Origin of the sequence: Haematomicrobium sanguinis DSM 21259, assembly GCF_000688395.1 — a bacterium.
GTDB classification, from domain to species: Bacteria; Actinomycetota; Actinomycetes; order Actinomycetales; family Micrococcaceae; genus Haematomicrobium; species Haematomicrobium sanguinis.
Map to the genome: position 1 here is coordinate 56,511 of NZ_JIAG01000003.1, position 57,671 is coordinate 114,181.

At 62.9% G+C, this 57,671-nt stretch carries 47 protein-coding genes (2 of these 47 cut by a window edge); 20 read left to right on the forward strand and 27 right to left on the reverse strand.

The window, feature by feature from the left end; all coding sequences use genetic code 11:
- Positions 1–559 carry the 3' end of a PhoH family protein gene (locus O148_RS14535; RefSeq protein WP_035744798.1) on the forward strand. It extends 812 nt beyond the left edge of the window, so only the last 559 of its 1,371 coding nucleotides appear in the window; its start codon lies beyond the left edge, outside the window; it ends in the stop codon at positions 557–559.
- Between the two features lie 156 nt (positions 560–715).
- Here O148_RS14535 and O148_RS0103265 read toward each other — a convergent pair whose 3' ends face one another.
- The 7 genes from O148_RS0103265 to O148_RS0103295 form a co-directional block, all read right to left on the reverse strand.
- Complete coding sequence (locus tag O148_RS0103265) at positions 716–1,993, reverse strand: Gfo/Idh/MocA family protein (protein ID WP_026529771.1); 1,278 nt, start codon at positions 1,991–1,993, stop codon at positions 716–718.
- A gap of 65 nt (positions 1,994–2,058) precedes the next feature.
- Complete coding sequence (locus O148_RS0103270) at positions 2,059–4,446, reverse strand: discoidin domain-containing protein (RefSeq protein ID WP_157374471.1); 2,388 nt, start codon at positions 4,444–4,446, stop codon at positions 2,059–2,061.
- An 11-nt stretch (positions 4,447–4,457) separates the two neighbouring features.
- Positions 4,458–5,417 (reverse strand): carbohydrate ABC transporter permease, encoded by a 960-nt coding sequence (locus tag O148_RS0103275; RefSeq protein WP_157374472.1) that lies wholly within the window; start codon positions 5,415–5,417, stop codon positions 4,458–4,460.
- A complete protein-coding gene (locus tag O148_RS14540) occupies positions 5,414–6,298 on the reverse strand; it encodes a carbohydrate ABC transporter permease (RefSeq protein WP_051619772.1) in 885 nt (294 codons plus the stop codon). The genes O148_RS0103275 and O148_RS14540 overlap by 4 nt, the downstream gene beginning before the upstream one ends.
- Entirely contained in the window at positions 6,295–7,611 is a 1,317-nt protein-coding gene (locus O148_RS0103285; RefSeq protein ID WP_157374473.1) for an ABC transporter substrate-binding protein, read from the reverse strand. Before O148_RS0103285 ends, O148_RS14540 begins: the two co-directional genes overlap by 4 nt.
- 120 nt (positions 7,612–7,731) lie before the next feature.
- Complete coding sequence (locus O148_RS16920; protein WP_051619773.1) at positions 7,732–8,877, reverse strand: ROK family transcriptional regulator; 1,146 nt, start codon at positions 8,875–8,877, stop codon at positions 7,732–7,734.
- A 219-nt stretch (positions 8,878–9,096) separates the two neighbouring features.
- Complete coding sequence (locus O148_RS0103295; RefSeq protein ID WP_026529775.1) at positions 9,097–9,840, reverse strand: hypothetical protein; 744 nt, start codon at positions 9,838–9,840, stop codon at positions 9,097–9,099.
- 59 nt (positions 9,841–9,899) lie between these two features.
- Between O148_RS0103295 and O148_RS0103300 the strand changes: the two genes are divergently transcribed.
- The 3 genes from O148_RS0103300 (at position 9,900) to O148_RS16925 (ending at position 12,786) form a co-directional block, all read left to right on the forward strand.
- Positions 9,900–10,403: a prepilin peptidase gene (locus tag O148_RS0103300; RefSeq protein ID WP_026529776.1), complete on the forward strand. Its 504-nt coding sequence runs from the start codon at positions 9,900–9,902 to the stop codon at positions 10,401–10,403.
- 12 nt (positions 10,404–10,415) lie between these two features.
- A complete protein-coding gene (locus O148_RS0103305) occupies positions 10,416–10,886 on the forward strand; it encodes an NUDIX hydrolase (RefSeq protein ID WP_026529777.1) in 471 nt (156 codons plus the stop codon).
- A 151-nt stretch (positions 10,887–11,037) separates the two neighbouring features.
- A complete protein-coding gene (locus tag O148_RS16925) occupies positions 11,038–12,786 on the forward strand; it encodes an LPXTG cell wall anchor domain-containing protein (RefSeq protein WP_026529778.1) in 1,749 nt (582 codons plus the stop codon).
- Between the two features lie 78 nt (positions 12,787–12,864).
- Here the strand turns inward: O148_RS16925 and O148_RS14555 are convergent, their stop codons facing one another.
- The 4 genes from O148_RS14555 to O148_RS0103330 form a co-directional block, all read right to left on the reverse strand.
- On the reverse strand, positions 12,865–14,577 hold the full coding sequence (locus O148_RS14555; RefSeq protein WP_051619775.1) for an MDR family MFS transporter: 1,713 nt from the start codon (positions 14,575–14,577) through the stop codon (positions 12,865–12,867).
- A gap of 24 nt (positions 14,578–14,601) precedes the next feature.
- On the reverse strand, positions 14,602–15,276 hold the full coding sequence (locus tag O148_RS16930; protein WP_051619776.1) for a TetR/AcrR family transcriptional regulator: 675 nt from the start codon (positions 15,274–15,276) through the stop codon (positions 14,602–14,604).
- Between the two features lie 62 nt (positions 15,277–15,338).
- The gene (locus O148_RS0103325) at positions 15,339–17,090 is read right to left on the reverse strand and encodes a pyruvate dehydrogenase (protein WP_026529779.1); all 1,752 of its coding nucleotides are present in this window, start codon (positions 17,088–17,090) and stop codon (positions 15,339–15,341) included.
- Positions 17,091–17,273: 183 nt separating this feature from the next.
- On the reverse strand, positions 17,274–17,969 hold the full coding sequence (locus O148_RS0103330; protein ID WP_026529780.1) for an alpha/beta hydrolase: 696 nt from the start codon (positions 17,967–17,969) through the stop codon (positions 17,274–17,276).
- 83 nt (positions 17,970–18,052) lie between these two features.
- Here O148_RS0103330 and O148_RS16935 point away from each other — a divergent pair, with 83 nt between their 5' ends.
- Positions 18,053–18,904 (forward strand): helix-turn-helix domain-containing protein, encoded by an 852-nt coding sequence (locus O148_RS16935; RefSeq protein ID WP_051619777.1) that lies wholly within the window; start codon positions 18,053–18,055, stop codon positions 18,902–18,904.
- Positions 18,905–19,029: 125 nt separating this feature from the next.
- On the opposite strand, the gene O148_RS0103340 is transcribed toward O148_RS16935, so the two are convergent.
- From O148_RS0103340 to O148_RS0103355, 3 genes are all read right to left on the reverse strand, one after another.
- The gene (locus O148_RS0103340; protein ID WP_026529781.1) at positions 19,030–20,463 is read right to left on the reverse strand and encodes a class II fumarate hydratase; all 1,434 of its coding nucleotides are present in this window, start codon (positions 20,461–20,463) and stop codon (positions 19,030–19,032) included.
- A gap of 189 nt (positions 20,464–20,652) precedes the next feature.
- Positions 20,653–21,267 (reverse strand): carbonic anhydrase, encoded by a 615-nt coding sequence (locus O148_RS0103350; RefSeq protein WP_026529783.1) that lies wholly within the window; start codon positions 21,265–21,267, stop codon positions 20,653–20,655.
- Positions 21,268–21,277: 10 nt separating this feature from the next.
- On the reverse strand, positions 21,278–21,877 hold the full coding sequence (locus O148_RS0103355) for a DUF4245 domain-containing protein (RefSeq protein WP_026529784.1): 600 nt from the start codon (positions 21,875–21,877) through the stop codon (positions 21,278–21,280).
- Between the two features lie 70 nt (positions 21,878–21,947).
- Between O148_RS0103355 and glpX the strand changes: the two genes are divergently transcribed.
- The gene (gene glpX, locus O148_RS0103360) at positions 21,948–22,976 is read left to right on the forward strand and encodes a class II fructose-bisphosphatase (RefSeq protein WP_026529785.1); all 1,029 of its coding nucleotides are present in this window, start codon (positions 21,948–21,950) and stop codon (positions 22,974–22,976) included.
- A 61-nt stretch (positions 22,977–23,037) separates the two neighbouring features.
- Here the strand turns inward: glpX and manA are convergent, their stop codons facing one another.
- The 4 genes from manA to O148_RS0103380 are packed head-to-tail and all read right to left on the reverse strand — an operon-like array spanning position 23,038 to position 27,770.
- Positions 23,038–24,408 carry a mannose-6-phosphate isomerase, class I gene (gene manA / locus O148_RS14570; RefSeq protein WP_075204266.1) on the reverse strand — a complete coding sequence of 457 codons (1,371 nt, stop codon included), beginning with the start codon at positions 24,406–24,408 and terminating at the stop codon, positions 23,038–23,040.
- A 31-nt stretch (positions 24,409–24,439) separates the two neighbouring features.
- On the reverse strand, positions 24,440–26,092 hold the full coding sequence (locus O148_RS0103370; protein ID WP_026529786.1) for an LCP family protein: 1,653 nt from the start codon (positions 26,090–26,092) through the stop codon (positions 24,440–24,442).
- Entirely contained in the window at positions 26,089–26,580 is a 492-nt protein-coding gene (purE, locus tag O148_RS0103375) for a 5-(carboxyamino)imidazole ribonucleotide mutase (RefSeq protein WP_051619818.1), read from the reverse strand. The genes O148_RS0103370 and purE overlap by 4 nt, the downstream gene beginning before the upstream one ends.
- Before the next feature lie 41 nt (positions 26,581–26,621).
- Positions 26,622–27,770 carry a 5-(carboxyamino)imidazole ribonucleotide synthase gene (locus O148_RS0103380; RefSeq protein ID WP_035744816.1) on the reverse strand — a complete coding sequence of 383 codons (1,149 nt, stop codon included), beginning with the start codon at positions 27,768–27,770 and terminating at the stop codon, positions 26,622–26,624.
- 148 nt (positions 27,771–27,918) lie between these two features.
- On the opposite strand from O148_RS0103380, the gene O148_RS14575 reads away from it, so the two are divergent.
- Positions 27,919–28,503: a GtrA family protein gene (locus O148_RS14575; protein ID WP_051619778.1), complete on the forward strand. Its 585-nt coding sequence runs from the start codon at positions 27,919–27,921 to the stop codon at positions 28,501–28,503.
- Here the strand turns inward: O148_RS14575 and O148_RS16940 are convergent.
- On the reverse strand, positions 28,500–29,291 hold the full coding sequence (locus O148_RS16940) for a TIGR03089 family protein (protein ID WP_026529789.1): 792 nt from the start codon (positions 29,289–29,291) through the stop codon (positions 28,500–28,502). The genes O148_RS14575 and O148_RS16940 overlap by 4 nt on opposite strands.
- A 286-nt stretch (positions 29,292–29,577) precedes the next feature.
- Between O148_RS16940 and O148_RS18070 the strand changes: the two genes are divergently transcribed.
- Genes O148_RS18070 through O148_RS14590 form a run of 3 tightly spaced genes read left to right on the forward strand, consistent with a single transcriptional unit; the run spans position 29,578 to position 35,395 of the window.
- Positions 29,578–30,156: a WhiB family transcriptional regulator gene (locus O148_RS18070; protein WP_075204267.1), complete on the forward strand. Its 579-nt coding sequence runs from the start codon at positions 29,578–29,580 to the stop codon at positions 30,154–30,156.
- Positions 30,102–33,614 (forward strand): glycosyltransferase family 2 protein, encoded by a 3,513-nt coding sequence (locus tag O148_RS14585; protein WP_075204268.1) that lies wholly within the window; start codon positions 30,102–30,104, stop codon positions 33,612–33,614. The genes O148_RS18070 and O148_RS14585 overlap by 55 nt, the downstream gene beginning before the upstream one ends.
- Complete coding sequence (locus O148_RS14590) at positions 33,611–35,395, forward strand: DUF5719 family protein (RefSeq protein WP_051619780.1); 1,785 nt, start codon at positions 33,611–33,613, stop codon at positions 35,393–35,395. Before O148_RS14585 ends, O148_RS14590 begins: the two co-directional genes overlap by 4 nt.
- Here the strand turns inward: O148_RS14590 and O148_RS0103415 are convergent.
- Positions 35,392–35,979, reverse strand: coding sequence for a metallopeptidase family protein (locus O148_RS0103415; protein ID WP_051619781.1), 588 nt, complete (start codon positions 35,977–35,979; stop codon positions 35,392–35,394). The two genes, O148_RS14590 and O148_RS0103415, sit on opposite strands and share 4 nt — an antisense overlap.
- A gap of 88 nt (positions 35,980–36,067) precedes the next feature.
- Here O148_RS0103415 and O148_RS0103420 point away from each other — a divergent pair, with 88 nt between their 5' ends.
- From O148_RS0103420 to O148_RS0103435, 4 genes are all read left to right on the forward strand, one after another.
- Positions 36,068–36,487: a DUF3499 domain-containing protein gene (locus tag O148_RS0103420; protein WP_026529792.1), complete on the forward strand. Its 420-nt coding sequence runs from the start codon at positions 36,068–36,070 to the stop codon at positions 36,485–36,487.
- 41 nt (positions 36,488–36,528) lie between these two features.
- A complete protein-coding gene (locus O148_RS17705) occupies positions 36,529–36,681 on the forward strand; it encodes a Trm112 family protein (RefSeq protein ID WP_157374474.1) in 153 nt (50 codons plus the stop codon).
- 35 nt (positions 36,682–36,716) lie between these two features.
- Positions 36,717–38,189, forward strand: a complete 1,473-nt coding sequence (gene ahcY / locus O148_RS0103430; RefSeq protein WP_026529793.1) for an adenosylhomocysteinase — start codon at positions 36,717–36,719, stop codon at positions 38,187–38,189.
- Between the two features lie 199 nt (positions 38,190–38,388).
- On the forward strand, positions 38,389–39,651 hold the full coding sequence (locus tag O148_RS0103435; RefSeq protein ID WP_026529794.1) for a L,D-transpeptidase: 1,263 nt from the start codon (positions 38,389–38,391) through the stop codon (positions 39,649–39,651).
- A 63-nt stretch (positions 39,652–39,714) separates the two neighbouring features.
- On the opposite strand, the gene O148_RS0103440 is transcribed toward O148_RS0103435, so the two are convergent.
- Complete coding sequence (locus O148_RS0103440; RefSeq protein WP_035744716.1) at positions 39,715–40,521, reverse strand: RDD family protein; 807 nt, start codon at positions 40,519–40,521, stop codon at positions 39,715–39,717.
- A 35-nt stretch (positions 40,522–40,556) separates the two neighbouring features.
- Here O148_RS0103440 and O148_RS0103445 point away from each other — a divergent pair, with 35 nt between their 5' ends.
- Positions 40,557–41,549 carry a stage II sporulation protein M gene (locus O148_RS0103445; RefSeq protein ID WP_026529796.1) on the forward strand — a complete coding sequence of 331 codons (993 nt, stop codon included), beginning with the start codon at positions 40,557–40,559 and terminating at the stop codon, positions 41,547–41,549.
- Between the two features lie 170 nt (positions 41,550–41,719).
- On the forward strand, positions 41,720–42,781 hold the full coding sequence (locus O148_RS14595; protein ID WP_051619782.1) for a TIGR01906 family membrane protein: 1,062 nt from the start codon (positions 41,720–41,722) through the stop codon (positions 42,779–42,781).
- Here the strand turns inward: O148_RS14595 and O148_RS0103455 are convergent.
- Together O148_RS0103455 and O148_RS0103460 are read right to left on the reverse strand one after the other, a co-directional pair.
- A complete protein-coding gene (locus O148_RS0103455) occupies positions 42,778–44,664 on the reverse strand; it encodes an AMP-dependent synthetase/ligase (RefSeq protein ID WP_338035370.1) in 1,887 nt (628 codons plus the stop codon). The two genes, O148_RS14595 and O148_RS0103455, sit on opposite strands and share 4 nt — an antisense overlap.
- Positions 44,628–46,394 carry a dolichyl-phosphate-mannose--protein mannosyltransferase gene (locus tag O148_RS0103460; protein WP_026529798.1) on the reverse strand — a complete coding sequence of 589 codons (1,767 nt, stop codon included), beginning with the start codon at positions 46,392–46,394 and terminating at the stop codon, positions 44,628–44,630. The genes O148_RS0103455 and O148_RS0103460 overlap by 37 nt, the downstream gene beginning before the upstream one ends.
- 69 nt (positions 46,395–46,463) lie before the next feature.
- Here O148_RS0103460 and rsmI point away from each other — a divergent pair, with 69 nt between their 5' ends.
- Entirely contained in the window at positions 46,464–47,483 is a 1,020-nt protein-coding gene (gene rsmI, locus O148_RS14600; protein WP_075204269.1) for a 16S rRNA (cytidine(1402)-2'-O)-methyltransferase, read from the forward strand.
- A gap of 141 nt (positions 47,484–47,624) precedes the next feature.
- Entirely contained in the window at positions 47,625–49,103 is a 1,479-nt protein-coding gene (locus O148_RS0103470) for an NAD-dependent succinate-semialdehyde dehydrogenase (protein WP_026529799.1), read from the forward strand.
- Here the strand turns inward: O148_RS0103470 and O148_RS14605 are convergent.
- From O148_RS14605 to O148_RS14615, 3 genes are read right to left on the reverse strand one after another with little or no spacing between them, the layout of a single operon-like run.
- Positions 49,100–51,577 (reverse strand): transglutaminase TgpA family protein, encoded by a 2,478-nt coding sequence (locus O148_RS14605; protein WP_169737495.1) that lies wholly within the window; start codon positions 51,575–51,577, stop codon positions 49,100–49,102. The two genes, O148_RS0103470 and O148_RS14605, sit on opposite strands and share 4 nt — an antisense overlap.
- A complete protein-coding gene (locus O148_RS14610) occupies positions 51,499–52,926 on the reverse strand; it encodes a DUF58 domain-containing protein (RefSeq protein ID WP_051619784.1) in 1,428 nt (475 codons plus the stop codon). Before O148_RS14610 ends, O148_RS14605 begins: the two co-directional genes overlap by 79 nt.
- A gap of 39 nt (positions 52,927–52,965) precedes the next feature.
- Positions 52,966–53,922 (reverse strand): AAA family ATPase, encoded by a 957-nt coding sequence (locus tag O148_RS14615; RefSeq protein WP_084157050.1) that lies wholly within the window; start codon positions 53,920–53,922, stop codon positions 52,966–52,968.
- 221 nt (positions 53,923–54,143) lie between these two features.
- Here O148_RS14615 and O148_RS0103490 point away from each other — a divergent pair, with 221 nt between their 5' ends.
- Positions 54,144–55,076, forward strand: coding sequence for a TatD family hydrolase (locus O148_RS0103490; protein WP_026529800.1), 933 nt, complete (start codon positions 54,144–54,146; stop codon positions 55,074–55,076).
- Positions 55,077–55,332: 256 nt separating this feature from the next.
- Positions 55,333–56,472 (forward strand): resuscitation-promoting factor, encoded by a 1,140-nt coding sequence (locus O148_RS18170; protein ID WP_026529801.1) that lies wholly within the window; start codon positions 55,333–55,335, stop codon positions 56,470–56,472.
- 75 nt (positions 56,473–56,547) lie between these two features.
- Here the strand turns inward: O148_RS18170 and O148_RS0103500 are convergent, their stop codons facing one another.
- Positions 56,548–57,671, reverse strand: the 3' portion of a protein-coding gene (locus O148_RS0103500; protein WP_026529802.1) for a DUF222 domain-containing protein. It continues 517 nt past the right edge of the window; only the last 1,124 of its 1,641 coding nucleotides appear in the window; its start codon lies off the right edge, out of view — the gene reads right to left on this strand; the stop codon is at positions 56,548–56,550.

The window sequence follows — 57,671 nt, forward strand, 5'->3', positions numbered from 1 at the left end:
CGGGCGGGCCGGTACCGGCAAGTCCGCGCTTGCACTGTGCGCCGGACTCGAAGCGGTGATGGAGCGGCGCGAGCATCGCAAGGTTGTGGTGTTTCGACCGCTCTTTGCCGTGGGTGGCCAGGAACTCGGATATCTGCCCGGGGACCAGGGCGAAAAAATGAACCCTTGGGCGCAAGCGGTCTTCGACACTCTCGGCGCCCTCGTCTCCCAAGAAGTGGTGGAAGAAGTCATGGACCGCGGCATGTTGGAGGTGCTCCCGCTCACGCATATTCGCGGACGCTCCCTGCATGACTCGTTCGTCATCGTTGACGAGGCCCAGTCGCTGGAAAAGAACGTGCTGTTGACTGTGATGAGCCGGATCGGGCAGAACTCCAAGATCGTGCTGACTCACGATGTCGCCCAGCGCGACAACCTGCGCGTCGGCCGGCATGATGGGGTCGCGGCCGTGGTGGAAACGCTCAAGGGCAACGGTCTCTTCGGGCATGTGACTCTCACCCGTTCCGAGCGCTCGCCGATCGCGGCCCTCGTGACCGACCTATTGGAGCGCGCCGAAATCTAACCCCCAGCCCGTCTATGTAGCGCGACACGCCGAGGGAAACACCATTTCCTCGGCGTGTCGCGCTACATAGACGGGGGGAGAGGGAGGGTGCGGGGCGACGGCGGCGACGCGCGTGATGAAGGCGAGCAACGCCGTCGTACCTGATGTTGCGCTACGTCACCGGTGTGCCGCGGCCGCCAACTCAGCCATGCTGACGGTCTGCCCGGTGTGTCTGGATTCTTCCGCCGCCCACACGAGTGCGTGCGAGCGGAAGCTCGTGCTGGCGTTTGCGGCGTCCGCCTCAGTTGGGTTTTGCAGCGCATTCAGGAAGGCGAGGATCAGCTCATCGTCGGCGCCGCCATGGCCGTCGGCGGCACTCGCTCCGCCCCGAGTGGCAAGGTCGATGGTTCGTTCGGTGTTGGTTGCGAAATCTAGGATTTTCAGCCGGGTGCCGTCGCCCTCGATACGGCCCGCGGTGCCGAAAATGCGAGTTTTGCGGAAGTCCAGTTCGCTGAAGGCAACGGCGGTGAAGGAAGCGGTGGAACCGTCGTCGAACTCGATATTGGTGATTTGGTGGTCGGCGACATCATTCTGCCCGTTAAACACGCATTCGCCGTAGGGGCCGTTCGCGAGGGCGTCCATAACCGAAGCCTCGGAGACATGCGGGGTGAGGACGCCGAGCGGCCACACTTCGCCAACCGGATCGCCCAGGAATCGGCGGTAGATGGTGGGCGCCGAGTACGCGCAGGTGTTGACGAGCACGCAGTCCAGACACCGATTGGCGGCACCGGCTGGCTTATTCTCGGGGCGGAAGTAGAACAGGCTCCCAAAGGAAGACACCTTGCGGGCTTCGCGTCCGCTGATGAAGGTAATCCAGTCCAGATCGTGACTCGATTTGGCCAAGAGCATGGGGCTGGATGTCGCTTCTCGGGCCCAATTTCCGCGAACGTACGAGTGCGCAAAGTGCCACCAGCCGATCGGTTCCACGTGCTCAATTGACACCAGGGTTCCGATGGTTCCCGCATCCAAAAGGTCTTTGAGCGTGCGGGTGTAGAGGCTGTACCGCAACACATGCGCCACCATAAAAATGCTCCTATTGCGCTCCACCGCCTCCACAATTCGTCTCGCGTCCGCTTCGCGCGGGGCCATCGGTTTCTCCAGCAAGATGTTGTAGCCGGCATCGGCAAGCGCGACGGCGGGTTCGGTGTGCAAGGCATCCGGGGTGGCAATGATCACGGCATCCGCGGCGGGTTGCGCGGTGGCGAACTCGCGCCACGTTGCGAAGGTGTGCTCATCTGCAATGCCGTAGGTCTGCTGGAACCGGGTGCGAACCTCTTCGCGCGGGTCGGCGATGCTGACGATCGCGGAGCGCCCGGTGGCGGCGGCAATTTTCGCGTATTGAGTGCCGCGTGCGCCGCCGCCAATGACGGCGAGGCGGAGGGGAGTGGCGGGCATGGTGGCCTCCATTGTTGGCTGGGGTGCTCGGACGCGCGGCTGGCCCGTCCGAGCACCGGTTGGGGTTAGCGCAGTTGCACTTCGTTCAAGGCGATGGTGCCCCAGGTGGTGTTCGCCCGGGTGATCTGGATTTCAAATCGCGTGGCGGTGACTGGCGCGGGGAAGGTGAGAGTCTTTTCTTCCACCGTCGAAGAGTTTGAATTCCAGGTGATGGTGGCGTTGGACAGAACCGGAATCCATGCGCCGTTGTCGCCATTACGCGCCCGGATGCTCACCTGTGTTGGGCCTTGCCCACCTCCAAAGTGCGCGAAAAGGCTAATTTGGTTGGTAGTGATCCGGCGAGTATCGATTTGCACGTAGCCCTGCCCGGTGGAGGTCGATGCCCAGGACGTCGCCGGGTTAGTGTCCGTGAGGTATGCGCTCGAGTTTTGGTCCCGTTCGCCGAGATTGCCAGTGGCGGCCATGCGGTAGCTCGCGCCAATGTCGCTCACGGTTGCGGGCACTCCTGCCGGCGTCTTCGCGACGACCCGCAGGCCGTCGGTGCTGGGCGTATTGGGCAGCGCCACCTTCTTTATCTGTGTGCCGCCATTTTGCGACCAGGTCAGTGGGACGTCGGTGAGTTGGCTGACCCATGCCGAACCGTCCCAGGTTTGAACATCTATGGCGGATGGTGCTCCGTTGGTTGGATCGGCGGCGATGGTGAGTGCGTCAATGGTGCGTTTCTCGCCGTAACGCACCTCGAATTGGTTCGGTGCCGGACTCGCTAGCGTTTTGCTCACCGCGTGTTGGAACGCGCCGAGGTCGGTCGCACCGTCGGGGACCGGCGTCCCGGAAATGTCGGCGCTCTGCCCATCGGTGGTGATGCCCTTGTTCAGCACGTCCGGGTTTGTCGCGACGTAGCCTGCGAGGTAGGCGCGGACTTGCTCCTTGCCGATCTTGCCGTCAGCGGGCAGTTGCACGCCGGGGTTGGCGAATTGGGGATCGAGGGTCATCGCGGTGGGATCGTTGGCCGGGGTGCTCGCCGTGGTGCCGTTTTCCCAGTACACATTATTGGAGTACGACGACGTGCGGTCGCCTTGGTAGCGATAGGTCGCCTTGGCGGGGTTCACAAAGATGTTATTAAACAAGAGTTGGCTTTGTCCGGTCTGATTGCGCACCCAAGCCTCTTGTTTCTCAGGGGTTGTCTCCCCGTTGATGGTCGTGCGGGTTGCGGTCGGCTCGCTGGTTCCGACAATGGTGTTGTTGTAGGCGCGGGTATTGCCGCATCCAGACCACAGGCTGAAGGTTCGGCGTTTGTCATTTACGCTCACGTTGTAGCGCACCTGGTTGTTCCAGGAACTGATCAGGCACATGAAGAAGCCGCCCTCATTATCTTCGGTGACGTTGAATTGCACCGTCGAATTTGTGGTACCCATATCCGCGTCAAAAGCCTGGGCGTCGACAGCTCCGAGAGATGTGTACAGGCCGGTGTACCCGGTGCGGCGGACCACGTTGTACTGCACCAGTATGTTGTTGGTGCCTTGCCACCAGATAGCGACGTTGCCGCCGCCAGCGACAAGTTGCCGGGAAGCCGCGCGGTCTACGGTGTTGTATTCCACCACGGCGTTGTCCGCGTACTGCGGGGTGATGCCGCCGCCGGTGGTGTCATGCACGTAATTGTCGCTGATGACCGGTGCGTCAAATGCCCGGCGTTGGGCGCTGAGCTCGGAGGTGGGGATTCCGGTTTCATTCGGATATATCTGGCAGTTGGCGCACCAGGTGGTGAAGGTGGATATACCGTAGGCGTTGATGTCGCCGACCTCGTTGCCGGTGATTTTGAGCTTGGAGTACCAGGTGGGCACCGAATTGCCGCGCACGCCGACCGCGATGCCCCCATTGCCGATGCCACCGGACTTTCCTTGACCATCGACGGAGTGGACATAATTGTTTTGGATGACGATGCCGTTAATTTGACCGATGTCTTTGGCCTCGACGTAGATGCCACGGTAAATGGAGTTTGTGGACGTGGTAAATGCGGCAGAATTGGTCACTTCCAGGTCTTGGACGCGCAGGTATTGAGAGTTTTTCACGTAGACCGCGTTGGTGACCGTGGCATTACCGTTAATGCGTGCACGGCCTTGCCCGTACGAGCCCACGATGATGGGGGCGGTTTCGGTGCCGACTCCGGTCACGTTGAGACTGCCGGTCCAGGTCGAGCCGCCTTTGAGCAGCAGCCGATCCCCGGCGTTCAGCGTGAGCGAGCTGGCCTTTTTTAGGCTCTTGAATGGCGCGCTTTCCGACGTGCCGGCGTTGGCGTCGTCGCCTGCGAGCGAATCGACATAATACGTTGTCGCTGACGCCTGAGCGGAGCTGGCAGTAAGTGTGGCCTGAACCGGGACGGTTGCGCTTGACAGCAGGCTGGCCGTAGCGACGAGCGCCAATCCTTTCCTCAGGCCAGATGGTGGGAATTTCATGAGGGATCTCCTTACTTGACGGCGCCCATGGTGGCACCTTCGACAATTCGTCTGCCTGCCCAGGCGTACAGCAGAACGATGGGCCCAATCACGAGGACGACCCCGGCAAAAAGGGCGCCCCAATTGGAGGTGTATTGGAGGGAGTAATACATGTTGAGCAATGCCGCAGGAAGAGTGCGTAGCGCTCCGTCTGGGACCAACACCAAAACAAGGAGCGTTTCATTCCAGGCGCCGATGGCGGTAATCATGGCGACGGTTGTCAGGGGTCCTTTAGCGAGTGGAAGCATGATGCGGCGGAAGGTCGTCCACGGCCCCGCGCCGTCCAGTGCGGCCGCCTCTTCGAGCGAGGCCGGCAATGACTTGAAGAAGGCCGTCAAAATGAACACCGTCCATGGGATGGCTGTCGCCGAGTACAAAATGATGAGCCCGATCCTGGGGTCCCAGACCCCGGTGACCCAATCCACCATGAACATTCCGAATGAGGTGTTCATGAGGAAAAAAGGAATGAGCACGCTTTGCATGGGAAGAGCGATTCCTAAGGCAAAGTAGTAGGTCAACCGATCTGCGCCGCGTCCGGTCATGCGTGCAAGTGCGTAAGCGGCCGGAGTGGATACGGCGAGCACAATGATCAGCGTTGCACCGACAAAGACGAGGGTCGCCAAGGTGGCCTGGCCGAAGCCCGCTACCGTCCATGCCGTGACGTAGTTGTCCCACTCGATCTTGGAGGGAAGAGCAAATGGGCCTAAAAGTATTTCTGACGTCGATTTGAAGGACGTCATGATCACCCAGACGAGCAGACCGATATTGAAGATTCCCCAGGCCCACAACATGAACTTGCACAGCCAGGGGACCAGCGAGTCGCCGCAGAAACGGGTAAACCTGCGCCATGCGCTAGGAGTGGGCTGCGAAGCTACGGCGTTTCGGTGAGTCGGGGTGACGGTTTTATCCGGGGCGGTCATAGTGGTGCTCAAAATTCGACTCTTTCTCTGCGGGTCAGCAGGCGAACCAGGACCAGCAAGATCGCCGATAGGATCACCATGAGGACGCCGATGGCGGCGGCAATGCCAAGTTGGGGAAGCCCAGAATTTCCGTTAAAGAGCAGGAACTGTTGAACGGCTACAGTGCGCGCTCCGGGTGGGACCGTCGAGTTAGCGCTTCCGGTAAACGCCAGCACAATCTCAAAAATCTTGAGCGAGCCGATGACCCACAATGTTGCAGCAGTGGCAAAGACATCCCAGGTGAGGGGAAGCGTGATGGTGCGAAACGCCTGAACCTTCGTCACGCCTTCTAGCTTGGCCGCCTCATAGAGTTCCTTGGGGATGGTATCGACAGCTGCCAGCAAGATGAGCGCATAAAATCCCGCGGCGGACCAGGCGAGGCCCACAATGATGCACATAAAGACGAGATCGGGTCCCAGCCAATTTTGCGGGGGAATCCCAAAGAACCCGAGAACCCCGTTGAGAGCGCCCCGCGAGTCAAGCGCGAAGCTAAGTGCGGCGCCGATGGCTATCGGGGAGATGATGTTCGGCAGGTAAATGATGGACCTCAGGAATTTGCGGCCGCGCATTTGCTGCATCACGACCATCGATCCGAAAGCAACCGCGAACACGAGTATCCCGCCGGCGACGGCAAGCACCACAGTGTTGCCGAAAGACTGCAAAAAGGTAGGGTTCGTGAGCACCTCAATGTAGTTGCTCAGGCCAATGAACTTCGGCTCTACACCCAGTCCAGACCATTCGGTCAGACTGAAATAAAACCCTACAATGGACGGGAGGACAAACAGTAGCGTGTAGATCAGGACCGCGGGCATCAGGAACGCCCGCAGTCCCTTCTTATGTGCGAGTGTTTTCACTTGTTGGACTTAAGGAATTCTTCGGTCTTGGATTTTCCTTGGCCGACAAACTGTTCCGGCGTGACTTGGCCGAAGATGAGTTGGTCGCTGAGCGGAAGCATCGTGTCCTTGAACCACGCGGGGATCTTCGCCGGGGCGTTGTCCATGTAGCCCGTGGTTTGGGTCGCTTCCAAGACGTTCTTCTGCATTGCCTGCAAGGACTCCGGGGCCACGGCGTCTTTGCGGGCCGGAATATTCAGTGCATCTGTACCGATCTTGTCCGCCCATTTCTTGTTGACAAGGAAGATGATGAACTGCTGGGCGCCGGCCGCGTTCTTGGCTTTGCTGGACACACACCATCCCAAGGTGTTGAGCTCGGCAACGGGCTGGGACGAGTCTCCGAATTCGGGAAACGCGAACGTTGAGAGCTTCGCGGAACTGGGCGCCACGGCCTTGACTTCACCGGCTAGCCACGAGCCGTTGTTGTCCAGCACATAGTCTCCTTGCGCCCAGGCGTTTTGTGCGTTGGGGTAACGCGAACCCTCGTAGCCTTTTTGGAAGAAGTTCTTTTCCCGGAGCATGGCAACCTGCTTGGCCGCTTCAAGAACCCGCGGATCGTCCCAGGCAGATGCGTCTTGGCCGAGGTTGAGGATGCTTCCGGCACCGGCACTGCGAAGCATCAACCAGTAGAACCAGAGAATGTTGTAGGAGGAGTTGCCACCCTCTTGGGCGATGGGGATCTGCCCTTGAGCTTTCGCTTCGGTCATGAACTTGACGAGGTCATCCCAGGTTTGCGGGGCGTTGGAAGCCAATTCTGGTTGCTTGGCTGCATCGAACCAGATACCGCCGGACAAGATGGTGTGCGGGATAAACCCTTGACCCTGATTATCCGAAGAACTCTTGAGAACTGGTTCCACAAATACCGAACGGACGGTGGCATCTTCGCCGTAGATTTGTGCGTCGAGAATGGGATTTAAGTCCGCGATGAGATCGCGTTCGCGGAATACCGGGACGTGGTCCGGGGCGCTATCAAACATGTCCGGGCCGGAACCGGTGGCCGCCGCGTTAATGATGTCCTGCCGCCCGGTTTGTCCCAGTGTGCGAATCTTGATGGTGACGCCGCTTTCCGCCTGGAACTCCTTGGCGGCTTCGGCGAAAATTTTGGCTTGCGGAGTGTCAGCGGGCCAAGACGTCCAGTAGTCGACGGTGCTACCCGACGCGGCCTCGGTGGCTTGCGTTGCGCCCGAAACTTTCTGACCACATGCGGCGAGGGTCAGCCCCATCGCTCCGGTAGTGAACGCAGCGAGTACAGTTCTGCGAGACGGCAGTGTCATGGTGAAACCCTTCACGAGTGAAACGAGCCGAGCTCTGAGCTCGATGTGATCTAGATAATATGCAAGGTCATTGCATAAATCAAGAGTTGGAGGGTTCACGGTCGGTAATACTGCTCTTGGCTATGCGGTAAAGACGGTGGCGTCGGCAAGTTCCAGCGCATTGCGAACAGCGCCATCCAGTACCGAATCCGGTCCAGAGAGCCCCGGCAGCACAGCGGTCGGTGTCAGCACGCGGGGGGCAATCTCGGTTTCCAGGTTCTCACTGAGCGCGATTCCGATCTCCTCCGGTATCCCGGTGACGACGACTGCATCGGGGTCGAAGGACAACACGAGAGCGGCCAGCCCGGAGTTAAATTCGCGTGCGACCTCCTGGATCCGCAAGCGACGTTCCTTGTCCGGTAGCGCGGCGATCCCCGCAAGCGGAGTGTCAATCTTGGACCATCCCACTTCCTCCAGCGCGCCGATTTCGCCCGCAGCACCATTGCTGCCCCGGTGCAGGCGGCCGTTCAATATGATCCCGGCGGAGGCGCGGCGTCGAACCAACACGACGATCACATTCTTGAGATCGGGGCGGTGCAATCCCTCGCTTAGGGCCGCGAGATTGGCATCGTTTTCCACGGCCACCCTTGCCGCAAGCAACCGCGCGAGGTCGGCGCCGATGGAAGACTCCTGCCACGAGGGCAAGACCACCGAACGCGAGATGCCGCCGTCAGGGCCCACCACACCGGGCACCGATAGGGTCACGGCCAAGAGCGCCGAAAGGTCGATGCCTGCCTTAGCCGTGGCGGCACCGAGAATTCGATGCAGCCAGTGTGCATCTAACGAGTCCACGCTTTCTGGCTCAAAGGTTACTTCCGCGAGCGTGTTGAGGCCCAGGTTCGCAATACGCACCGTGACCGAATGCAGATCGACGTCCACACCGGCGACCGCTCCGAAATCTTCGTTGAAGGCAAACAGCCGTGCGGGTCGACCGCGCGCACCGTTGCTTGCCGGTGCCGGTGTTTCGCTGACCCAACCCAGACTTACTAGGGAATCCAGAACGGTGGATAGCGTCGGTCGGGAGAGGCCGGTGACCTCGTGCAGATCGGTGAGCCGCAAGGGCTCTTCGGCCAAACGCAGCGCGCGCAAAGTCGCTTGGGAATTGACCTGGCGCAGGAACGAGGTGGCCGAGACCACCTCGGGAGTCACCGGCGTGGGCATATCGTGAAGGATGCGCGGGCGCTCCCGGGACGGCCCTTCGCCCGCACGCCTTGCTCCGCTTTCCATGCCTTCCCCCTCTTGCAAGTGAAATGCTCCTATCCAGTGTGCACGTCCGGCCAGAAGTCTACGCTGAGTTGGCGATGAGCGAGAGCACCCCGAGCCCCGCCTGCGGGTGACCGAAATTCCATGGCGCGTCCCGCCGAGAAAGGCGAGCATCGCCGTCGTCCTTCCTCATCTATGTAGCGCGACACGCCGAGGAAAACCGCATTTCCTCGGCGTGTCGCGCTACATAGACGGGGAGCGGAGGGACCAGGAGATGTGCTCGCGCACGTCGGTGAGCGGGGCGTCGTCCGGGATGAAGAGTTCGTCCAGCATGTATTCGTCGACTCCCAGGATTTTCAGGTCGTGTCCCGCGCCCGCGTGCGGCCCATCCAGCGCGCGGCTGCGCACGCACACCGCAGTGTCCAGGTCCAAAGCGATCTCGGTCGGGGCCTCAGCCACGAGCTCGAAACCGGGGTATGCGGGCCGGTAATACGGCGTGCGGGTGAGGGTAGCGACCCACGCCCGGCGCCCGTCAATATCCTCCTCCCGCAGGTCATCGAGGCGGGTCGGATTCAAGTAGGGTGTTTCAAATGCCACCGGCGCACTGCCGGCGATCTCCGCGGGGTCCAGCAACGCCGCGAAGTGCGCGTCTTGGTAGATCGGCTCGCCGTAGGCGGCCTGGGGGCGGCGGGTCACCAGGCCCTGATCGTCATAGACCGGGGTGACCAATTGCGGGGGCAAAAGCCAGGACGCGCGGGTGTCGGCAACGTAAAAATCCGCACGCGAATCGTTGATGCTCGTGGTGCTGTAGAGCAACTGGCCGTCCGCATTCTCCACCCGGAGGGCGCCGGGGCGGCGCACCCAAAAGCGCGTGGCAGCTGCGTTGTCGCCGGGCGCGGACACCGTGAATCGCAACGAATCCCACCGCCACGGCGAGGAGCGGGCAAGATTGCGGAAGGAGTCCGGGGTGAGCGTCATGGCAGACATATCCACAAGTCTAGGGCGCGCGCCAGCGCCGCGCACCGGATGTGGGATACCGTGTGCTCATGGTGGAACTTGTGGGGGACATATGGGGGAGCAGCGCACTCGCCGGTGTGTTTCTTGTTCTCGCGCTGGCGGTGTATGTCGCTGCGACGGCGACCCTCACGGTGATCGACTTTCGCGAGCACCGGCTCCCGAACAGGATCATTTTTCCCGGGCTCGCCGTTGCCCTTCCGCTCTTGTGCGTGACCGGGCTGCTTGCGGGAGAGCCCATGCGGGCCCTCGGTGCGGTGGGCGGGGCGGCCGGGGCGTTTGCGGTCTTCTTCCTGATCAGATTTATCCATCCGCCGGCCATCGGATACGGCGACGTCAAGCTGGTAGCACTCTTGGGCGCCTATCTTGGTTTTGTGTCCGTGGAGGCGATTCTTTGGGCGCTCCTGCTCGCGTTCCTGGCCGCCGGACTGGTGAGCCTCGCCCTGGTTGCGGCCCGGCGCGCCACCAGAAAAACCGCCATCGCCTTTGGCCCGTATCTCATCCTCGGCAGCACGCTCGCCCTAATTTTCGCGTGATAGATTCGCCTCATGCCCACCCCAGACTTTGTCCTTGAGCTCCGGAAAAAGATCGGCCATGACCTGATGTGGAGCCCCGGGGTCGCCGGCGTGGTGATCAACAAGGCGGGCGAAGTGCTGCTGGGACGCCGCGCCGATAACGGCGAGTGGACCACCATCACCGGCATGCTGGATCCGGGCGAGCATCCCGTTGACGGGCTGCTTCGCGAAATCGAAGAGGAAACCGCCGTCCAGGCTCGCGTGGAGCGGTTGATCGAGGTCAGCACCACCGATGTGGTCACCTTCGCGAATGGGGATCGGTCCCAGTTCCTCACCTTGGCGTTCCGGTGCGCCTATGTGGGTGGTCAGGCAATGGTGAACGACGACGAATCCGCCGACGTAGCGTGGTTTGCTCCAGAGGACTTACCGCCGATGCGTCCGGCTCACACCCGACGGGTAGCGGTTGCGCTCGGCAAGGAACCGCTACCCGATTATTTGCGCTGATTCCCGCTTCCGTGGCCGCGATCGGCGGCCCTATGTAACATTTAGGTTTCGAGAGTAACCGGTGGCGTTCTCGCGGCAATTCCTGTGACATCACCCACTTTTCCGGTGGGTACCGAAACGGCACTATTGCCGCCTACACACAGGAGTCATCATGAACACGCACCGTTTGAGGGGACCGGTCGCACTCATTGCGGCGCTGGCTCTCGCTGCGCTTCCCGTCACCGGGGCCATGGCGCAAACGACAAGCGAGCCAACGGATCCGTCCACCGCCGCGGAGACCCCGAGCGCCGCCGCGACCCCGACCGACGCAACCGAGGAACCGACGGCGGATCCCACGCCTGAGCCCTCAGTTACCGATTCAGGGGCACCCACCGAGGACCCGGCCGTCACCGAATCCCCCACTGCCACTAGCGAACCGAGCGAAACGGCGATCGCGTCTCCGAGCGCAACCCCAACCAGCACCGCGGCCCCCTCGGAAACGGCAAGCCCAACTCCGACCCCGGATGGACCGGACGTGCACCCCGAAATTGACCTCGGCGGTGTCACCGAGACGGGACCCGGAAATCTGCCCATCACGATCGGGGGCATTGTGTACGGGGGCGAATTCGCGGTAGAACTACTGCCGCAGGCAGGACAATCCATGACCGAACCACCGCCTATCGTGGTCGGTACCGCGGACGCCCAAGGCAACGCGACGATGGATTTTGTGATCGGCGATTTTAGGCAGGATGGACCATACCGATTGCAAGTTACGGACCTCACCACCGGGATCACCGGGGTCAGCAACGTCTTTGAGCTTAAGCACGAGGGGAACATCTCCTTGAACATGAATAAGTTCAATTGGGGCGACACGATGATTGCTCAGATCACGGGGCTGGTTCCCGGATCCACCTTCGACTTCGAGGTCCGCCATCCGATCACCGGCAAAGGCACATCCATGACCGGCCTTGTTGCCGGAAACGATGGCACCTCGGCGGTCACGATCGGGATTAGCCGCGAGGATTTCGCGGCCGATCCAACCCGGGACGCCGCGGTAGCGTACGGTGACTTCGATATCTTTGTCACGAATGCCGAGGGCACAATCGTTGCCGTGAGTTCGGCCACGATTCAATCCGAAGGCGGCGCGACTCCCGCCCCCTCGCCAACCTTGACCACGCCGGAAATGGCAGTGCCCGGTGAGAGCGTGAACGTCGGCCTGAACGGTTTTGACGCCGACCAAACCTACGAATTGCAACTGGTACATCCCGACGGATCGGCCATCGATGGGAACATTTATAACGGGATCACCGCGACCGTCGATGCGAGCGGTGCCGGGTCCGGAGAGCTCCCCGTCCCGTGGGTCATCCAGCCGGGCAAGTACAAGGTTATTGCCCTGGATGCCAACAAGAAGATTGTGGCTGAAAGCAACACCATTCAGGTGCGCTACCCGGTTGAATTGAGTACCGACAAGTCGACCTACAACTATGGGGATCCCTTCACCCTGACCGCAACCGGATTTGCCCCGGGCGAAACCGTCCGAGCACTGCTGGGCCTGCCCTACAGCGACGGGGTTATCTGGATCCAGGAAGGGCTCAAGGCCGACGCGAACGGCACCATCGTGTACTCCTCGACGATCCAGTTCAACCAGGGTTTCCAGTACCGGGTTCAGGACAAGAAGGAATTCCAGGATTTCGTCTTCGTGGTGGAGAACCCGGATAAGTCGGCATTCGGCGTGGCTCCGGTATCGGTACAGGTTGCCGGACCGGCGCTGCCCGGAAGCGACACCAACGTGCAGGGCGGGGGTACGCTCCCTGAGACCGGCGCCTCGCTGAACGGCCCGATGCTGGGCGTCGGGACGGCACTGCTGCTGGCGGGTGTCGCGGTGTTCTTGATCAGCCGCCGCACCCCGCGCCACGGCTAAGAAAAGTTGACGCAGATTACCGAAGTTGTGCGGAATTCCGCACAACTTCGGTAATCTGCGTCAACTGGGTGGGGGAGGTTAGGCGGACGGCGGGGTCTCGCGCCCGGGTGAGGCATCGCCGTCGTGCGTCGGGGCGGTACCAGCTTCGGGGGCCGCGACAGAAGTCTTGGCCCCGCCCTTTGCCGCGCGTGCGGCAGCTTCCATATCTTTCGCTTCCTGCCCGGAGACCGCCTCGCCGCGCGCCACCATACCGGCGACGTCCGAGAGCGGGATTTGCTTCAGGGTCAGCGCGAGAATGAGCGCGACCACCAGGAACGGGATCAGGTACCAGAACACCGGGGCCAGCGAATCCGCATAGGCGTTGACGATCGCGTCGCGAACCGGGGCGGGCAGTTCGGCGAGCTTTTGCGGATCGATGGTGGAGGTGGCTTGGCTCGCCTGATCGCCGGTGGCACCGGCGGCAGTGAACGCCTCGGTCAACTTCTCGGACAGTCGAGATGTGAAGATCGCGCCGAAGACCGCGACGCCGAGGGAGGCGCCAACCTCGCGGAAGTAGTTGTTCGTACTGGTGGCGGTGCCGATCATCGTCGGGGAGACCGCGTTCTGCACTACCAGGACGATGACTTGCATGATGAAACCGAGTCCGGCGCCGAAGAAAAACAGCTGCACGCAGATGATCCAGATCGGGGTGGCGGCGGTGAGGGTCGTCATCCAGAGCATCGCCCCAATGGTCAGCAGTGTGCCAATGATCGGGTACATCTTGTAGTGGCCGGTTTTGGTGATGGCGATGCCGGAGAAGATGGATGTCGCGAAGAGGCCCACCATCATCGGGAGCATCAGCAATCCCGAGACCGCGGCTGAGGTGCCGGAGGACATTTGCAGGAATGTCGGAACGAACGCGAGGGCGGCGAACATGCCCAGACCAAGCGTGAAGCCGATCGCCGTGGCGTTAATGAAAATGCGGTTCTTGAACAGGCCAAGCGGGATGATCGGGTCCTGGGCGCGGCGCTCCACGGCAATGAACGCGATGACGGCCACCAACAAACCGGCACCGATGAACCAGGTCTCGGGTGCGTCCCAACCGTAGTCCTTATTGCCGCCGAACTCGGTGAAGAAAATGAGCGCCGTGGTGGCGGCGGACAGGGTGATGACGCCGAGGATGTCGATCCGTTTCTCCGGCTTCTTGTTCGGCAGGGTCAAGGTGAACCAGGCGACGATGAAGGCCGCAATGCCGATCGGGATGTTGATATAGAACGCCCACTGCCAGGTCAGATGGTCCACAAAGTATCCGCCAAGAAGCGGGCCGGCCACGGCAGACAGGCCGAAAATGCCGCCTAGGGGCCCCATGTACTTGCCGCGCTCATTCGCCGGAACAATGTCCGCGATGATCGCCTGGGAGAGGATCATCAGGCCGCCGCCGCCCAGACCCTGCATGGCCCGGAAGGCGACAAAGACCCAAAAATCGGAGGCGAAAGCGGCTCCTACCGAGGCCAGCGTGAAGAGCGCGATCGCGATCAGGAACAAATTGCGGCGACCCAGTACGTCGCCGAACTTGCCGTAGATCGGCATCACAATGGTGGTCGCGAGCAGGTATGCGGTGGTAATCCAGGCTTGGTATTCCACGCCGCCGAGTTGGCCCACAATGGTGGGCATCGCGGTGGAGACAATGGTTTGATCCAAGCTGGAGAGCAGCATGCCGGAGATGAGTGCTGCAAAGATGATCCAGATGCGCCGTTGGGTGAGCGCAACGGGGGCGGGCGCAGGCGCAGCCGCGGTAGATGTCTGTGTCATGAGTTTTCCTGGGTGGGGGAGTGGTTAGTGAAGGAGAGTGCGGAGGACTTCGAGGCGTTCGCGAAGCGCGTCCACAAATTCCTGGTGGGTGTGCTCTTGAGCGCCGCTGCCATAGAACTCGAAAGCGACATTGCGCCACAGATTCGTGATGAGCCAGACGGCGCTGACAATGCGCGGGTCGGCGACATCCAGGCGCTCGCGCGCGGCAACCAATTCGAGATATCGGCTTTCCCAGCGTTGCGAATGGTTGATGAGCAGCGTGAGGAGCTTGGAGTCCTTCTCGATCGCCTGCATCATGAGCGCGAAGTCATTCTTCGCGTCCGGGTGCTCGGCGGCGACATCGCCCATGAAGCGTGCAAAATCATCGATGAGGCTCTCCGACACCTCGCCAGCGGGTGTGGCCGGCCGAGAATCCATGAAGCTCTGCACCGCGGCCTCGGGGAAGCCATCCTCATGCATGCCTAAAATGGCGTCTTCCTTGGTGGCGAAATAGTTGAAGAACGTGCGCCGGGATATGCCCACGCGCTCGCAGACCTGTTCCACCGTGTAGTGGGAGAAACCCAGTTCGGCAGAAAGCGCTAGCGAAGCGCGCGCGATGGCCTCGCGGGTCGCGCGCCGCTTTTGCTCGCGCAATCCCTCGCTCAGGCGAGGGGCGCTGCGGGAGGAGGCATCGCCGTCGTACTTTGCACTATGGGTCACAAAGTAAAGTTTTGCACTCTAGGATAAATAGTGCAATTTATTGCGCTGTGAGGTGTGGCACCTTAGCTGCGCGGGATGTTGCGCAAATTCGAGCGGACCATCGCGACCGCCTCGCCCGCGCCGCCGCCGAGCACGATTTTGGACATTGCGGTGGCGAATCCGAATACCTGGTCGCCCTTGATTTTTGGCGGGATGGAAAGGGCGTTCGGGTCGGTGACAACGTCAATCAGAGTGGGGCCAGGCGTGGCGAAGGCCTTGCGGAAACAGCCTTCGAGCTCGCGCGGGTCCTCGACGCGGAAGGTGGTGAAGCCGATCGCGGCGGCCAGGTCGGCGTAGTTGACCGCGGGGACGTCGACGCCGAAATCGGGGAGCCCGTCCACCAGCATTTCCAGTTTCACCATGGCGAGCGTCGAGTTGTTAAAGACCACCACGTTGAGCGGGAGCTGGTAGGCGGCCGCGGTGAGCAATTCGCCAAGCAGCATGGAGAGGCCGCCGTCCCCGCTCATGGCGACGACCTGGCGATCCGGGTACGCGATTTGCGCGCCGATGGCTTGCGGCAGCGCGTTCGCCATCGAGCCGTGGAGGTAGGAGCCGATCAGGCGGCGCTTACCGTTGGGGTTGATGTAGCGGGCGCTCCACACGTTGCACATGCCGGTGTCGGCGGTGAAAATCGCGTCCTCGGCGGCGATCGCGTCCAGCATTGCGGCGGCGTACTCCGGGTGGATGGGGGTGAGCTTCTCGACCTTGCGGGTGTACGCGCGCACCGATTTTGTCATCAGGCGCTTGTGCTTTTTCAGCATTGCGTCCAGGAAGCGGTGGTTCTTTTTGGGCTGAACCAGCCGGTCCAGGGCCTCGAGGGTGGGGAGCACATCGGCGTGAACGGCAATGTCCACGTTGGTGCGGCGGCCGAGTTTTTCCGGGGCGCGGTCGATTTGCGCGGTGATTGCGTCATCGGAGAGGAACTGGTCATAGGGGAAGTCGGTGCCGATCAGGATCAGAAGTTCCGCGTCATCGATGCCGGCCGCGGCCGCGCCGTAACCGAGCAGGCCGGTCATGCCAATGTCGAGCGGATTGTCATATTGGATGAAGTCTTTGCCGCGCAGGCTGTGGCCGATGGGTGCGCCGATTTTTTCGGCGAAGGCGATGATTTCATCGTGTGCGCCCTCGGCGCCGGCACCGGCGAAGATCGCGATCTTGTCGGTGCTGTTGATGGCCTCGGCGAGGCGGTTGATCGGGCCGTCGGCGGGGTGGAGGGTGCCGCGGGTGAAGTCCACGGTGAGCGGTGCTTTCGCGGTTGCGTCCTCATCGGCGATGTCGCCGGGAAGAGTGATGACGGAGACACCGCCCAATCCCACCGCATGTTGGATCGCCGAATTGACCACGCGAGGGCACTGGTCCGGGGTAGAGACGAGCTCGGAGTAGACCGAGCATTCGTTGAAAAGCCGGTCCGGGTGCGTTTCTTGGAAGTAGTCGGAGCCGATTTGGCGGCTGGGAATGTGCGAGGCGATCGCTACCACCGGCGCGCCGGAGCGATTCGCGTCATAGAGGCCGTTGATCAGGTGCAGGTTGCCCGGGCCGCAACTTCCCGCGCAGACCGCGAGTTCTCCGGTGAGTTGCGCGTCTGCGGCGGCCGCGAAGGCGGCGGCTTCCTCATGGCGCACGTGGATCCAGTCGATGCCGCCTTTCGCGCTACCGCCGGTGCGGCGCACGGCGTCCACGATCGGATTGAGGCTGTCGCCCACAATCCCGTAGATGCGGCGCACTCCGGCGGCCTGCAGTTGCGAAATGATCTGTTCGGCAATGGATTGCGCCATCGGGGGCCTCCTGAAAATCGCGGATGCCGCGGTTGGCACGAGTGCGTGGCTGGCCGCGGCGGAATTCTCTCGACCCTTCTGAGCCTACCCCCTCTCGTTTCGCATCCCCGTACCGCATTCGCATCCCCGCACACGGCTCTAAGTTTGCGGTGCGGGGATGCGAAACGCGGGGGGAGGGCGGGGCTAGAGGCTCTCGGCCGCGTCCAAAATCAGCTCGGCAACCTTGTACGGCTGGGATGCGAGCGAGGCGTGGCTCGCCTCCAATTCGATCGCCTTGACCGGGTTCATGCGCTTGGCCATCATGCGCTCCACCGACGGCGGGATCATCCGATCATTGCTCGAAACCTGATACCACACCGGCTTGTTCTTCCACGCGGGATTCGTCATCCCGGTCTCAAAAATGGCGCCGGCGATCGGCTTCTGCGTCACGGCCATGACGCGGGCGTCTTCATCATCCACGTCCTCGGCGAACGCCCATTGGAACTTGTCCTTGTCAATCCACAGGTAGCCGTGATCGTCGGGAGCGATCGCACTGCCGCCGGCCCCTTCGCCTTCCTCGCCTTCGCCGAGAAGTTGGCCGAGGCTCTCGCCCTCATCCGGGGCAAACGCGGCAATGTACACCAGACCCTTGACGTTCTCGCTGTCGCCAGCGCCGGTAATGACCGCGCCACCATAGGAGTGGCCCACCAAAATGGTGGGGCCGTCCTGATCATCGGCCAGTTGGCGGACCCGGGCGACGTCCTCGTCCAGGGACGTCAGCGGAATCTGCACCGCCGTGACATTGTGTCCGCGATCCAGCAGGGTTGGGATGACGTTTCGCCAATGACCGCCGTCCCCCCACGCGCCGTGGACCAAGATGATGTTGGTTTTCTCTGCCATCGGATACACCTCTCGGTAGATTTTGTGCGTCACGCCAAATAGCATGACCACAACACCATAGGCAGGAAGCACGGCAAATAACCATGACTCAAATCCTTGAAAACTTTGCCGAACGTCCGGACGTGTTTTCCGAGTACCTCGACGGGTTACGGCTCAAGGCGCAGGAAGTGCACCGCGCCACCGCCCGTACCGCAACCATCACGCTCCCCGGCCACGCACTCCTCATCCTGGAGTCGGGAAGCGTGTGGCCCGGAGAAACATCGGCGCAATTCATCGCTCGCCGCGCGCTGCTGATGAACGCGGCGGACCCCGTCGCGATCCGTTGCGAGGGCGCGACCTTCACCGCCATCACCTTCGACTTGACCGAGCGATCGGCGCTGGCCGGATCCGCGAGCATCCCCTACCTCATCGACCTTGGCGACCTCGACGCCGAACCCTGGCTCTCGCTGAGCCTCAACCTCCTCGCCGCCGAACTCGACGACCCGCTCCCCGGCGGCCGCTCGATGATTGAGCGCATCCTCGAACTCGTGCTCATCCAGGCGCTGCGCCGCTGGTCGCGCACCGAAAATCGCAGCGAAAGCTGGCTCATCGCCGCCCTCGATCCGCACATCAACGCCGTCCTCAACGCGATGCACCGCGACCCGGCCCGCGATTGGGACCTGGCCGAACTCGCCGCACGGGTCAACCTTTCGCGCAGCACACTCTCCGCAAAATTCGCCGCGCTGGTCGGCATGCCGCCCATCCGCTACCTCGCCCAGCTGCGGCTGGAAGCGGCGGCCCGCGCGCTCACCTCCACCGCCGCCCCCATCGGCGCCATCGCCAAGGACGTCGGTTACGGCTCCGAGGCCGCCTTCAGCCGCGCATTCTCCCGGCACTTCGGCCTCGCCCCCAAAACTTGGCGCGCCCGCGGCGCCCCCGCACCCCCGTCTATGTAGCGCGAAACGCCCATGTTTGCGTCAACATGGGCGTTTCGCGCTACATAGATGAGGAGAAGAACGACGGCGATGCGCACCTAGGTGAGCATCGCCGTCGTTGTTTGTGGCTGGCAGGAAACGAGGGTCTAGGCCTTGGGTGCCTTGGTCATGGACAGCACGTCAAGGGCTTGATCGAGTTGTTCCTCGGTCAGCTCGCCTCGCTCCACGTAGCCGAGCGCCTCGACGGCCTGGCGGATGGTGAGCCCCTCTGCGACGGCCTTCTTGGCGATCTTGGCCGCGTTCTCGTAGCCGATGTACTTGTTCAGCGGGGTCACGATCGAGGGCGAGGCCTCGGCGAGGTAGCGGGCGCGGTCGACGTTGGCTTCGATGCCGTCGATCATCTTGTCCGCCATGAGACGGGCGGTGTTGGTCAGCAGGCGGATGGACTGCAGCAGGTTCGCGGCCATGACCGGGATGCCAACGTTGAGTTCGAACGCGCCGTTAGTGGAGGAGAGTGCGATCGTGGTGTCGTTGCCGATCACTTGGGCGCACACCATGATGGCGGCTTCGGAAATGACCGGGTTCACCTTGCCCGGCATGATCGAGGAGCCCGGTTGCAGGTCCGGGATCGCGATTTCGCCGAGGCCGGTGTTGGGGCCGGAGCCGAGCCAGCGCAAATCGTTGTTGATCTTCATCAGCGAGTAGGCGATGCCCCGCAGCTGGCCGGACGCTTCGATGAGGCCGTCGCGGTTGGCTTGAGCCTCGAAGTGGTTGCGTGCTTCGGTGATGGGCAGCGCGGTTTGTTCGGCGAGCAGGGCGATGACGCGCTGCGGAAAACCGGCAGGGGTGTTGATGCCGGTGCCGACCGCGGTGCCGCCGAGCGGAACCTCGGCGACGCGCGGCAGGGTCGCCTCGATGCGCTCAATGCCGTAGCGGACCTGCGCCGCGTAGCCGCCGAACTCCTGGCCGAGGGTGACCGGGGTGGCGTCCATCAGGTGGGTGCGGCCGGACTTGACGACGTTTTCGAACTCCTTGGCCTTGCGTCCGAGCGACGCGTCCAGGTAGGTCAGCGCAGGGATCAAATCATTGAGCAATGCGCCGGTGACCGCGACGTGTACCGAGGTGGGGAAGACGTCATTGGAGGACTGGGAGGCGTTGACGTGATCGTTGGGGTGAACGCGGGTCTCGCTGCCTGCCGCTTCCAGGGCCTGGTTGGCGAGGGCGGCGAGCACCTCGTTGGTGTTCATGTTGGAGGAGGTGCCGGATCCGGTTTGGAACACGTCGATGGGGAACTGGTCGTCATAGTCTCCGGCGATGACCTTGTCCGCGGCGTCGGAAATCGCGTCGGCGCGATCCCCGTCGAGGACCCCGAGTTCGGCGTTGGCGAGGGCCGCGGCCTTCTTGATCTGCGCCAGGGCGTGGATGTGGGCGGGCTCTAGCGTGGTTCCGGAGATCGGGAAGTTTTCTACCGCGCGCTGGGTCTGGGCGGCGTAGAGGGCGGAGGCGGGGACCCGCACCTCGCCCATCGTGTCGTGTTCAATGCGGAAGTCTGGGCTTGCAGCCGGTGCGTCATCACTCATGATTCTTATTCTTGCCCTCGACGCGTGCGCCCACAAATCCGCCCGGGCGACCCGCGCAAAAGGTGAGCGGCGCGAAGGTGGAGGCATCGCCGTCGTGCTTCCCGCGTTTCGCATCCCCGTACCGCGTTTCGAGACCCCCACACGGCTCTCAATACGCGGTGTGGGGATGCGAAACGAGGGGGGCGAGGGCTAGAGGGCGCCGAAAGCGTTGACCTCGCCGACCGCACCGTTGTCGAGCTGATACGCGAGGCCGACCACGGCGAGTCGGCCCTCTTCGGTGGCCTTCGCGATGGCCTTGGACGAGTCGACGAGGCGGCTCGTGGTCTGCCGGACGTGCTCGACCACCGCGGAGTGCGTGTCGGTGTGGCCGTCGCGGCGGGCCTGCAACACGGAAGGGGTGATGCGTTCGACCAAATCGCGCACAAAACCGCTGGGCATTTCGCCGGTGTCCACGCTCTCCTCGGTGGCAACCACCGCGCCGCAGGAGTCATGGCCCAGAACCACGATCAGCGGGACGCCAAGGACATCGATCGAGTACTCGAGGGAACCCAGCACCGCGTCGTCAATGACCTGACCGGCGGTGCGCACCACGAACGCTTCGCCGAGGCCCAGATCGAAAATGATTTCGGCGGCCAGGCGCGAATCGGCGCACCCGAACACCACCGCGAAGGGGCTTTGGCCGGCCACCAGGGATGCGCGGCGGGCGGCGTCCTGGTTCGGGTGTTCCGAGGTGTCCGAGACGAAGCGGGCGTTGCCCTTCATGAGGCGGTCATAGGCCTGGGCGGGGGAGAGGGGGGTTGTCATGGCATTCACCTTACGGGGTGGCCGGCGTTTTCAGAGCGTCGAGGTTGATGTTCTTCGCCAGGGTGTCGAAGTCCTCCAGGCTGGCTTTGCCGCTCAAAAGTACGGTGTTGGTGCCGTCGGTGAAGTTCAGCACGGTGCCCTGTTCGGGGCGGTCCCGCAACTCCCAGGTGACTCCCTCGATCGTGCGCTCGCCGGTGATGGGTGCGCCCTTGGCTTGCTGGTCGATCCAGGTGGGGTTGGTCTGATTGGTCTGGGTGAGTTGAATGAACGAGTCATTCGGCGTGAGATATCCCACTTCCCAGCGCGGCACATCGGTGCCGGCGGTGCCCTCGATTCGGGCGAAATTCGAGCGCCAGCCGTCCGGGAGCGTGGGCACCAGCGGGGCGAATCCCACCGAGGATTCGGCTTGGTCGGCGATCGCCGCGACATCGACGTTTCGCTCATAGGATTGCGTTGTTGCACCGGGGGAAAGCAGGAAAATCGGGATCACAATGGCCAGGCAGACGGCCACCGAAATCACCATGCCCTTAATGTTTTGGCGCAGGCGCTTCGCCTGGGATTCGGTGATGACCGGCTTGGGTTGGGCAGGGGGTTGTTGCGCTGGATCCACGCCAACATTCTAGTGCCCTACGGATATGATCAGTGTGAGGAGCAATGACGCCACATCGAAGAGGGAGATTATGTCCGCCGAAAACTCGTATTCCACACTCTCATCCGCACTAGCCGTGAGCGATACCGAGCCGGACCGCAACCTCGCCCTCGAACTGGTGCGCGTGACCGAGGCCGCCGCGATCGCCGGTGGGCACTGGGTCGGTTTCGGCGACAAGAACCGTGCCGACGGCGCGGCCGTGGACGCCATGCGCTCCTTCCTGCAGACCGTACACTTCAACGGCGTCGTCGTGATCGGCGAGGGCGAAAAGGACGAAGCCCCGATGCTCTTCAACGGGGAGCGCGTGGGCGATGGCACCGGCCCCGAGGTCGATGTCGCTGTGGATCCCATTGACGGCACCCGTCTGACCGCGCTTGGCATCAACAACGCACTTGCCGTCCTGGCCGTGGCCGAGCGCGGCACCATGTTTGACCCCTCCGCCGTGTTCTACATGGAGAAGCTCGTGACCGGCCCCGAGGCCGCTGACATGGTGGACCTGCGCCTCCCCGTCAAGCAGAACCTGCACCTGATCGCCAAGGCCAAGGGCAAAAAGGTCAGCCAGCTCAACGTGCAAATCCTGGACCGCGATCGGCACAAGGAACTCGTCCAAGAAATCCGGGACGCCGGGGCCCGCACCCGCTTCATCATGGACGGCGACGTTGCCGGAGCAATCGCGGCCGTGCGCGAAGGCACCGGCGTCGACGCGCTCATGGGCATCGGCGGGACGCCCGAAGGCATCGTTGCCGCATGCGCGATCAAGTCGCTCGGTGGCGTGATTCAAGGCCGGTTGTGGCCCACCAGCGAGGAGGAGCGCGAGCGCGCGCTTGAAGCCGGGCTAGATCTGGAAGCCGTGCTGACCACCAACGACCTCGTCTCCAGCGACAACTGCTACTTCGCCGCTACCGGCATCACCGACGGCGACCTCCTCAAAGGTGTCCGCTACGGGAAGGACAAGGTCTTCACCCAGTCCATCGTGATGCGCTCCAAGTCCGGCACCACCCGCATCGTCGACGGCGAGCACCGCGCCGCCAAGTGGACTAGTTACGAGCGCCCGGTCTAAACCCGCCGAATCTGTGTAGCGCGACACGCCGAGGTTTCCGCATGAGATACGGCGTGTCGCGCTACACAGTTGGGGGGACGGTGACGGCGAAGGCCAAGGGGGCAACGCCGTCGTACGGGCCAGTGCCAGCCGCGCCCGCATCCGCGAAAACGTCCGCGACCGCCCGCTCGCCCGCGCCCGCCCGCCCGGCCGTGCCCGCGCTCGCATCCGCGAAAGCTTCCGCGCTCGCCTCGGCGAGCCGCGCGTTCACCGGCGCCTCTTGATCTCCCGCAAACGCACTGAACCCGGGCGCAACCACCAGATCACCCTTTGGCGAATCCAACACGTACTCCCCGACGATCGGCACAAACACCAGCGGCCCGTTCTGCGCGAGCGAGACCGGCTCGACCCCGCGCGCGGCGACCACCTGAATCTGAAACTCCTCAAACGGCGGCCGCACGATCTGGCGCCCAAACTCGTCCTCGACCGGCGTGATCAGCGGCACCGCGAGCGGCGTGAAATCGATATTGGCGAGCAGCTCCGGCACGTCGATGTGCTTGGGTGTCAGGCCCCCGCGCAGCACATTGTCCGAGGACGCCATCACCTCCACCCCGGTCCCACTCAGGTACGCGTGCACGTTCCCCGCCGGCAGGTACAGCGCCTGCCCCGGCACCAGATCCACGCGGTTGAGCAGCGCGGAAATCAGCACCCCCGGATCGCCCGGGTATTGCTTGGCCAACGCCAGCAGAGTTACGACGGCGTTTCCCACACCGGGTGCCTCATCCTCCTTGGGTGCCTCGAGAGTCAGCGCGAGAGTGCGCGCCGCCTCGGCGATCTGTTCGCCACCGCTGATGAGGTAGCGAAATGCGCCTTCTAAGTCTGCCGCGACAAGATGCTCGGTCACCGTGCGGGCGACCTGCGCGGTGACGGTACCCTCGGGTGCGAGAGTTGAAAAGTAGCGGAAGATCGCCGCGGATTCGGCTAGCGGGCGGAAGCCGCACAGTGCGGCAAAGTCGGTGAGCGCGAAAATCAGCTCGGGTTTGTGATTGTCGTCGCGGTAGTTGCGGTGGGGCGCATCGGGCGCGAGCCCGGCGGCGTTCTCGGCAGCGAACTGCTCTTTGGCGCGTTCTTTGCTCGGGTGCACTTGAAGCGAGAGCGCGCCCCCGGCGGAGAGAATCTTAGTCAGGAACGGAAGTTTCCCCTCGAACTCTTGGGCGACGTCCTCGCCCAAGAGCGCGTTGGGGTCCTCGCTAATGAGCTCATTGAGCGGGACGCCAGAGGTGCTGGCGTCCGCGGATTCGGGTGTGGCGTGCGCGATCGAGGGCGTGTCCGGGTGCGCGCCGATCCACATCTCGGCTTCGGGTCCGCCGCTCGGCGCGGTTCCCAGGAGCGAGGAAACCCCGTTCAGTCGGCCCCAGGCGTAGTCGCGGATGGTGCTGGAAAGGAGGTACACGGCGTGCTGCTTTCGTTCTAGAGCGTCTGGATTATCCCGGCGAGCACTGGCCGTTGCCCGCCACCAATTGTGTGAGTGTGGCAATATCGCCGATCTCGGCGAGGTACTGCAACTCTTCCAAGGTGGCTTGCCGCGGCGAATTCGCATCACCCGCGCCCGAGCCTGCGCCCGTGTCACCCGCACCAGCGTCGCCTGAGCCAGCGCCAGCGTCACCCGAGCCTGCATCGCTGCCACCGTTCCCGGAACCGGTACCTGCCGAGCCTTGATCGCCGCCGCCGGCATCGCTTGCCGGGCTCGGTGGGTTCAAAACCTCGTCGACGCGTTGCTGAATGTAGGCGAAGTCCGGGTAGGTGGTGAACGTGTCGTCACCCATATCCGGCGGCCCGACCGTCAAACGGATGACCGGCTGATCCCGGGACTTCATCGCCAGGGAGGTGAAGGAGCCCAACTGATCTTGCGGGATATCGGTTTCAATCACCTGGGTTCCGGCGTTCGCGATTTCCTCGAACTTCGTCAGAATCGTTTGCGGGTTGATCTGTTTAATGATTGCTTGTTGCACGCATTGCTGACGCAGAATGCGCTCATAGTCATTGGAGAGATACCGCGACCTGGCGAACCACAGCGCCTGGCGTCCATCGAGCTTCTGGGTGCCTGGGGCAATCCATTCCTTGGGCGGGTATTTTTGGGTGGTGCCGGGGATGTCGTAATACTCGATCGGCACCCAATTGCCGACATTGACGGTGATCCCGCCAAGTGCGTTGACCATTTGTTCAAAACCGGCCATGTCAATGATCACGTAGGCCTGAATTTTCATGCCGAGCACGCCTTCGGCGGCGTCCACCATGGCTTGTGCGCCCGGGTCTTTCGCGTCCGGATACAGGTTCGCGTAATTGTTCGTGACCTCGGTGTAGAGGCTGTTAATAATGCATTCGTCGCCGCAGTTGTACCCCTCCGGGTACACGCTCTTCAGCGGAGAGTCATCCGGGAACGGCGCATTTTGCAGGTTTCGCGGAATCGAAATGGTGGTGGCCTGGCCGGTCTTGGCGTCCACGCTGAATACGGCGATGGAATCTGGCCGGCGCCCGGAGCGATCCTCCCCGGCGTCGCCGCCCATCAGGAGGAAGTTGTAGCGCCCCTCCACCGGATCGATCGCGGGCCGTGCATCGAAGATTTCGCTGATCGTGCCGCGAGTGACGTTGAGCAAATAGGCGCCGTAGCCCAAACCGGCGGCCGGAACAATGGTCAGCACCAACACCATGAGCACGGTCACCACCCGCAAGCCCGGTGCCAGAAGCCGCACCTGCAGGAGCCGCAGCGTGTTGAGAAACATGACAACCCAGAAGATCGCCAAGAAAATGAGCAGTGCGATCCACACAAAGATCAAGAAGCGATTCGTGACCAGGTTGATGAGCATTTCCCGGTTCACCACGGCCAGCACAATGGCAATAATGGCAAGCAACCAGGTGGCAAACGTAATGACCAGCGCCTTGCGGCCCAGCTTCTTGTTCCCGGCGGCAATTTGCGCCGCACCGGGCATAAAGAAGGAGAGCACAATCAGCAAAAATGCTCTCTTGGTGCGTTGCGTATTGGTTGCCGCTTCCGGATTGCGCACCGGATCGGTCAGACCGGACGGCCGTGCGCCCGCCGCACGTGCACCGGGGCTCGGGTGTGAGGGATAGCTCATTCGCCCGCTTTCATCGAGGCAACCTGTTCGCGAAGGGATTCGCCCTTGGCATACGCGCTCTGTTGCAGCGAGGCAGCAAAATCGCGGAGCCGTTCACGCAAGACCGGGTCGCCGGAAGCCGCCAGGATCCGCACCGCCAACAGACCCGCATTCCGCGCGCCGCCAATGGACACCGTCGCCACCGGGATCCCGGCCGGCATTTGCACAATGGAGAGCAAGGAATCCATGCCGTCCAAATGCTTGAGCGGAACCGGTACGCCCACCACGGGTAGGGTCGTGACCGAGGCCAGCATTCCCGGCAAATGCGCCGCGCCGCCGGCGCCGGCAATAATCACTTCGAGTCCGCGATCGGCAGCCGCCTGGCCATACGAGATCATTTGCTCCGGCATGCGGTGCGCGGAAACCACGTCCGCCTCAAACGCCACACCGAACTCTTGCAGCAGCAACGCCGCTTCCTTCATGACGGACCAATCCGAATCCGATCCCATCACTATGCCCACGCGGGGCGCGTGAGTTGCTACAGACTCGCTCACGGTGTTTTTCCTTCCCGAATGATCTCGACCACTTCTCTGACCTTAGCGAGAGAACTTTCGAGATTGCTGGAGATCGGCATGTTGACATGCCCGACCTTCCGCCCCGGGCGCACCGACTTTCCGTAATTGTGGATCTTCGCCTCCGGCGCCGCCGCCCACGCAGATGCGTACATGGACGCTAAATCCGCGTTGGAACCGCCGAGGATATTTTTCATGACCGTACCCGAACCCAGCACCGACACCGAAGCCAACGGCAAATCGGCTACCGCGCGCAGGTGCTGTTCAAACTGCGAGGCGGTGCATCCGTCTTGCGTCCAGTGACCGGTGTTGTGCGGGCGCATCGCCAACTCATTAATAAGGAAGGAGTCACCCACCTGAAACATCTCGACCGCAAACGTTCCGACGATCCCCAACGAGCTGCCAATGCGCCGGGCCGCTTCGCTCGCGGCCGCGGCCACCGTCGCATCCAGGTCCGGGGCCGGCGCGTACACCTCATCGCACACCCCATCGACCTGGACGGTATGCACCACCGGCCACACCGCCACGTCGCCGGAAGCATTGCGCGCGGCCATGGCGGACAACTCGCGCTCAAAGGGCACAAACTGCTCAACCAGCACCTGTCCGGAAGAAAACCACTCAAGGATGGCATCGGCGTCGTTCTTCTCGCGAAGCACCGCCACGCCCTTGCCGTCATAGCCGCCCCGCGGTGTCTTGGCGACCACCGGCCAACCAATCTCATCGCCAAACGCCACCACCTCGGCAACCGAGGAAACGGCACGCCAGGCCGGATTCGGCAACCCGAGTTCGTCAATGCGCTCGCGCATCTTCACCTTGTCCTGCGCGTAAATCAGCGCCTCAGGTCCCGGCCGCACCGCGACACCGCGCGCGACCAATTCCGTCAAAAACTCGGTGGGCACATGCTCATGGTCAAATGTGAGAACGTCCACAGTCTCGGCAAACGCGTTGAGGGTCGCAAAATCCCGGTAATCACCGACAGTGGTGGCCACAATGGCGCTCACCGCGGATACATCGGCCGATTCGGCCAAACACCGCAATTCGAGGCCCATTTCCACCGCTGGCGCGGCCATCATGCGCGCCAATTGTCCGCCGCCAACAACACCAATCACAGGAGAATTCACGCTCATTAGCGTACCCAAGTGCGGCGCGGCTCGCGCCATCGAGATCGGCAATTTCGCCCGCCAGGCCATGCCGCGTCCCAGAATCTGGCCTTACAATAATGAGTTGGACCATCTTTGCCGCGCTTCACCGGCATCCATCACACCGCGGAGGGACATGCTGACCCGGATCACCACCAAGTTGCAAAACTTGGCGTCACTGTTTTGGCGAGAACTCGCCAAATTCGGTGTGATTGGCGGAATCGCTTTCATCATTGACTCCGGTCTCACGTGGTGGCTTTTCCACGGCCCGATGTCCGATAGCGAGGTCAAGGCCAAGGTTGTCGCAACGCTCGTGGCCACCATTTTCGCCTGGTTCGGCAACCGGTATTGGACCTTCCGGCACCGCAAACGCAATAACGCCCTGCGCGAGGGGCTGATGTTCGCGCTCATGAACGGCGTTGGACTCGCGATCGCGGCCGGTTGCGTGGGCCTGGCGAAGTACGTCTTCAATATCAACGACAAGTTCTGGCTGTTTGTCGCCGGCAATATTGTCGGCGTGGCGCTTGGCACCATCTTCCGCTGGTTTGCTTACCGATTCTGGGTCTTCAACGAGGAAATGGACCAGGATCCGGCCTTTGCCGGCGACCACGAACTCTTCGAGGGCCAAGAGGGCGCAGACCATGTCCAACCCGTCGCCGCAGGCAAACCCGGCGATCAAGTTCCCACCACGACCGGCCCGCTACCCAGCCAGCAGCCCTAAAGCGTGATTCGCGTGTCGGCCAGTTCGGCGCGCGCCACACGCTCCACATCCTCGGTGCCCGCTTGCACCAGCACCAGCGTGCCGCCCCGCGCCCACACCGAGAGCGCACGTGATAGCGCCGCACTCAAGTGCCGCGGGTTGCGTTCGGCATCAATTCCGTCAAGAAGTACGACGGCGTGTTCCCCACCGGTTGCCTTGCCCGCCTGGGGTGCCGCTCGCTCGAGCGATTCGATGAGCTCATCCAAGGACAGCGACGAGCGCCGGTGCGGGGTGAAGTCATCGGCTTCGAGACGGATCTCTTGCGCAAAGTCGATATCCATGACGTGAAGGTCGCCGCCAAACGCGGTGCCAAGGTTTGTGGTGTCGAGGCGGATCACCGCGGCATAGTCGCTTTCACGATGACCCTGGAGATCGCGCCACCCGTCATCCAGGGAGCGGGAGGTAGCAAGGATATCGGGCTCGAGATGCGCGGAGGCAGATTCAACCTCGGCTTCAATGTTGAGCGAAAAATTTGCCGTCCAGGCGGCGAATGCCAGCGCAAGCGATTTCCAGTGCACCGGAGCGTCGAGAGTGAGGTGCGGCGCATCCGGATTCTCGGTGTGCTGAGTAATCAGGTTCGCCGATTTGGAGACCCAATTATGGAAGACCCGGCCGCTCAGTTCGATGCGTTCGCCATCGGCGTTGTACCAAACCAGGACCGGTTTAGCCGCTAAAACGGTGCGGAAACTCTCGAAAAGCTCGTGGAGCGTTGCGGGCCGTGGGATTGACGAAGCGGTACCGATCTGCACGGTTTTCAGCCTAGTGCGCCGTGAGTGTGTTTGCGCTATTTGGGTCCGGACGGCACGCCCATGCGACGGTCGCCGGTGCTCGGCGTGGCGTGCGAAAAATACGGATCTTCCGGGATTCTTTTGCACAAGTGAGCTTGACGGTAGGCGTATTACAACAGTGTAATTAGATATCGGAATCGAGAAAGCACGTACGTGGCAACGCAGGGGACACTAGGTCAAGTTGCAACATCTGTACATCCACACTTGACCCAACCCACCATGAACAGGCAATCGGCCGGGAGGTAAAATGGAAAGCTCAGCACAGGCGAAGTTCGACTCGCAATTGGCGGCGCAGTCGGCCTCTCAGTACGGGACTCGGGCGGTACCTGCGGACTGGTTCCTCGACCCTGCCGACCCCGAAGCCCAGGAGCGATTCCGTTCCGGCACATCGTTAGAAGAGCAAGCGACCGCGTTCCTCGAAGCGCACACCGCGTTGGACGCCGATACCGAACTCCTCGCCCCAGGTACCGGGGCGGACCTGCTCACCTTCCCGGAACCGGTAGCGCCGGCCGCGCCCAAGAAGACCAGCCGCGCCAAAGAAACTGACAAGCCCAACAACGTCTGGCTGGGCATGCCTCTGGTGGACACCGGATTCGATGACGAGGGCGAGCTCAGCTGGCAAGCAGACGCACTGTGCGCGCAGACCGACCCGGAAGCCTTTTTCCCGGAAAAGGGCGGATCCACTCGCGACGCAAAAAAGGTCTGCGGCGAATGCACCGTGAAATCCGAGTGCCTGGAGTATGCTCTGGCACATGACGAGCGCTTTGGCATTTGGGGTGGCCTCTCCGAGCGCGAACGACGCAAATTGAGGAAGCGAGCAGTCTAATTATTCAGGCAGTATCAGTTACTGCCATTGTTGTAGCGCACAATGGCGACCGGTTCCTCCCCAGAACTCTCAGCGACCTCGGCAAACAAACCCGACTGCCCGATCACGTCATCGGAGTAGATGCCGGGTCCACCGACGACTCCCTACAAGAGCTACGATCAGGCCTGCCCGAAGGAAGCCCCGTAATATCCGGGGACGCGCGCGGGGGATTTGGCGCCCAGGTCCGCGCGGCACTGGAGCATTCGAGCAGTCCGCGAGACTCCGACACGTCCCAACAGTGGCTGTGGCTGCTGCACGATGACAGCGCACCGGCCCCCGACGCCCTCCAACTGCTTTTGGAGGCGGTGGAACGCGCTCCGTCGGTAACCATTGCCGGAGCGAAACTCCTGGAAGGCGATGACCCGGAAAAGCTCCAAGAAGTGGGCTTGAGCATTAGCCGCTGGGCCGAACGTCAAACACTCATTGGAACCGACGAACTCGACCAGGGACAGTATGACCAGCGCAGCGACACCTTTGCCGTCAACAGTGCCGGCATGCTGGTTCGGCGCGATCTCTTTGAGCACCTGGGCGGTTTCGACCCGGCTTTGCACGGCACGGGCGACGATATCGACCTGAGCTGGCGCAACCGTTTAGCCGGTCACCGCGTTGTAGTGGTGCCCGCCGCGCGCATGGTTCACCAGGGCAAGCGAGGCAACCAGAACGCGCACCTGGGTGCCAGCCGCAGCGCCGAAGTGTTCCTGCGGCTAAAGTTTGCGCCGCTGTGGAAAGTGCCCTTCCTCGCCGTCGGCGCGGTTCTTGGCGGTCTGTGGCGTTTCCTCGCCGGCATGTTGGCAAAGAATCCGTCCTACGGGTTCTCGCAACTGTTTGCCAGCATTGCCGGGGTGTGTAAACCGTTCGCACTGATGCGCTCACGATCCTCGGTCAAAAAGACCCGCACTCTGCCGCGCTCGGTGGTCTCCGACTTGATTGTCCCGCGTGCCGAAGTTCGCGCGCACCGCAAAGCACTCGTGGACGTCGCGAGCGAAAACGTCTACGGGGATGGGACCGGCTCCGATAGCGGCGAATACGTTCCCAGCGGCGACAGCGCCGATGATTTTGAATCGCTCGCGACACCCAACCGGCTGTGGTCCGGGTTTGGCGCGATTCTTGCCGTCATCGTTCTGGGCGCGCTGGGTCTCGTTGGCATGAGTTCGCTGATCGGCGCGGAAGCGCTGACGGGAGGGGCGATGTTGCCCGTCTCGGAAAAGCTCACCGAAATTTGGGCCAATGCCTCGACCTGGTGGATTGGTTTAGGGTCGGGACTGGCCGCTCACGCAGATCCCTTCGGCTACGTGCTTTTTGTATTGGGCATCCTCGGCTTCGGCGACGCCAACGCCGCCGTTGTCGCGCTGACTCTGCTGAGCCTGCCGTTAGCCGGACTGTCCATGTGGTTTGCGTCCGCCGCGTTCACCGCCCGGCGGGGCCTGCGATTGTGGGCGGCGTTCTTGTGGGGGAGCGCACCCGCATTGTTTGCGGCCCTTGGCAACGGCCGGCTGGGTGCGCTCATCACCCACATTGTTCTACCACTCCTGTTGCTGGCCATCGTGCGTTCGGTCGGCGCCGCAACGCTCAAGATTCGCGGGTCCGCTCGCCAGCCCGGTGAGCGCATCACGGTAGCCGGTACCGGAGGGGTCCGCTCCTGGACAGCGGCCGCCGCGGCCGGGTTGCTGCTCGCGGTCGTCACGGCAAGCGCGCCTGCGCTGTCACTCGTGCTCATCCTGGCGGTGCTGATACTCATTGTGACCCTGCGCCGCCGCGCCGTCACGCTGTGGTGGACGCTTGCCCTGCCGCTGACCCTCATCGCAGGACAAGCGGTGTTTGGAATCTGGCGGTGGCAGGCTCTCTTGGGCGACCCGGGCTTCCCGCTCTACTCTCAAGCCGCCCCGGCCTGGCAGCAAGTGCTCGGGTTCCCCGCGCAGTTTGATGCGACCGACTCCCTCGCGGCCCTCGGGTTCACCGCGTCGATCCCGGCGCCCTGGGCGCTGATCGCCGCTATCTGCATTGGCGGACCGCTGGTCGTGGTGGCCATTGCCTCACTGTTCCTCGGCGGACCCAAGCGAGTCATGGCGCGTTACCTCTGGGTGCTCGCAGTGCTGGCGCTCGTGAGCTCGGTGCTGAGCCAAACCGTGGTGACGGCGGTAGCGCCCAACGCGCTGGTGAGCCCCTTTACCGGTCCCTTCGTGTCGCTACTCGTGTTGTCCTTGGCCGCCGCCGCGCTCATCGGCGCGGACCGATTGCTCACCCGGCCGGCACCCCGGGGTGAAATTTCCCGGCCCGATGCTCGGCCGCGGGTGCGTGCGGTAGGAGGCATCGCCGTCGTGCTTCTTGCCATTTCCCCGCTGGTTTCCGCCGGGCTCTGGCTGCTTCCCCAACTCACCGGGGCGCAGGCGGGGCAAGACAGCACCTTGCTGGCCGCGGAGAAGCAGGTGCGCTCTTCGAGCCCGGAACTGATTCCGGCAACGGCCGCCGACCGGGCGCTGAGCGGTGAGCGCACGGCGACTCTTGTGCTCACGCCGGATGATAGCGACCGGGTTCAAGCCAGTCTCATGCGCGGGGCCGGGACGAGCCTGGATCAAATGTCCACGGCGTATGTCGCCAAGGATTTGCGCGGCACGGCCTTTGCGCCCGAGATTGCCGAGGATGATGGTGCAACCGCGGTGCTCAAGCGGACCGTGGCGAGCATTGTGGCAGGTCAAGGCACAGACCCCCGGGCCGATTTACGCGAACTGGGCGTCGCTTTTGTGGTGCTTGCCGATCGGGGTACCGCAAGCCAGGTCATGGCACCGCAAATTGACTCGGTTGTCGGGCTCTCGTCCGTGGGGAAGACCGATACCGGCTGGCTGTGGCGCGTGGGCGGTGCGATCAGCGAAGGCGGCGAAGAAAGTACCGAGTACGCCACCGGTTTTGCGCGCATTTCGGATGCCAACGGGGCAACCCTTTCTGTCGTCGATGCCGGGCCGCTGAGCGTGAACACGTCGATCGATGCGGGGCCGGCCGGACGCGAGCTGGTCCTCTCCGAGCGCAGCGACCGGGGCTGGGTTGCGACCCTGGACGGTCAACGCCTCGAACCTTCCGGTGGCGATGGGCAGGACTCCTGGGCGCAACGCTTTGCCTTGCCGGAAAGCGGCGGACTGTTGAAGGTGGAGTACCGCAGCCCGTTCTCGCCATGGCTGGAGATCGCACAAGTACTCGTGCTGGCGCTGACCGTGCTGTTGGCAATTCCACTGCCCACCGGCGCGCGCACCGGGCGGGCTTCGCCTGCGCCGCAGCGGGCTGGGGCTACCGGCACGGGGCGAAAGCGGAAGCCCGACCAGGAGAACGCCGCAACGCCCGCGGCTCCGGCGGTTGCGGCGGCTGAAGACACTGATGAAACTCTTCCGCGCAAAAAAGACAACGATGAGGCACAGGTGAGCTCATGACCGACAAGCCGAGCGAACACGAGAGCCCCAAGGAAAGCTTGCGCCCGCGCGGCAGCGAACGCAAGCAGGAACGTAAGCTGGAGCGCAAAAAGGCGAACCGCGCCGAGGCACGGGCCGCGGCGGCGAAAGTCAAGCCGTTTGAAAAGCCCAAGGCCCGCAAACGCGAGACCGCAAGTGCGCGCGGCACCTCGGGCCGCCGGGTGGTCGGCGTCGCCGCGTCGGCGCTTTTCGGTGTGGTTGCGGTCGGTGCGCTGGGCGCGGCGGCCGTGGGAGCGAGCGTCATTGACCTGCCCACCCCGGCCGCACCGCGCGATGCCACCATGCAAACCATTCCCGCCGGTCAACTCAGCGCGGTCTGCCCGGCGGCCCCGCAAGTTCTCAACAGCGCACTCGATGGGACAGACGCGCAGTTCGCCCCGGGCTCCTCATCGGCGTCGGCGCTGGTGTCCGGCACCCTGATGAGCGAACTATCCGGTGTGTATCCAGAGACAGCGGTGAAGTCCATCGACGGTGCCACGCTCCTGCAACAGGTTGCCGAAGCGCCGAAAGACACCGGGGACCAAGCCGCCGCCCAAGGGCGCTCCGACAGCGGCTTCACAAACCTGAGCGCCAAGCTCTTCCGCGGCATTGAAGCCGAAGCGGCGAGCGTGGTGACCGCGATGCCGCTCGGCGGACAAAGCGCATTGGTGTCCTCCTTGAAAACCTACAGCGCCTCGGACGGCGATCTGCAAGGCATAGCAGCGCAGAACTGCACCGCACCGATGAACGACCAGTGGCTGGTCGGCGCCTCGACCAAGGTCGGCGTGACCTCGGTGTTGAACCTGAGCAACCCGACCCAGACCGCAGCCACCGTGAATCTGAGCCTGTTCGGAGGCGAGGAGCCCATCGATGCCGCCGGAGCGCGCGGGATACTGGTGCCCCCGGGACAAACAAAATCGATCGTTCTCGCAGGACTTGCCGCCAATCAAGCGGACCTGGCGGTCCGGGTGCAGAGCACCGGCGCCGCCGTGGGCGCATCGATCCAGACCTCAACGCTGCGCGGCCTCACACCGGGCGGCGTGGACTACATTGCGTCCAGTGCCGCACCCTCGCTCAAAAAAGTGCTGACCGGTATTCGCCTCGAAGACCCCAAGCTCCTGCGGGATGTCAAGAACAAGACATCGGACGAGCAAGCGAGCAACGCTTTGCTGATCTCGGCCGCGGGATCCTCTGACGCGACCGTCGAAGTCACCCTAGATTCGACAAAGGGGTCCGTTGATTTCCCAGGCGGTCGCGTGACAGTGCCCGCAGGCACGGTCACCGAAATCCCACTCGAAGAGGTGCCCGCAGGTAATTACTCGATCACGCTGAATTCTGACGGATTGATCGTGGCGGGTGTGCGCACGCTCTCGGCAACCGAGGCCGATAAGCCCGTGGATCTCGCGTACGTGAGCGATTCTCCGCAGTTGGGCTCGCAACAACTGGTGAGCCTGCCCAACGGTTTCGATGCGCGGCTGTATTTTTCCAGCGGCGACGCGTCCGGGGACATCCGCATGACTCCGGTGGACAGCAACGGGAAGCTCGGCAAGGAAGTCACCATGACCACCGCCGCGAACACCACCCTCGAAGTGGACTCGGGAAAGCTCGGCAAGGACACCGCCGCCATACTGGTCTCCGCAAGCGGCGCTCCCAGCTATGGCACGCTCACCTTGAGCGCGGGTAATCGGGCCGCGATCGCGACGGTACCGATTCTGCCGGTCGCCGGAGGCACCCAGCAGGTCCCGCTGAGTATCGCGCCCTAAAACCGCTCCTCGGGAAACCGGTAGCGAGGGTCCACGCTCTGCGGCTCTAAGCCCTTGAGCCGGGCGAATTGTTCCACCGTGACATCGTGAATCAGCGCGGCCAAAGACTCCTGGCCGTGCGCGCGTTGTTGAATCGGCATGCGATAGAGGACGATCCGGGCCGGCGAACTCACCGTCCGGTCCTGCGCTCCCGCCAGCGCCCCAGCCGAGGGAACCAGCGCTGGGATCGCCTGCCCCAAAGCAATGGGATGGGGTCCGAAAGTATCGGCGCGGGCACCATCTACCGGCACATCGGGCGCGTCAGGCACGTCCATGAGCACAAAAGCGATGTCGCTGACCTCGTTGCCCCAGAGCTCTTCCAGACGCTCGGCGGACTCCAACATGTAACTTTCAAACAGTTCGGTCGGGGTGCGGTGCCACGGGACCGAGGCGGGGTAGAGCGAATTTCGGGGAGCCTTGCCGCGGCGGTTACGCCGCAACCTGCGGGGCACCTGGCGCGTCGTCTGCCCGTCACGCTCACTCCTGCGCCGCTCGGCATTGGTGCTCTCTGCCACCTTCGCCGGCTCGCCAATTCGCATGGACATAGGGCACACTCTAACGCACCGGGCAACACCCGGGCGTTTGAATAATGTCCTGGGCTATGTTCCGAGATCGGGGCGGTACGCTAGATGCGTGGTTTCCATTCGACAGTGCTCGCGTTCGGGCTGCTCTCAGGCAGCGGTCGCAACCCTGACCTACGTGTACGCGGATTCCACCGCGGTCCTGGGCCCGCTGGCGATTCATGCGGAACCGCACTCCTATGATTTGTGCGCCGACCACTCCGAGCGCCTGACCGCCCCGCGCGGTTGGGAGGTGTTGCGCCTGGAGATCCCCAGCGAACCGGCGCCCCCGCAGGGCGATGATCTGCTCGCCCTGGTGGACGCGGTCCGGCAAGCCGCACAGGGAACGCCCACCTCCGCCCAGCGCGCAGGTGGCGGTGAAGGAGCATCCGAGCCGCATTCCGGACGGCCTAGCGACACGGCACAAGGTAAAACTCGTCTGGCACCGCCGGGTGCGGATCCCAAGCGCTCGCACCTGAGAATTATTCACTAATCGACACCCCCGCCCCACAGATACACCTGAGAAGGAGCATGATGGCAGAACTCGCGCCCGGATTCGTGGCAATCCTTCGCGAACCGCGAACCCTGGACCACTTACGCCAAGAACCGGACGCGCTGGTCGCCATTCGCTCCAAAAAGAGCTATCCGATCGAGGATGGCATTCCGGTACTTTTGCCCCAACGCTGAGCACCCCAAAATCCCCCGACCGATAGAGGACACCCATGCCCCTTGACTACAAAGTAGCCGACCTCTCTCTCGCCGAAGCGGGCCGCCACCAAATCAGACTCGCCGAGCACGAAATGCCCGGACTCATGGCGCTGCGCGAGGAGTACCGGGACCAACAGCCCCTGAAAGGCGCCCGCATTGCCGGCTCGCTGCACATGACGGTGCAGACCGCGGTGCTCATCGAAACCCTCGTTGCCCTGGGCGCCAAGGTGCGGTGGGCGTCCTGCAATATTTTCAGCACCCAGGATGAGGCGGCCGCAGCGGTGGTCGTCGGCAACGGCACCGCCCAGGACCCCCAAGGCGTCCCCGTCTTTGCCTGGAAAAACGAGTCCCTGTCCGAGTACTGGTGGGCCACCGATCAGATCATGACCTGGCCCGAGGGTGCGCCCAATATGATCCTGGATGACGGCGGCGACGCCACCATGCTCGTCCACAAGGGCCTGGAATTTGAGAAGGCCGGTGCCGTTCCGCCCGCTCCGGAAAAGAACGACGACGATTACTCTCCCGAGTATGTGGCTTTTCTTGACCAGCTACGCGCCACCTTTGCCGAAGACCCCGAAAAGTGGACCCGGATCGCCCCCGAAATTCTCGGCGTCTCGGAGGAAACCACCACCGGCGTGCACCGCCTGTACCACTTGGCCGAAAACGGCGAATTGCTCTTCCCGGCTATCAACGTCAACGATTCGGTGACCAAGTCCAAGTTTGACAACAAGTACGGCATCCGCCATTCGCTTCCCGACGGCATTAACCGAGCCACCGATGTGCTGATCGGCGGCAAGGTCGCGGTGGTGTGCGGTTACGGTGACGTGGGCAAGGGCGCCGCCGAGGCTCTGCGCGGCCAGGGCGCCCGCGTGATCGTCACCGAAATCGACCCGATCTGTGCGCTCCAGGCCGCCATGGACGGTTACCAGGTCGCGATGCTCGAGTCCGTGGTCGGCGAGGGCGACATTTTCATCACCACGACCGGCAACAAGGACGTCATCCGCGCCGAACACATGAGCGCCATGAAGGACAAGGCGATTGTGGGCAACATCGGCCACTTCGACAACGAGATCGACATGCTCTCCCTCGCGGCCCTTCCCGGCATCGAGAAGGTCGAAATCAAGCCGCAAGTTCACGAATGGGTGATGGATCGCGGCACCGAGCACGAGCGCAGCATCATCGTGCTCTCCGAGGGCCGGCTGCTCAATCTGGGCAACGCGACCGGGCACCCTTCCTTCGTGATGAGCAATTCCTTCGCCAACCAGACCATCGCCCAGATAGAACTCTTCACCAAGGCCAACAGCTCCGAGCCCAGCGAACGCTACCAGAACCAGGTCTACGTGCTGCCCAAGATCCTGGATGAAAAGGTCGCCCGCCTGCACCTGGACGCGCTTGGCGTCGAGTTGACCGAGCTGTCCAAGGAGCAGGCCGAGTACCTGGACCTGGACGTCGCCGGTCCGTACAAGCCGGACCACTACCGCTACTAACCCCCCCGTTTCGCATCCCCGTACCGCATTTCAAGAGCCGTATACCGCTCAATATTTGCGGTACGGGGATGCGAAACGAGGTCAGCGCCGGGCGGGGGCGGCGCCCGCGGGACCCGCGGCACCCGGGCTAGGCGCGAGGCGCGCGCATGCGGCGCGCCGCGAAACCCGATCCCAGTTTCGCGCCATAAAATAAGTAGCAATGAGCGAGCTGACTGAACCCCTAGCACCCCGAAAGCGCGGCGGGCTGCGCGTATTGGTGACAATCGCCGTCGTACTTGCGGTGCTCATCGGCGGAGGAACCGTGGCCGCCCTCACCGCGCCCGCCTGGGCCGGTATGAGCGCGGCAGAGGTGCTGAACCCCAACCCCGCATTGCGCCCGGGCATGTCCGCGCCGCTAGCCAAGGACATCCACCTCGCTGGCGTCCCCAAGGACAAGGCCACCGAGGTCAACCCCGGCACCCCGATCAAGGTGTCGGCCGATAATGGGCAGGTCCGCTCGGTCACCCTGGTCGCCAAGGACGGTACCGAGATCGCCGGCAAGGTCAGCGAGGACCAAAAAACCTGGACCAACACCGACAGGCTCGCCTTCAACGCCAACTACACGCTCACCTCCGAGGTCATCGACGCCGCGGGGCAGACGCAGAAAAAGACATCCAGCTTCGCCACCGTCACCACCCCCAACGAGGCCGACGCCTGGATGTACCCGATGCCGGACACCACGGTCGGGGTCGGGCAACCGATCGAGATCCGTTTTAGCGAGCCGGTGGAGAACAAGGCGGAGGTGCTCAAGGCCTTTAACGTCTCCTCCACCAGCAAGCAAGAAGTGAGGGCGCGCTGGGTTAATGACAAGAAGGTGCGCTTCCGGCCCAAGGATTACTGGGCGGCGAACTCGACCATCACCGTGGATGTGAAGCTTTTCGGCGTCGAGTACGGCAACGGGATGGTCGGCAATTTCGATGACACCTGGAAGGTCAAGATCGGCGAACGCAAGATCGCCGTTGCGGACGCGAAGTCCAAGCAAATGACCATGTACGTCAACGGCAAAATCGTCAAACAGTACCCGGTCACCATGGGCGGGAAGGACTGGCCCTCATCCAACGGCGTCAACGTGATCATGGACCAGTACCCCAAGATCCGCTTCGACGCCTCCACCATTGGGCTGAAGCCCGGCGACCCGCAGTGGTATGACCCCTTTGACGCCAAGAACGCGTCCCGCCTGTCCAACAACGGCGAGTTTGTGCATGAGGCGCTGCCGGCCGCGTTCCCGGTCCTCGGCAAGGAGAACATCTCGCACGGGTGCATCGGCATGTCCCCGGAGGCGGCCAAATACTTCATCGACAATATGACCCGCGGCGACGTGGTGGACATCAAAAACGCCGCCGGCCCGCCGATCAGCATGGAAGCGGGCATGGGGGACTGGAATATTCCCTGGGACAAGTACGCGAACACCCCGGCTGAATAACGACGGCGATGCCCTCACCTCGAGTGGGTGGCCGGCAATTTTCCGCGGTTGCCCGAAACCGGGTTAGGCGCCCTCGAAGGGGAGCGAGTCGATCCGTTGCGCGCGCGAGGCGACCCGATGTTGCCGTTCGGCGAGCGAGACCAGAGAACGCTCGTACCGGATGCTCATGATGGCGCGCAAAACCTCTACCGGCGGAACTGTCTGCGGCGGGCGCGGGGCCACATAGCGAAGCGCCTCGGTGTACAGCTCGCGCGACATCGCATCCAGCGCTTGCGGGAACATGGTGGGTGCCTGCGCCACGAGTGCGCTCACCCGCCGCGCGAGCGTATCCGGGAGCTGGGCCAGATCCACGGTGCGAGACCAAGACACCAGTTGCGGTGCGATGAAGGGCTGGAACGTGCTGGTGTGGCGCAACCGGGTGCGAAGCGCAAAGGTCCCGGCCAAAAGGTCGCCAAGGCGTTGGGCGCGCGGCGCGAAGGTGGAGGTGGCCACGGCGATCGAACCGGCCGACATGTACACCTCCAGGATCGCCACGAGACCGCGGATGAGTGCGTGCCGGAAGCGGATCGCGCCGCCATCGCTGCGCACAATGCGGGTACCCATCATGAGGTTCCCGACGCTGCGTCCGCGGGTCATGGTTTCCACCGCGATCGGTACGATCACGAGTCCGAAAATTATGGCGAGGGTCACCACAGCAATGATGAGCGCGGTATCCATGCGTGAAAACGAGGCGGAAAGCGCCCAGAGCAACAGCAGCGTGCCAAGAACGTAGATGGCAGTGTCGACGACTCCGCTCACGAGCCGCGAGACCACCGAAGCGGGGCGCAAGTCGAGACTGACCGCTTCGGAGGTGACGAGCTCATGGTTCATGGAGTTCATCCTAGCCAAGGCTTAGGGTTAGTAGCGTGGACATCGAAGCGTTTGCCGCCGTGAACCGGCCAACTTGGGAACGGTTGCGCGAACTGGTGAACGTCCGGCGCCTCAGTGGGGAAGAGTCCGATGAGCTGCTCAGCCTCTATCAGCGCTCCAGCGCGCACCTGTCCACGATCCGATCGCTGGCACCGGAAAGCCAGCTCTCGGCCGAACTCTCGCTTCTGCTCGCTTCGGCGCGCGGAAAATTCACCGGTCAGCGCGGCAACGCGGTCAGCGAGGTTTCGCGGTTCTTCGCGCTGTACTTGCCGGCCGCCCTCTACCGGTTGCGGTGGGCGACGCTCATTATTTTTGCGATGTTTGTCGGCATCGCGCTCTTCTACGGTCTCTGGTTTTCCACCACGCCGGAAGCGGTGCGCGCGGTCGGCACGGATGCCGAGTTGCGCGCCCTCGCCGAAGAAAAATTTGTGAGCTACTACTCGGAGAACCCGGCCGGATCTTTTGGCACCCGCGTCTGGGTCAATAACGCGTGGATTGCGGCTCAGTGCATTGCGCTGGGCATCACCGGGGTTTTCCCGATTGCGGTGCTGATCCAAAACGCGGCGAACCTTGGCATCATGGGCGCAATCATGTTCGCCCACGACCGCGGGGACACGTTTTTCATCTACATCCTCCCGCATGGCCTGATGGAAATGACCTGTGTGATGATCGCGGCCGCCGCGGGTCTCGGACTCTTTTGGGCCTGGGTGTCCCCGGGGAACCGGCCCAGACTCGAAGCGCTCGCGGCCGAGGGGCGGGCGCTTTTCACCGTGGTGATTGGGCTTGCCCTGCTGTTGCTGTTGTGCGGTGTCATCGAGGCCTACGTGACCCCGAGCGACCTGCCGGTCTTTGTGCGCATCGGCATCGGAGTGGCCCTTTGGCTGGGCTACTGGGTGTACGTTTTTGTGGTGGGTGGGCGCGCCTGGCGAGCCGGGCACCGTGGCGATCTCGGATCCTTCGACCGCGGTGCCACCGTACTGAGCGCCTAACTCGCTCACCACCCCGCGCCGCACGCGTAACGCTCCGGTTGCAAATTGTGTGCTCCCGGGTGTGGCTACCCCGCTTTTGGAGGGGGTCACAGTATCCTCAAGGAGGAAACTGCCAGGGTCCCGCGTCAAGGGTGCCCTGTCACACGCGTGGCTGAGAAAAAGTAGGGAAGATGAGCGAAGAGAAATCGCCGAAGGTCGACACACAAGACGACACCGCCCCTGTCCCTACGCCCCAACCCGCCGAGGCACCCACGGCACAGGTTCGGGTGCACAATCAGGGAACCGCACTTCCCGCCTCGACTTCTAGCATCGACCAGAGTTCGGTTGCCACCCCGGACAAGGAGAGCGCGCCCGCGGACGCCCAGACCGCGAACGCCCAAACAAGTGACGCGGACGCGACCGGCGCCGCCACCGAACCTCCCACCACTACCGCCCTGTTGACGATGCGTCCCCCGGAAGACGAGGTCCGCCGCCGCTCGCAATTGCGCGACGCAGCACCCGAGCGCAGTTACAAAGGGGCACGGGTGGTGCAGACCCTGCTCGCGATTCTGGTTCCCTTTCTGCTCGTCTTTGGCGCCCTACGGCTCGTGGCCACGCACGTGTTCCTGTGGGTGGAGTACAACCGCCCAGGATTCCCCGCCGACACTGCGTTCTCCACGGGCGAGCGGGTCGATTACGGCTCCTATGCGGTGGACTACCTCTTTAACTTTGCCTCGCCCGCATACCTTGGCGACCTCATGAACAAGAACGAGCAAAACCTGTTCTTGCCCTCCGAGGTTTCCCATATGGCCGATGTCAAGGTCGTCATGCTGATCGGTGTGGCAATTGCCCTGGTGATGCTGATAGCCGCGATCGTCTTCGCGATCATTTTGGCCCGCAAATACAAGGGCGGTATCCGTCGCGCCCTTTTCGCGGGAAGCGTCGCGACCGCCGTGATTATTATTGCGTTGGCCGTCGTGGCGGCGCTCGGCTGGCAGCAGTTCTTCACCGCCTTCCACGAGATTTTCTTTGCGCAGGGTAATTGGCAGTTCCGCTCCACCGATACCCTCATCCGGCTGTTCCCGACCCAGTTCTGGATTGACGCCGCCGGCACCGCGGCCGCCCTCGCGCTCTTGGGCGCCATTGTCACGATGATCTTCACTTGGCCCACCGCCAAGCGTCGCGCACGCTCCATGGAACTCCAAGAGTTCATCGAGGCCCGGGAACGCGCCGAGGATCAGGCGGCGAGTTAGTTCAGATAGAGCGCGTCCACTGCGGCCGCATATTGTTCGACCACAGCACCGCGCTTGAGCTTGAGGCTCGGGGTCAGCAACCCGGATTCGATCGAGATGTCTGCGTCCAGAATCTCGAACTTGCGAATCTGTTCGGCCCGGGACACCGAGGCGTTCGCTTTATCCACCGAGGATTGGACGGACGCGAGAATCTGATCCCGATCCGCTGGCCAGGACAGCCCGGCAGCGTCTAGGCCGTCGGCATCCAGTGATATCAGCGCGGAAATGAACGGCTTCCCTTCGCCAACCACCACAGCATAGGACACCACCGGGTTCTCCCGAATTGTCTCTTCCATAGGTCCTGGGGCAACGTTCTTGCCGCCGGCGGTCACCACAATGTCCTTGAGCCGACCGGTGATGGTGAGATACCCATTCTCATCCAGGGCGCCCATGTCTCCGGTCTTGAAGTAGCCGTCCTCAAACGCGGCGGCCGTCGCCTCGGGGTTGTTGTGGTAGCCCTTGAAGACGCCCACGCCTTTGATCAGCACCTCATCATCTGGAGAAATACGCACCGACGTGCCGGGAATGGGAATGCCCACGGTTCCTACCCGCGTGTACTCGGGAGTGTTCGCCGTTGCGGGCGCGGTCGTTTCGGTCAGACCGTAGCCCTCGAGCACTCTCAAGCCGATGCCGCGGAAAAAGTGGGCCAGCCGAGGATTGAGCGGGCTCGCTCCGGAGACCGAATTCGTGAGTTCCCCGCCGAAAGCGGCGCGCAGTTTGCCAAAAACGAGTTTGTCGAAGATCGCATGCCGCACCTTTAAGAGCGCGCCCGGTCCGCGCCCCTCGCGGCGTGCGAGGGCGTCTTGCGCCTGCGAATAAGCCACCGCGGTGTCTACGGCCGCATCGAAAATTGTGCCCTTACCATCGGCCACGGCCTTGCTACGCGCCCGCTCAAAAACCTTTTCAAAGACCCTGGGCACCACCAGGAGGAAGGTGGGCTTGAACGCGGCCATGTCTTCGAGAAGTTCCTGCGCCGAGGAGGTGTGCGTCAAGGTGGCGCCGGCTTGCAGGCACGCCAACTGGACGGCGCGCGCCAAGACGTGGGCCAACGGCAGGAACATGAGCGTGCGCGCGTTCTTGCCCAGCAAGAGAGTGGGCAGCCACTGTTCAATATTGACCGCGAAGAGCGCAAAGTTGCCGTGGGTGATCTCGCAGCCCTTGGCGCGCCCGGTCGTCCCCGAGGTGTACACAATCGACGCCACATCGTCCAGCGTCCTGGAACTGCGCGCCGCCTCCAACTTCGCGTCGGAGACCTCGCGGCCACGCTCCAACAAGGCGTCCAAGCCGTCGTCCCCGCTCGCGGTGAGCAAGCGCGCCTGGAAGTCCGTCTTTCGCCTTCCCTTGACCCCGGGAAGGCGAGCAATCCGCTCAAGGTTGTCACGCCGTCGGGCATCATCGGCGAAGCCAAAGCGCGCCCGGGAATCCTTGACGACCCATTCGATTTGCTCGTCGGAGCTCGTTTCATAGATCGGCACGGTGACCCCGCCCGCGTAGCTGATCGCAAGGTCCAGCAGGGTCCACTCGTAGCGGGTTGGCGAGAAGATGATGACCGAGTCGCCGGGCTTGACGCCCCAGGCGATCAGTCCGCGGGCGATGGCCTGAACGTCGGCGAGGAACTCCGCCGCGGTCTTCGGGATCCACGCCGGCTCACCATCGGGACCGGTCTGTTTGATCGCGTAGAGCACGCGCTCCGGGGTCGCTTTGGCACGCTCGATCAGCAAGGACGCCACATTGGTCATTTTCGGCAGCGAGACCAGCAACTCGGTCGACGATTCTTGCACTTTCGTGCGCTCCTTCCAGGCGAGGCTCAGATCCATCGGGGGAGCCACATTCGAATCTGCCACATGTCAAAGGGAATGCGCTCGCTCGTCCAAATCGGGAGGAAGAACGCGGAGACGGCCAGGATCAGCACCGTGATGGCACCGACAATGATCCATCGGGGGCGGCGCAGCCGGGCAGAGAGTTGGGGTGGGCCGAGCACCAAGCCGAGCACATAGACGAGCGCCAAAATCAGGAACGGTTCGAAGGCGATCGCATAGAAGAAAAACATGGTGCGGTTTGGATACATGAACCAGGGGAGGTACCCGGCGGCGATGCCGGCCAGGATGGCTCCCGCACGCCAATCCCGGCGCACAATCCAACAGAACAGGGCGACCAGCAGTGCGAGTGTGCCCAGCCACCAGATGAGCGGGTTGCCGAGCGAGGTGACGGCCTCCACCATTTTGGTTTCCGAGCCGTCCGGGTTGGTGATGGGCACGTTGTCGAAGGAGTAGCTGGTGGGGCGGATCATCAGTAGCCACTCGATGGCCGGGGATGAGTAGGGGTGCGGGGAACTCAGGCCTTGGTGGAAGGCATAGGCGGCGCGGTGGTATTCCACGAGTGAACGCAACCAATTGGGCAGGAAGTCCCAGAACCCGGACGAGTTGTCCTGGGCCCAGGTGCGGTCATACCCGTCCTTGGACATGAGCCACCCGGTCCACGTGCTCAGGTACACGAGCACAATGGTGGGCAGCACGGTGAGCGCGGCAAACACCCCATCTCGCAACAGAGCCCCGGTAATCCAGTGCCGCACACCAACAACGCGGCGCGCACTCGCGTCCCACGCGAGGGTCATTAGGCCAAATACCCCGATGAATGCGAGCGCCGACCACTTGGTGCCCACCGCGCAACCCAGCAGCACGGCGGCCACTAGACGCCACGGCCGCCACCCGAGAAAGGGCCCGTAGAGCATCTCGCGGGCGCTGGGCCGTCCGTCCGGGCTTGCGGCGGCGAGGGCGGCAACCTTGCGCGCCAATATTGCCCGGGACGCGTATCGGTCCATCAGGAGTGCGCCAAAGGCGAGGAGCAGCCAGAACATCAAAAAAATGTCCAGCAGCGCGGTGCGCGACTGCACGATGGCGTGCCCGTCGACCGCGAAAAACAGTCCGGCGAGAACCGCCAGCGGAAGCGAGGCGAAGAGCCGATACGCCACCAGCGCCAGCACAATGATCGCGAGCGTGCCGACCAGGGCGGCGGAAAAACGCCAGCCAAAACCATTATCGGCACCGAAAATACGCATGCCCCAGGCGATCATCCACTTGCCGAGCGGCGGGTGCACCACAAAGGATGGGTCAGTCCCGAGACCCGAGTAATCCCCGGACACAAACAGGTCATTGACCTTTTTGGTGATCTCTTTGCCGTTCTCGGTGACTTTGACGTCCGCCCACGCCTTCTCCACCCCGTTTTGCAGGTAGGAATACGCGTCTTTGACGTAATAGGTTTCATCGAAAACGAGCTTGTTCGGCGAATCCAGGCGGACAAACCTTAAGAGCCCGCCGAGCACCGCCGGGATCATGACCCACAGCCACACGAGCGGCGTCAACGGGGTGGTGGGGCCGAGCAACCGGTGGCGCAGACTGGATAGCGCGTAGGCGTGCCGCGGAGTTTGCACTTGATTGCCGGGGACGGCGTAGCGCCCGCGGGTCCACCACCACAGCGTGTTCAGCCAGCGCCGCGGAGCGCTTGGCGCGGGGTCGAGTGTGCGCCGTCCTGACTCTTCGACATCCGAACCTGGGTCACGGCTAAGCACACTCACCCCACAATGCTAACCGCCAGCGCACCTGCGTACACCCCTTCAAGGATGCCAGGTGGATAAACTGGGCGGGTGAATGATCCCGAATCGGTACCGGAGCATCTGAGCGGCAGCGAGAAGCACGACGGCGATGCCTCCTTAGACTCGCAGGGTACCGAAGGCGGCGGGTCGGCAGGATTTTCCGGGATTGTGCTTGCGGCCACGCCCATTGGCAACCCCGCCGATGCCTCGATGCGGTTGCGCGAACTATTGGGCGCCGCCGACATTATTGCCGCCGAAGACACCCGCATGGTACGCAAGCTTGCTGCGGCTTTGGGTGTGGTGCTCTCCGGGAAAGTGGTGGCTCACCACGAGCACAACGAACGTGACTCTGCGGCGGCCCTCGTTGCGGCAGCCGGCCGGGGCCAGGTGGTCGCCGTGGTGTCCGATGCCGGAATGCCCGCCGTCTCCGATCCCGGTTTCCGGGTAGTTCAGGACGCCGTGGCCGCGGGTGTGCCTCTCACCGTGGTGCCGGGGCCGAGTGCCGTGTTGACCGCTCTGGCGCTCTCCGGATTGCCGACCGATCGCTTCACTTTCGAGGGGTTCCTGCCGCGCAAGGCGGGGGAGCGGGCCGCCCGATTGGCAGGGGTGTCCGCCGAGGGGCGCACCATGGTGTTCTTTGAGGCGCCGCACCGGGTGGGCGAGACATTGGCGGCGATGGCATCGGTGTTCGGGGAGTCTCGACCGGCGGCACTGGCCCGGGAGTTGACCAAGACCTTTGAAGAAGTGCGGCGCGGGACATTGGGCGAGTTGATAACGAGCGTCGAAGCCGAACCGCCGCGCGGCGAAATTGTGCTGGTGGTTGCCGGGCTGAGCGCAAGCGAGAGAGCTGCCGACGCGATGGGTTCGGCACTGGCTGCCGTTACGGATCGCGTCCACGCGGGCGAGCGGCTGAGCGGGGCGGTGAAGGAGGCGGCTCGAGAGTTTGGGGTCGGGAGGAAACTCCTTTACGAGCGGGCGCTGGCCGACCGTGCGCTGACAGAAGGTGCGCTGGCAGAAGGTGCGCGGGCCGACCGCCCGGGCGCGGAACGCTCGGGCGCGGACCCCGATTAAGGCACCGGTTGTGCACCTGCCCAATCGCAAACCGTAGGTCTGGTGCATCGTCGCATTTACGCGGTGAGAGCCACCGCATAGGTTTAGGAATATCACCGGGCGCTATGGCGCGCCCTCAACCGTCCTGTCAAGGAGGCCGCCGTGGCGACACAGAGCGAAAACATCGATGAAAAGGCACTATTGGATTCGGTGCCTACCGGACTGCTCATTGACGGCACCTGGCAGGACGCGAGCAACGGCGCGACGTTTGCGGTGGAAGACCCCGCCACCGGGGAGACGCTGCTTTCCATCGCCAATGCCACCGTCGAGGACGGTCAGCGAGCAATGGATGCCGCCGCGAACGCCCAAGAAGCATGGTCACGTACCGCCCCGCGCGAGCGCGCCGAAATTTTGCGCCGCGCCTTTGACATGGTCACCGCCCGTTCCGAAGAATTCGCGGCGCTCATGAGCATGGAAATGGGCAAGCCCTTAGCCGAGGCCCGGGGCGAGGTCACCTACGGGGCCGAATTTTTGCGGTGGTTCTCCGAGGAAGCGGCCCGGATCGGCGGCCGCTACGCCGTTTCACCCGATGGCAAGAGCCGGTTGCTCGTGCAGAAGAAGGCTGTCGGCCCGTGCCTGTTGATTACACCGTGGAACTTCCCGCTGGCCATGGCCACCCGCAAGATCGCCCCCGCCATTGCGGCCGGGTGCACCATGGTCCTCAAACCGGCCGCTCTCACCCCGTTGACCTCCCAGCTTTTCGCGTCCGTGCTCATGGAAGCCGGACTGCCCGCGGGAGTGCTCAACGTCATCCCCACCAAAGACGCGGGCGGGGTGACCGGACCGATCATTAAGGACTCGCGCCTGCGCAAGCTCTCCTTCACCGGATCCACCCCGGTGGGTAAATCGCTGTTGAAGGACGCCGCCGATAACGTGCTGCGCACCTCGATGGAACTTGGTGGAAACGCGCCGTTTGTGGTGTTCGAGGACGCCGATCTCGACGCCGCCGTAGACGGGGCCATGATCGCCAAAATGCGCAATATGGGCGAGGCGTGCACCGCCGCCAACCGCTTCATCGTGCACAAGAGTGTCGCCAAGGACTTTGCCGACCGACTCGCCGAGCGCATGAGCGAACTGACGACGGGCCGCGGCCTTGACCCGGACACTAAGGTCGGTCCGCTCATTGACCAGAAGAGCCGGGACAAGGTGGAAGAGCTGGTCTCGGATGCAACCAGCAAGGGTGCACAGGTGCTGACCGGCGGCAAAGCAGTCCCAGGAGCCGGGTATTTCTACGAGCCTACGGTGTTGACCGACGTCGCAGCGGACTCCACGATTCTGGCCGAGGAAATCTTCGGCCCGGTGGCACCGGTGATCACCTTTGAGACCGAGGACGAGGCGATTGCTCACGCGAATAACACCGAATACGGCCTGGTCGGGTACGTCTACACGAAGGATCTGAACCGGGCGCTGCGGGTGTCCGAGCGGATGGACACCGGCATGCTGGGACTGAATGCGGGTGTGGTCTCCAATGCGGCGGCCCCGTTCGGCGGAGTCAAGCAGTCCGGCCTTGGCCGCGAGGGCGGTTTCGAAGGCATCGAAGAGTACCTCAGCACACAGTACGTGGGGATTGCCGGCGTCTAAGGGTTGCGCGAAACCCACAGCGAGCGCGGCAGGAAGCGTGCTCGCAGGCGCTCGGCCCAGCTGGCGTGGGCGTCCAATGTAGTCCGTGTGGCCCCGAGGGCGTCGTTCAGCGATTCGGTGTTCTCGGCGGGGGTGGCCGGCGCGTAATTGCGGCGTTCAAAGTCCTGGCTGAGCCGCCTGAGCTGTGTCCGAGCGGCCTCGTCGGCCTCGAGCGAGTCGCCGAGCCACGCCGTGTACTCCCGCGGAGTCATGGCGGCGGGCGCGTTGTGGCCGTAGTCGATCGCCGTATCTCGCAGTTCTTTCCACGCGGCAACGGACGCCGTTTCGGTTCCCGGGGCGTCGGACAATAACGAGTAGCGCCGCCGCCGCTTTGCCGTCCGCACCCAGAATGGAAGCAGCGCCAGCGCCACCACGCTCAGAACCGCGCCGACCGAGATGAGGATCGGACCGACCGGGGCACCCTGACTGGTCCCAACGCTGACCGGGGAGCCGTCGGTGGGTTGCGGTGTGGGCTCGTTGCCAGGAAGCGGTGCGGCGGGACTTGGCCGCGGGTCGAGCGCGTCGTCGGGGACGTCAGTGGGCGCCGGCCCCTCGGTCTGCGCGTACTCAGGTACCACGCCACGGGACGGCGTCGGCTCAAAGGGCAACCAGCCCACCTCGTTGAAGTACACTTCCGGCCAGGCGTGAGCGTCCTTGGACTCCACCTCAAACTTTTGGGTGGGCGTATCCGAGATCGGCTCGCCCTCCCCGGCGGGTGTGCCAGCGGTGAAACCAACGGCAATGCGGGTGGGGATGCCCAAGGTGCGCAGCATGACAGCCATGGATCCGGCAAAGTGCACACAGTAACCGGATTTCGCGCTCAAAAACTGCTCGATGACATCCAGCCCGGACCCGTCATAGCCGCCATCAACCGGCGCCTGCTCGCTATAGGTGAATTCGCTGGAGCGCAAGTAACGCTGAATGGCGACGGCCTGATCAAAAGGTGTCCTCGCGCCCGCGGCATCGACCACTTGGCGTGCGGTATCTGTCACGACTTGAGGCACGTTATCCGGGATGCGCTGATACACCTCCGGAATGGGAAATTGCGTACCGGGAGCCAGCGGCGGGTTCAGCTGGTTGACTTGCTCGGCTGTGGGCACCACGATGATGGAATTGACGTCATAGGTCATGTTCTGGGTGTTCGCGCCGATACCGCGAAACGTATTCTCCACGCTGTCAAAACGCCAATTTCCGTTGAGCGAACCCACCGACGTCACCTGGAACGGCGCGAGAAGCCACGGGGAGGTAAAGGACCCAGCGCTCACCCGGGAGCGCACCTGCTGAACCTGGATGCCCCGCTGCTGCAACCCCAACCAGTTCGGCACCGAGCCGAGCCCAGCCAGTTGGGCGTTTCCGCTGATTTCCAGGGTTCCGGTGTCGCTCGTGTCCGGTCCCCACCGTTGTCCCGAGAAATCGGCGATCACGCTAGAGCGCATGTATGGGGGTTGCTCGGCCGTCGACTCGTAGGTGAACGCGCCGCGCCCGGCCGGCGAGCGCAAATCCTGACCCAGCGTGACATAGGGGTTCAGACCGTTGCCGCTTCCCCAACTTACGCGGGTGCCTTGCGGGAACGTTCCTTGCGTGAATCCGGGAATCACCAGCGGGAGTACGACGGCGATGGCCAGGGTTCCGGCGCCGATCGCCGTAATGTGGGTTACTGGGAAGCGCGGGGAAGAGAGCGGGGAGCCTGGAGCGCGCGCTTGCAGATACCAATGGGTGACCGCGAGGAAGATGAGGAATGCTGCCGCGGTCAGCACAAAGGAGAGCATACCGACGCTGCTCGGTTTAATGATGGCCGGGGTCACCCAGGCGACGACTATTCCCAGACCCGCGGCCAGCGGCAACTGCATGCCAAGGGCCAGCACATCCATCAACACCAAGATCAGCGCCATGGCAATAGCCACAAGGAACACGACACCCGCCTCCGGGGTCACTGGTGCGACCTGATTGGCAATCGTTTCCCGGCTTGCACCGATCAGGTTCCATACCTGATCGAGGGAGGCGCCGTTAGGGATAACGCCTAGCCAGGCGGTGTCCCGAAAAAAGATCAGGTTAGCTGCCAGGATCGTGCCGAGGACGCCAGCCAGCGGGGCGAGAACCTGGCCCCAGCGGAACAGGCGCGAGATTCCAATGCCCAATGCGGCACCAAGAACGCATCCCGCGACGGCCGGGTACCACGCCCACTTTTCGATCACGCCGCTGTATCCGGTGGCAGCGGCAAGAACAAGCAACGTCAGCGACACCGTGACCCAGACGCTGGGTACGTCGAGACGGCGGCTCGCGGGAGCGGAGGGTTCGCGGTGACCGTGGTCAGCGGCTTCGCGGTCCTCGGTTGCCCGATCTGTTGCGGTGGCGGTCATCGAGACGGCACCGCCTCGGGATGCGACGCGGTAAAACTTGCCGAGATTGAGTCCGGATTGCTTAGTGCATTCCATACCTCCGGCTGGCCCTTGGCTTCGGTCGCGACCACGGTCTGCCAGCCGGCGCTGCGTAGCCGTTGCGCCGTTTCCTCGGCATAGGCGGTGTTTTGCACACACAGAATGGCAAGAGATTGCGGGTAGTAGTTTGCGGCGGCAGCAAGAGAGGTGACATCGCGCGCGCTCAGGTCGCCCAGGAGGGCAATGAGCGGTCCGCGCCCGCGCACCCCGGCAAGGGTGTCGAGGAAGGTGTCGCCAAAGTCTCGGGTCTTCTCGCCCGCGCCGTTGCCGGGCACAGCCGATGCGGGTTGCTTGGTTTTGCGTCGCTGCGCATCCGCGCGGTTCGCGGCAGGGTTGCCGGTGTGCACGAGTTCGACACCGGCAAGCTGGGTCAGCAGTGCGGCAAGTTCCTGCTCCGCGGAAAGGCTGGCACTGGAGGCGGCCCCGGTTTGCGTCCGCAATAGCGGACTGGCCGAGTCCCACGCGGTGCTGAACTCGCCGCGCTGATCGACCATGCGCACCTGGTAGTTGTCTCTGAGCAATTGGGCGGCAATCGAGGCGGCCATCGTGACCACCCATTCAAAACGGGAACTTGTGTACAGGCCGTTGTCGGCGATATGCGTATCAAACGCGGTGTCGAAAGCACTGGCGAGGGCGCCGTCTCGCCTATCCATGACCAGTACGGCCTGCGGGGTGGTGACAGTATCTTCTTGACGAACCATGAGTTCGCCCAGGCGCGCGGTCGCGGGCCAGTGCACCCGTCGAAGCGAGTCGCCGTGCCGGTATTCACGAGTCATCACGTCGTCTTGGGAGGCCGTCGCGTGCAAAAGGGTGTGGAGCACGCCATCGAGGTTGCCGCCTGCAACATCAGCGAAACTGCTGAGACTTTTAATCGGCGGGGTCACGACCAGGGTGGATGGCTGCCCCACGGTGTGTTGGTGTTTGGCGAGCCCAAAGGGATCGGTGAACATCGCCGAGACGGGGCCAATGCTATAGAGCCCGCGTTGGGAACAGCGGACCCGATACTCGTACAGGCTGGTTCCATCCGCGCTCGCATAGCGGGACGGGTACAAGAAGGTGGGTGCTTGACCGAAGCGCGAAGGTAACTCTTCACGCATGGTGTGGCGCGCCGTCGTACCTTTTTCGGTGGATACTTCCAACTGCACGGTGCACGCCTGCCCGGCCTGCACCTGGGGAACCGAAAAGGTGCGGTGCGTTCGGAAGCGGGGTTTAGTGACCCAGGCGGTCAGGATCGAGAGCACCAGCAATGCGATCGCAAATACCGCGACATAGAGCAGATCGCGGCGGCCCATGATGGCACCGAAGGCAAGCGCCAGAATGCCGACGGCCAGCAAGGAGAACCCCATGGGGGTCAGGATTCTTGCATTGAGCCAAGCAAACACGGATCAGCGGACGTTTCTGGTTTCTCGGGTGGGGACCGGTACCGCGTTTAAGATGCGGCCGAGGACGTCTTCGATGGTGACGCCGGTGGAGGAGGCGCCGCGGTCGAGAATCAGACGGTGTGCCAGGACGGGGGTGACCAGTGCGCGAACGTCGTCGGGGAGGACGTAGTCGCGTCCGCCGAGCGCCGCGCTCGCCTTCGAAGCGCGAAGCAACTGCAGCAGTGCGCGCGGGCTGGCGCCAAGGCGAAGTTGGCTGGACTCGCGAGTGGCGTTGCCAAGGGCCACGGTGTATTCCTTGACCAGGTCAGAAACGTAAATGTTCTTGACGACCTCAATCATGGCAAGGACGTCTTGCTCGCTGACGACCGGCCGGACGTCATCGAGCGGGTTGGTCGACTGGTGGGTTTCCAGCATGAGCATTTCCGAGGACGTATCCGGGTACCCCATGGAAATGCGGGCCATGAAGCGGTCTCGCTGGGCCTCCGGAAGCGGGTAGGTGCCTTCCATTTCCAGCGGATTCTGGGTCGCGACCACCATAAACGGAGTCGGCAGGCGGTGGGTTTCCGAGTCCGCGGAAACCTGATGTTCTTCCATGCTCTCCAGGAGTGCGGACTGTGTTTTCGCGCTGGCGCGGTTGATTTCATCGCCAATGACGATGTTCGCGAAAATGGGGCCCGGGCGAAACTCGAACGCCCGCATGTTCTGATCGAAGATGGAGACGCCCGTGATGTCTGAGGGGAGAAGGTCAGGCGTGAATTGAATGCGGTTGACCTTCCCATCGACGGTGCGGGCCAGAGTTTTCGCGAGCATGGTCTTGCCGACGCCCGGAACATCTTCGACCAGCAAGTGCCCTTGCGCGAGCAGGACGGTGAGAGCGAGATGGGCGGCTTCACGCTTCCCGTCAATGACGGTGCTCATCGCGTCAAGGATGGCGGTGCTGGCTTCATGGAAACGTTCCATGGTCCAGTCGGTGCGGGCATAGGACGGTTGTCCGGTGGCTACTGTCTGTGCAGTCACTGGTTCTTCGGCGAACTTTTCCAGTTTTCTCACCCCAAAGGCAGACGGCTTGAAGCTTGGTCATACCCTACATGCTCGGGGTGACAAATTGGTGGGAGGATATTTTCCCGCACCCAAGATGTGACCTGAGTGCCGGCGGCGAGTGCGAATCGTAGGATGAAGTAGTGACCGAGAACGCTGACCTCGCCCCTGCCGCGTACCGGAACTATCCGGCGCCACCGGTGTCCGAGGAGACCCCTAAGCAAGAAAAGAAACGGCGCCAGCGTAGTTTTCCGCCGGCGCCAGAGCCGTTGCCGGTTCCGGTGGTGGATAACCACACCCACCTCAATTTCCGTCCCGAGTTCGGCACGATCACTGCCAGGCAAGCCATGGACGCGGCCGAGGGCGTGGGCGTCAACCGCGGTGTCCAAGTGGGATTTGATTTAGATTCCTCCCGCTTTACTATCGAGGCGATCGAGGATGAGCCACGTCTCTTGGGGGCGGTGGCTCTGCACCCCAATGACGCCGCGCGTCTCAAGGCCGACGGCCGTTTCGACGAGCAATTCGCCGAAATTGTGGAGCTGAGCCGTCACCCCCGGGTGCGTGCGATTGGTGAAACCGGCCTGGATTATTTTCGCACCGGAGAGGATCTGCGCGATGGGCAACGCGAGTCCTTCGAGGAACACATTGCGCTGGCGAAGGAACGCGATATCGCCCTCATGATCCACGATCGGGATGCGCACGAGGATGTTGTCGCGACCTTGAAGCGCGTGGGCGCACCCGAGAAGGTGGTCTTTCACTGCTTTTCCGGGGACGAGGACTTGGCCGCGGTGTGCATGGAGAACGGGTGGTACATGTCCTTTGCGGGGACAGTGACCTTTAGTAATTCGCCCGGAATTCAAGCCGCGTGTGCGATCGCCGATCCGGAGCTCATGCTGGTGGAAACCGATGCGCCTTTCCTGACCCCGGCTCCCTACCGCGGACGACCCAATGCGAGTTACATGATCCCCACCACGGTGCGGTTCATGGCCGAACTGCGCGGGGAAGACCTCGTGGGATTGTGTGCGCAGTTGAGCGCGAACAGCGAGACCGTTTACGGTTCCTGGCTGCCTGCGTAGCACGTGCGCGCGTGTTGCGACGCGAAGCAAACTTGCCGGTAAGGTCACAGTTCGGTTACATTTAAGAGTCAAAGCCGGGGTCGGGGAAGGCTATCCGGACTAATTCAAAGCGTTGTTGAGCTGGACATACCGTTCGAATGCCCAGATCCACGGTGCTTTGCCTGATTGATGCAAGATGCGTTGGATCGTGACGCGCCACTAGAAAATGTGAGTGCCGATTTCCCCGTGCCCGGAAGCAACAACGTTATGGGTATTCGTGAAGAAACTTTCTAAGAAGACGTGGGCGCTGGTGGCTGGCTCTGCCCTCGTAGTCATGGCCATGATCGTGGGCACGCTGGGATTCGTGGGCAGCAATAAGACCGTACAGCTCAACGTTGACGGCAAATCCACCACTGTGCAGACCACCGGAAACACCGTTGCCGATGCGCTGGATGCGGCAAACGTGAATGTCGGTTCCGAGGATGTGGTGTCCCCGAAGCTGGACGCTGAGATCGCCGCTACCGACACCATCAACGTTCAAAAGAACAAGGAAATCGACGTCACCCTCGATGGCGCACAGACAACGGTGGAGACCACCGGTGTCACCGTGAAGGACGTCGTGACCGAACTCGGCGTCGCTTCGACCGCGAAGACTTCTGCCGCTCTCACCACGAATTTGGTGGATCTGGAGAATGCGCTGAGCATCTCCACACCGAAGAAGGTCATTGTGACGGTGGATAACCAGCAAAAGACACAAGAGACCACGGCAAATACCGTGAACGAGGTGTTGGCCGAAGCCGACGTCAAGATCGGCGCTAACGATCGCGTTTCCGTCCCGCTGGATGCACAGTTGGTTGACGGCATGGGTATTAAAGTGAGCCGCGTTGAGGTCAAGGATGCCGAGACCACCACGGTCGAGATTCCTTTCGAAACCAAGAAGACGGAAGATCCCAACAAGTACGTTGGCGAAGAAACGGTGACCAAGCCGGGCGTTGCGGGTGAGAGGGTCGAGACTTATAAGGTCACGATCATTGATGGCCAGGAACGCAGCCGCGAGAAGGTGAGCGAAAAGGTCACCAAGGAGCCGGTGGCACAGGAAGTGAGCGTCGGAACCAAGGAAAAGCCAAAGTCCACCGGGCCTGGCGGACAGCCGAGTGGCGGAAACGCAAACGCCGCGACCTGGCAGGCGCTGGCTCAGTGCGAGTCCGGTGGAAACTGGGCCATCAACACCGGTAACGGCTACTACGGCGGCCTGCAGTTCTCCGCGAGCAGCTGGCTTGGCGCTGGCGGCGGCAAGTACGCGCCGACGGCGAACCTTGCGACTCCGGATCAGCAGATCGAAATCGCCGAGGTTTTGCGCTCGAGCGGCGGCTGGGGTCACTGGCCGGCGTGTGCAGCCAAGTTGGGTCTGCTCTAACTGCTTTGCGCTATATACCGCACCGGGGGCGATGAACTTTCGAGTTCATCGCCCCCGGTTTTTTCGTCGGTGGAGTCAGCAGGTTGGTGGTTGGAAGTGCGCATTGCGTTGCGGAGTTTGCTGCGGGTCGATCCACGCCGGAGGAATGACCCACGGCTTATCATCTAGTACCGCTAGCTTCCACGTGCCTTGGTGGATGAAGTGATGGTGATACGGGCACAGGAGCGCGCCGTTGTTGACATCGGTGGGGCCGTGGTCGCGATCCCAGTAACTCACGTGGTGCGCCTCGCAGAGGGCCAACGGCATCGTGCAGCCTTCGAAAATGCACCCGCCATCGCGGGCAGCGAGCGCTATCCGTTGGGCCTTGCCGAAAAGCCGTCGGGATCGCCCCACGTCCAACGGCACGCTGTCTCCGCCAAGCACGACGGGAATGATCTCCGCCTCGCAGGCAAGTTGGCGCAACGTACCGGTGCTGGCGGCTCCGGAATGCTGGAAGGTTGTTCGTTGACGGGGTGTGATCTCGGGCTCGGGTGGTGCCGGGGGCGCCGGAGAATGGCTCGGGAAGAGTTTTGCTTCATCGATCAGTGCCACGACGGTGGCGCGTGATCCGCTTTCGGGGAACACGAGCTCACCGCGGGCGCAAAGTCCGAGGAGCGCTTCGAGAAGTCTCTGCTGGTAGGTCGACGTCTGCCCGGTGCTTGCCTTGAGAATGTCGGTTTCGCTGGTTCTAGCGGCGAGCTGGCCCTTGAGTTCGGCTACGGCTTGCTCTGCGGCGGAGTCTGCCAGTTCTTTTGCGCTTCGGCGACGATCTCGCGGCGGGTTCAAGATGGAGGCCATGCGCGTGACGAACTTTTCATACTGTTCATCGGTCATGCGCATCCGGAAGGTGTGGAGTCCGTGCTCGTAGCCGAGGTAGGTGATGCCCTGGTGCCGCGCCAAGTAACGATCGCTCGGTTCGCATCCATCCTGATTGGCCAGGATCGTAAAGTGCTTGGCGATCTTGTTGAGGGTGTCCGGGTTGAATCGAGTCGACTGATCGCACAGCGTCGTTTCGGCAAGTTCCGCCCATTCAGCGGGGTTGGGTTGACCGTCGTGTTCGGGATCAAGTGGGCCTGCGTGGGAGCGGATGTCGCCGACGGTTTTTAGAATCAAGGCGGCCGTGCTGGTGGAGACTTCACCATTTTTCAGCGCACGCGCGA

Excerpts from the sequence above, each read along its gene's own strand:
- O148_RS0103265 (WP_026529771.1), bottom strand. The coding sequence starts at position 1,993 with ATGCCCGCCACTCCCCTCCGCCTCGCCGTCATTGGCGGCGGCGCACGC.
- O148_RS0103270 (WP_157374471.1), bottom strand. The coding sequence starts at position 4,446 with ATGAAATTCCCACCATCTGGCCTGAGGAAAGGATTGGCGCTCGTCGCT.
- O148_RS0103285 (WP_157374473.1), bottom strand. The coding sequence starts at position 7,611 with ATGACACTGCCGTCTCGCAGAACTGTACTCGCTGCGTTCACTACCGGA.
- O148_RS16920 (WP_051619773.1), bottom strand. The coding sequence starts at position 8,877 with ATGGAAAGCGGAGCAAGGCGTGCGGGCGAAGGGCCGTCCCGGGAGCGC.
- O148_RS0103295 (WP_026529775.1), bottom strand. The coding sequence starts at position 9,840 with ATGTCTGCCATGACGCTCACCCCGGACTCCTTCCGCAATCTTGCCCGC.
- O148_RS0103300 (WP_026529776.1), top strand. The coding sequence starts at position 9,900 with ATGGTGGAACTTGTGGGGGACATATGGGGGAGCAGCGCACTCGCCGGT.
- O148_RS0103305 (WP_026529777.1), top strand. The coding sequence starts at position 10,416 with ATGCCCACCCCAGACTTTGTCCTTGAGCTCCGGAAAAAGATCGGCCAT.
- O148_RS16925 (WP_026529778.1), top strand. The coding sequence starts at position 11,038 with ATGAACACGCACCGTTTGAGGGGACCGGTCGCACTCATTGCGGCGCTG.
- O148_RS14555 (WP_051619775.1), bottom strand. The coding sequence starts at position 14,577 with ATGACACAGACATCTACCGCGGCTGCGCCTGCGCCCGCCCCCGTTGCG.
- O148_RS0103325 (WP_026529779.1), bottom strand. The coding sequence starts at position 17,090 with ATGGCGCAATCCATTGCCGAACAGATCATTTCGCAACTGCAGGCCGCC.
- O148_RS0103330 (WP_026529780.1), bottom strand. The coding sequence starts at position 17,969 with ATGGCAGAGAAAACCAACATCATCTTGGTCCACGGCGCGTGGGGGGAC.
- O148_RS16935 (WP_051619777.1), top strand. The coding sequence starts at position 18,053 with ATGACTCAAATCCTTGAAAACTTTGCCGAACGTCCGGACGTGTTTTCC.
- O148_RS0103340 (WP_026529781.1), bottom strand. The coding sequence starts at position 20,463 with ATGAGTGATGACGCACCGGCTGCAAGCCCAGACTTCCGCATTGAACAC.
- O148_RS0103350 (WP_026529783.1), bottom strand. The coding sequence starts at position 21,267 with ATGACAACCCCCCTCTCCCCCGCCCAGGCCTATGACCGCCTCATGAAG.
- glpX (WP_026529785.1), top strand. The coding sequence starts at position 21,948 with ATGTCCGCCGAAAACTCGTATTCCACACTCTCATCCGCACTAGCCGTG.
- O148_RS0103370 (WP_026529786.1), bottom strand. The coding sequence starts at position 26,092 with ATGAGCTATCCCTCACACCCGAGCCCCGGTGCACGTGCGGCGGGCGCA.
- purE (WP_051619818.1), bottom strand. The coding sequence starts at position 26,580 with ATGGGATCGGATTCGGATTGGTCCGTCATGAAGGAAGCGGCGTTGCTG.
- O148_RS0103380 (WP_035744816.1), bottom strand. The coding sequence starts at position 27,770 with ATGAGCGTGAATTCTCCTGTGATTGGTGTTGTTGGCGGCGGACAATTG.
- O148_RS14575 (WP_051619778.1), top strand. The coding sequence starts at position 27,919 with ATGCTGACCCGGATCACCACCAAGTTGCAAAACTTGGCGTCACTGTTT.
- O148_RS18070 (WP_075204267.1), top strand. The coding sequence starts at position 29,578 with ATGGAAAGCTCAGCACAGGCGAAGTTCGACTCGCAATTGGCGGCGCAG.
- O148_RS14590 (WP_051619780.1), top strand. The coding sequence starts at position 33,611 with ATGACCGACAAGCCGAGCGAACACGAGAGCCCCAAGGAAAGCTTGCGC.
- O148_RS0103415 (WP_051619781.1), bottom strand. The coding sequence starts at position 35,979 with ATGTCCATGCGAATTGGCGAGCCGGCGAAGGTGGCAGAGAGCACCAAT.
- O148_RS17705 (WP_157374474.1), top strand. The coding sequence starts at position 36,529 with ATGGCAGAACTCGCGCCCGGATTCGTGGCAATCCTTCGCGAACCGCGA.
- ahcY (WP_026529793.1), top strand. The coding sequence starts at position 36,717 with ATGCCCCTTGACTACAAAGTAGCCGACCTCTCTCTCGCCGAAGCGGGC.
- O148_RS0103435 (WP_026529794.1), top strand. The coding sequence starts at position 38,389 with ATGAGCGAGCTGACTGAACCCCTAGCACCCCGAAAGCGCGGCGGGCTG.
- O148_RS0103440 (WP_035744716.1), bottom strand. The coding sequence starts at position 40,521 with ATGAACCATGAGCTCGTCACCTCCGAAGCGGTCAGTCTCGACTTGCGC.
- O148_RS14595 (WP_051619782.1), top strand. The coding sequence starts at position 41,720 with ATGAGCGAAGAGAAATCGCCGAAGGTCGACACACAAGACGACACCGCC.
- O148_RS14605 (WP_169737495.1), bottom strand. The coding sequence starts at position 51,577 with ATGGAATGCACTAAGCAATCCGGACTCAATCTCGGCAAGTTTTACCGC.
- O148_RS14610 (WP_051619784.1), bottom strand. The coding sequence starts at position 52,926 with ATGGGGTTCTCCTTGCTGGCCGTCGGCATTCTGGCGCTTGCCTTCGGT.
- O148_RS14615 (WP_084157050.1), bottom strand. The coding sequence starts at position 53,922 with ATGGAACGTTTCCATGAAGCCAGCACCGCCATCCTTGACGCGATGAGC.